Origin of the sequence: Gilliamella sp. Bif1-4 (assembly GCF_001690535.1) — a bacterium.
Lineage (GTDB): Bacteria > Pseudomonadota > Gammaproteobacteria > Enterobacterales > Orbaceae > Gilliamella > Gilliamella bombi.
The window spans coordinates 1-54,542 of sequence record NZ_LZHC01000037.1; the positions used below are offsets into that span (position 1 = coordinate 1).

Annotated in this window: 42 protein-coding genes and 4 pseudogenes; 30 read left to right on the top strand and 16 right to left on the bottom strand. The window is 35.0% G+C overall.

Going from position 1 to position 54,542, the window contains the following annotated elements:
* Window positions 1-1,717 (top strand): annotated as a pseudogene (locus A9G25_RS06325) (hypothetical protein); the annotation flags it as partial.
* A gap of 346 nt (window positions 1,718-2,063) precedes the next feature.
* Here the strand turns inward: A9G25_RS06325 and plsB are convergent.
* The 3 genes from plsB to A9G25_RS06340 all read right to left on the bottom strand — a co-directional run bounded on the left by plsB (window position 2,064) and on the right by A9G25_RS06340 (window position 6,573).
* Window positions 2,064-4,481 (bottom strand): glycerol-3-phosphate 1-O-acyltransferase PlsB, encoded by a 2,418-nt coding sequence (plsB, locus tag A9G25_RS06330; RefSeq protein ID WP_065626233.1) that lies wholly within the window; start codon window positions 4,479-4,481, stop codon window positions 2,064-2,066.
* A 334-nt stretch (window positions 4,482-4,815) separates the two neighbouring features.
* Window positions 4,816-5,580 (bottom strand): type I 3-dehydroquinate dehydratase, encoded by a 765-nt coding sequence (gene aroD / locus A9G25_RS06335; RefSeq protein WP_065626234.1) that lies wholly within the window; start codon window positions 5,578-5,580, stop codon window positions 4,816-4,818.
* A gap of 120 nt (window positions 5,581-5,700) precedes the next feature.
* Window positions 5,701-6,573: a shikimate dehydrogenase gene (locus A9G25_RS06340; protein WP_065626235.1), complete on the bottom strand. Its 873-nt coding sequence runs from the start codon at window positions 6,571-6,573 to the stop codon at window positions 5,701-5,703.
* A 185-nt stretch (window positions 6,574-6,758) separates the two neighbouring features.
* Between A9G25_RS06340 and A9G25_RS06345 the strand changes: the two genes are divergently transcribed.
* Both A9G25_RS06345 and rsmB read left to right on the top strand, forming a co-directional pair.
* A complete protein-coding gene (locus A9G25_RS06345) occupies window positions 6,759-8,102 on the top strand; it encodes a Na+/H+ antiporter family protein (protein WP_065626236.1) in 1,344 nt (447 codons plus the stop codon).
* Between the two features lie 37 nt (window positions 8,103-8,139).
* Complete coding sequence (gene rsmB, locus A9G25_RS06350; protein ID WP_065626237.1) at window positions 8,140-9,432, top strand: 16S rRNA (cytosine(967)-C(5))-methyltransferase RsmB; 1,293 nt, start codon at window positions 8,140-8,142, stop codon at window positions 9,430-9,432.
* Window positions 9,433-9,485: 53 nt separating this feature from the next.
* On the opposite strand, the gene A9G25_RS06355 is transcribed toward rsmB, so the two are convergent.
* A complete protein-coding gene (locus tag A9G25_RS06355; protein WP_065626238.1) occupies window positions 9,486-10,028 on the bottom strand; it encodes an NAD(P)H-dependent oxidoreductase in 543 nt (180 codons plus the stop codon).
* A gap of 108 nt (window positions 10,029-10,136) precedes the next feature.
* Here A9G25_RS06355 and A9G25_RS06360 point away from each other — a divergent pair, with 108 nt between their 5' ends.
* From A9G25_RS06360 to radA, 3 genes are all read left to right on the top strand, one after another.
* A complete protein-coding gene (locus tag A9G25_RS06360) occupies window positions 10,137-10,478 on the top strand; it encodes a winged helix-turn-helix transcriptional regulator (RefSeq protein ID WP_065586612.1) in 342 nt (113 codons plus the stop codon).
* A gap of 187 nt (window positions 10,479-10,665) precedes the next feature.
* Window positions 10,666-11,640, top strand: coding sequence for a phosphoserine phosphatase (gene serB, locus A9G25_RS06365; protein WP_065626239.1), 975 nt, complete (start codon window positions 10,666-10,668; stop codon window positions 11,638-11,640).
* Between the two features lie 9 nt (window positions 11,641-11,649).
* The gene (gene radA, locus A9G25_RS06370) at window positions 11,650-13,029 is read left to right on the top strand and encodes a DNA repair protein RadA (protein WP_065626240.1); all 1,380 of its coding nucleotides are present in this window, start codon (window positions 11,650-11,652) and stop codon (window positions 13,027-13,029) included.
* 100 nt (window positions 13,030-13,129) lie between these two features.
* Here radA and ppnN read toward each other — a convergent pair whose 3' ends face one another.
* Complete coding sequence (gene ppnN / locus A9G25_RS06375) at window positions 13,130-14,506, bottom strand: nucleotide 5'-monophosphate nucleosidase PpnN (RefSeq protein WP_034913512.1); 1,377 nt, start codon at window positions 14,504-14,506, stop codon at window positions 13,130-13,132.
* 298 nt (window positions 14,507-14,804) lie between these two features.
* Window positions 14,805-16,343, bottom strand: a complete 1,539-nt coding sequence (gene murJ, locus A9G25_RS06380) for a murein biosynthesis integral membrane protein MurJ (protein WP_065626241.1) — start codon at window positions 16,341-16,343, stop codon at window positions 14,805-14,807.
* 510 nt (window positions 16,344-16,853) lie between these two features.
* On the opposite strand from murJ, the gene cobB reads away from it, so the two are divergent.
* The gene (cobB, locus tag A9G25_RS06385) at window positions 16,854-17,537 is read left to right on the top strand and encodes a Sir2 family NAD+-dependent deacetylase (protein WP_034913504.1); all 684 of its coding nucleotides are present in this window, start codon (window positions 16,854-16,856) and stop codon (window positions 17,535-17,537) included.
* A gap of 9 nt (window positions 17,538-17,546) precedes the next feature.
* Here the strand turns inward: cobB and mtgA are convergent, their stop codons facing one another.
* Both mtgA and mobB read right to left on the bottom strand, forming a co-directional pair.
* Window positions 17,547-18,239, bottom strand: coding sequence for a monofunctional biosynthetic peptidoglycan transglycosylase (gene mtgA / locus A9G25_RS06390; protein ID WP_065626242.1), 693 nt, complete (start codon window positions 18,237-18,239; stop codon window positions 17,547-17,549).
* A 50-nt stretch (window positions 18,240-18,289) separates the two neighbouring features.
* Window positions 18,290-18,787: a molybdopterin-guanine dinucleotide biosynthesis protein B gene (gene mobB, locus A9G25_RS06395; protein ID WP_442903087.1), complete on the bottom strand. Its 498-nt coding sequence runs from the start codon at window positions 18,785-18,787 to the stop codon at window positions 18,290-18,292.
* Window positions 18,788-19,359: 572 nt separating this feature from the next.
* On the opposite strand from mobB, the gene A9G25_RS06405 reads away from it, so the two are divergent.
* Together A9G25_RS06405 and A9G25_RS06410 are read left to right on the top strand one after the other, a co-directional pair.
* Window positions 19,360-20,877: a hypothetical protein gene (locus A9G25_RS06405; protein WP_141675028.1), complete on the top strand. Its 1,518-nt coding sequence runs from the start codon at window positions 19,360-19,362 to the stop codon at window positions 20,875-20,877.
* Between the two features lie 932 nt (window positions 20,878-21,809).
* Entirely contained in the window at window positions 21,810-23,258 is a 1,449-nt protein-coding gene (locus tag A9G25_RS06410) for a hypothetical protein (protein WP_141675029.1), read from the top strand.
* Window positions 23,259-23,849: 591 nt separating this feature from the next.
* Here A9G25_RS06410 and mobA read toward each other — a convergent pair.
* On the bottom strand, window positions 23,850-24,437 hold the full coding sequence (gene mobA, locus A9G25_RS06415) for a molybdenum cofactor guanylyltransferase MobA (RefSeq protein ID WP_065626247.1): 588 nt from the start codon (window positions 24,435-24,437) through the stop codon (window positions 23,850-23,852).
* A gap of 144 nt (window positions 24,438-24,581) precedes the next feature.
* Between mobA and A9G25_RS06420 the strand changes: the two genes are divergently transcribed.
* Window positions 24,582-24,851, top strand: a complete 270-nt coding sequence (locus A9G25_RS06420) for a YihD family protein (RefSeq protein ID WP_065626248.1) — start codon at window positions 24,582-24,584, stop codon at window positions 24,849-24,851.
* Window positions 24,852-24,865: 14 nt separating this feature from the next.
* Window positions 24,866-25,579 carry a DsbA family protein gene (locus tag A9G25_RS06425; RefSeq protein WP_065626249.1) on the top strand — a complete coding sequence of 238 codons (714 nt, stop codon included), beginning with the start codon at window positions 24,866-24,868 and terminating at the stop codon, window positions 25,577-25,579.
* Between the two features lie 105 nt (window positions 25,580-25,684).
* On the opposite strand, the gene A9G25_RS06430 is transcribed toward A9G25_RS06425, so the two are convergent.
* Entirely contained in the window at window positions 25,685-27,682 is a 1,998-nt protein-coding gene (locus tag A9G25_RS06430; RefSeq protein ID WP_255307093.1) for a MacB family efflux pump subunit, read from the bottom strand.
* Window positions 27,654-28,835: an efflux RND transporter periplasmic adaptor subunit gene (locus tag A9G25_RS06435; RefSeq protein ID WP_065626268.1), complete on the bottom strand. Its 1,182-nt coding sequence runs from the start codon at window positions 28,833-28,835 to the stop codon at window positions 27,654-27,656. The genes A9G25_RS06430 and A9G25_RS06435 overlap by 29 nt, the downstream gene beginning before the upstream one ends.
* Before the next feature lie 576 nt (window positions 28,836-29,411).
* On the opposite strand from A9G25_RS06435, the pseudogene ftsY reads away from it, so the two are divergent.
* The 6 genes and pseudogenes from ftsY to A9G25_RS06465 all read left to right on the top strand — a co-directional run.
* Window positions 29,412-30,335, top strand: a pseudogene (gene ftsY, locus A9G25_RS06440) (signal recognition particle-docking protein FtsY); the annotation flags it as partial.
* An 8-nt stretch (window positions 30,336-30,343) separates the two neighbouring features.
* A complete protein-coding gene (gene ftsE, locus A9G25_RS06445) occupies window positions 30,344-31,003 on the top strand; it encodes a cell division ATP-binding protein FtsE (RefSeq protein WP_065626250.1) in 660 nt (219 codons plus the stop codon).
* A complete protein-coding gene (gene ftsX / locus A9G25_RS06450; RefSeq protein WP_065626251.1) occupies window positions 31,003-31,971 on the top strand; it encodes a permease-like cell division protein FtsX in 969 nt (322 codons plus the stop codon). Before ftsE ends, ftsX begins: the two co-directional genes overlap by 1 nt.
* A gap of 195 nt (window positions 31,972-32,166) precedes the next feature.
* Window positions 32,167-33,027, top strand: coding sequence for an RNA polymerase sigma factor RpoH (gene rpoH, locus A9G25_RS06455; RefSeq protein ID WP_034911804.1), 861 nt, complete (start codon window positions 32,167-32,169; stop codon window positions 33,025-33,027).
* 173 nt (window positions 33,028-33,200) lie between these two features.
* Window positions 33,201-33,398 (top strand): hypothetical protein, encoded by a 198-nt coding sequence (locus A9G25_RS06460; protein WP_141675030.1) that lies wholly within the window; start codon window positions 33,201-33,203, stop codon window positions 33,396-33,398.
* Between the two features lie 12 nt (window positions 33,399-33,410).
* Window positions 33,411-33,620 carry a helix-turn-helix domain-containing protein gene (locus A9G25_RS06465; protein WP_034910784.1) on the top strand — a complete coding sequence of 70 codons (210 nt, stop codon included), beginning with the start codon at window positions 33,411-33,413 and terminating at the stop codon, window positions 33,618-33,620.
* A 4-nt stretch (window positions 33,621-33,624) separates the two neighbouring features.
* Here A9G25_RS06465 and A9G25_RS06470 read toward each other — a convergent pair.
* The 4 genes and pseudogenes from A9G25_RS06470 to A9G25_RS06485 form a co-directional block, all read right to left on the bottom strand.
* Window positions 33,625-34,314: pseudogene (locus A9G25_RS06470) on the bottom strand (aspartate/glutamate racemase family protein).
* A 45-nt stretch (window positions 34,315-34,359) separates the two neighbouring features.
* Complete coding sequence (locus A9G25_RS06475) at window positions 34,360-34,872, bottom strand: IS30 family transposase (RefSeq protein ID WP_081297176.1); 513 nt, start codon at window positions 34,870-34,872, stop codon at window positions 34,360-34,362.
* A gap of 466 nt (window positions 34,873-35,338) precedes the next feature.
* Window positions 35,339-36,166: a 4-hydroxybenzoate octaprenyltransferase gene (gene ubiA / locus A9G25_RS06480; RefSeq protein ID WP_065626253.1), complete on the bottom strand. Its 828-nt coding sequence runs from the start codon at window positions 36,164-36,166 to the stop codon at window positions 35,339-35,341.
* Window positions 36,167-36,307: 141 nt separating this feature from the next.
* Window positions 36,308-36,865, bottom strand: a complete 558-nt coding sequence (locus A9G25_RS06485; protein WP_176701085.1) for a TorD/DmsD family molecular chaperone — start codon at window positions 36,863-36,865, stop codon at window positions 36,308-36,310.
* 643 nt (window positions 36,866-37,508) lie between these two features.
* On the opposite strand from A9G25_RS06485, the gene fdnG reads away from it, so the two are divergent.
* The 8 genes from fdnG to A9G25_RS06525 all read left to right on the top strand — a co-directional run bounded on the left by fdnG (window position 37,509) and on the right by A9G25_RS06525 (window position 47,441).
* Complete coding sequence (gene fdnG / locus A9G25_RS06490; RefSeq protein ID WP_081297178.1) at window positions 37,509-40,577, top strand: formate dehydrogenase-N subunit alpha; 3,069 nt, start codon at window positions 37,509-37,511, stop codon at window positions 40,575-40,577.
* A 16-nt stretch (window positions 40,578-40,593) separates the two neighbouring features.
* Window positions 40,594-41,568 (top strand): formate dehydrogenase subunit beta, encoded by a 975-nt coding sequence (fdxH, locus tag A9G25_RS06495; RefSeq protein WP_065626254.1) that lies wholly within the window; start codon window positions 40,594-40,596, stop codon window positions 41,566-41,568.
* On the top strand, window positions 41,561-42,253 hold the full coding sequence (locus A9G25_RS06500) for a formate dehydrogenase subunit gamma (protein ID WP_065626255.1): 693 nt from the start codon (window positions 41,561-41,563) through the stop codon (window positions 42,251-42,253). Before fdxH ends, A9G25_RS06500 begins: the two co-directional genes overlap by 8 nt.
* Before the next feature lie 116 nt (window positions 42,254-42,369).
* Window positions 42,370-43,278: a formate dehydrogenase accessory protein FdhE gene (gene fdhE / locus A9G25_RS06505; RefSeq protein WP_065626256.1), complete on the top strand. Its 909-nt coding sequence runs from the start codon at window positions 42,370-42,372 to the stop codon at window positions 43,276-43,278.
* A gap of 192 nt (window positions 43,279-43,470) precedes the next feature.
* Complete coding sequence (locus A9G25_RS06510; RefSeq protein ID WP_065626257.1) at window positions 43,471-44,430, top strand: ABC transporter substrate-binding protein; 960 nt, start codon at window positions 43,471-43,473, stop codon at window positions 44,428-44,430.
* Window positions 44,431-44,660: 230 nt separating this feature from the next.
* On the top strand, window positions 44,661-45,638 hold the full coding sequence (locus A9G25_RS06515; protein ID WP_065626258.1) for an ABC transporter substrate-binding protein: 978 nt from the start codon (window positions 44,661-44,663) through the stop codon (window positions 45,636-45,638).
* Between the two features lie 61 nt (window positions 45,639-45,699).
* Window positions 45,700-46,644, top strand: a complete 945-nt coding sequence (locus A9G25_RS06520) for an ABC transporter permease (RefSeq protein ID WP_065626259.1) — start codon at window positions 45,700-45,702, stop codon at window positions 46,642-46,644.
* A gap of 2 nt (window positions 46,645-46,646) precedes the next feature.
* Complete coding sequence (locus tag A9G25_RS06525; protein ID WP_065626260.1) at window positions 46,647-47,441, top strand: ABC transporter ATP-binding protein; 795 nt, start codon at window positions 46,647-46,649, stop codon at window positions 47,439-47,441.
* 74 nt (window positions 47,442-47,515) lie between these two features.
* Here A9G25_RS06525 and A9G25_RS06530 read toward each other — a convergent pair whose 3' ends face one another.
* Entirely contained in the window at window positions 47,516-48,865 is a 1,350-nt protein-coding gene (locus tag A9G25_RS06530) for a histidine-type phosphatase (RefSeq protein WP_065626261.1), read from the bottom strand.
* Window positions 48,866-49,114: 249 nt separating this feature from the next.
* Here A9G25_RS06530 and dauA point away from each other — a divergent pair, with 249 nt between their 5' ends.
* The 5 genes and pseudogenes from dauA to A9G25_RS06555 form a co-directional block, all read left to right on the top strand.
* Window positions 49,115-50,788, top strand: coding sequence for a C4-dicarboxylic acid transporter DauA (gene dauA, locus A9G25_RS06535; RefSeq protein ID WP_065626262.1), 1,674 nt, complete (start codon window positions 49,115-49,117; stop codon window positions 50,786-50,788).
* Window positions 50,789-50,982: 194 nt separating this feature from the next.
* A complete protein-coding gene (locus A9G25_RS06540; protein ID WP_065626263.1) occupies window positions 50,983-51,525 on the top strand; it encodes an HdeD family acid-resistance protein in 543 nt (180 codons plus the stop codon).
* A 416-nt stretch (window positions 51,526-51,941) separates the two neighbouring features.
* The gene (locus tag A9G25_RS06545; RefSeq protein ID WP_065626264.1) at window positions 51,942-52,742 is read left to right on the top strand and encodes a PoNe immunity protein domain-containing protein; all 801 of its coding nucleotides are present in this window, start codon (window positions 51,942-51,944) and stop codon (window positions 52,740-52,742) included.
* Window positions 52,743-52,915: 173 nt separating this feature from the next.
* Window positions 52,916-53,716, top strand: coding sequence for a PoNe immunity protein domain-containing protein (locus A9G25_RS06550; RefSeq protein WP_065626265.1), 801 nt, complete (start codon window positions 52,916-52,918; stop codon window positions 53,714-53,716).
* A gap of 173 nt (window positions 53,717-53,889) precedes the next feature.
* A pseudogene (locus A9G25_RS06555) lies at window positions 53,890-54,542 on the top strand (DUF1910 domain-containing protein); the annotation flags it as partial.

Genomic DNA, 54,542 nt, shown 5'->3' on the forward strand with positions numbered 1-54,542 from the left:
CAACCAACAACCAACAACCAACAACCAACAACCAACAACCAACAACCAACAACCAACAACCAACAACCAACAACCAACAAAACCTTTTGAACCACTTAATAAATTCATTTTACGAAAACCGTTACTTTTTAAGTTTTTAGCGCTTTTACTTCATTATCAAGCGTATCCAATTGGTACTTTATATTTTCTAAATTTAGTATCACGAATCTATTCTCAATATTCACTAAGAATTGTAAAAAATCAAACCTTGCAGGTAATACAATTAAATTTGAATGTTAAGCGCCATATTTTCAGAAGTCTAGTAGCATTATTAAGTTTAATGATGTCAAGTTACGTAATGGCCGTTTTATCGACTCAGACAAATCGTGTCATTAATGGTCATAAACCTTATTTTACATTGGATGGTGGTGTTACGGCGGTTAATGCTTCAAATGAATTGTTAAGCATTACATTATCAGATGGGCGAACTATTCTTGCTCTAGAAGATACTTCAAGTGCCGATGATCCAATAGTGTTACCCAGCAGTACGGATACCTTTAGTCACATTCAAAGTTTAATTCCACTTCCTTCAGCAGGGAACAAAAATTATCCATCAGTTACCCTTGATACTTTAATTTCAGATCCCTACTATTACTGGGCGGATAGTGATGATGATGGTAACGCTAAAGCGTCTGGCGAATTAAAAGTAAAGTGGCAAAATTATAAAAATGTTGATATTACTCAGCGGGTAAAGAATAACCTTGATACTATATTAGATCCTTGCGAAGCTCCCTATAAATTAACCCTGAGTTCGACTGATGTGCTTTTATCAACCGAATATGGTGTTCCTAGCGAAAGTCACTTAAAAGGAGATAGCCACTCGTATTATATTAAACCCAATGAAAATGTAGCTTCAGTTTGTTATGCACAACCCAATATTTGGATAGACTCTACTACAAGTAATCACTTTGCTGATTTAGATGGTCCAGATTGGAGGGCTGGAGAAGGCTTTATACCACAAGATATCAATAACCCTGTTAAGAACTTTCCGAGCACAGGCGCCAACGGATTGTTTTTTAAGATAAAAGTAGAAGGGATAACAGCACAACAAATTATTCAATTTAATGGCCAAACGGTGCAACCAGAGTCAGGTCAAGGTGTTATATTAAAACTTAGTGCTGAAGGAAATAAAAATAATGTTGTTAAAATCATATTAGAAGGCCCGGATCAATTTTCCAGAAATAGAACATTTGTTCCATCAGTGTTTAAGCTCTACGCAGATAACGATAAAAAACGTCTACTATATAGTTTTAAATTAGGTCGTTGGTATATCAATACTACGAAGGATAGAGATGAATTTACTCAACAAGAAGCAATTGATTTTTGCGGAGATTTAAGGTACAACTATCGACTTGCAGGGGTAAATGATTTAACCAATGCAAATTCGACGGAAGACTTGGGCGGTTGGACAAGTGGCCTACCAGGTCGTGATCGCACTTTTGATCATTACCGTCGACAGTTAAGTTATCATAACGGAAGGATGTGGATAGGAGGATTATTTAATGAATGGGGGGCGTTGTCTTACTATGTTAGTGGTTGGGGGGGGCGATATTGGACTATAAATTCTAAAAAAGGGAATAGATGGCGGAATAAGAAATACTACCATGTTATAGATTATAGTGGTCGAATGGAGTTTGACACACGCAATGACTCAAAAGTTGCTTGCGTTACACCTTAAAAAATGAATATATCCATTTAGGGGACTTGCTTAAATTTAATCAGACAAACATTGTTTACTCATTGGTCTTAACATAATTTATGCTAGATGAGTAGTTTTATTCTTTGATTAATGTTAACTTGGGCTTGATGATGTTTATTGGTTGATTCATTTCTAAATGCTTTTTTAGGGTATCAAACATAAACTGAAGCTGAGATTAAATAAAAATTATCACAATTTGATATGGCAGAATAAAAGCAAACTTAAAGCCTGTTGTAAGGCTTTTGAGTTTTTATGTTGTGGATGAATAGTTTTAGAAGTAGATTATAATCGTGTTTGCTTATCATTAAGTAAATAATAAGTTAGTTTATGAAGGATTAATTTCGTCAATAGTTTGCATTACTCTCGTAGTAATGAGTGGTTTAAGTATTCTATTTATAATTTGTATTTTGGGACGGTTATCCTCTTTTTTATCATCAAGGTATCCTTGCTCTCGTAACGATGTGACAAGTGTTGAGAATACGTTTTTGTCAAAAAATTCAGGCGCATTAATACCATGTAATAAAGATAATCGTTCAGCGATCAATCGACTTTCTTTTTCAAGCGAGGATCGACTAATGTTTGGATCTTTTTTTAACAGTGAAAAGGCAATAGCGTAACGTTGCAATGTATCTTTTGATGAAGATGCTATTAGCTGTAATATTGACATTTTTGTGTAATTTAATATCAATTTATCCTCTGAATTATTGATAAAATTTAACTCCTTAAACGTTATGATGATGTGGTTAATATATTCCACAAGTTGCACATCATGATGATAAAGAAATAGTTCTGACTTAATCAGAGGGAACAGCAATCTAATTTGATTTATCACTTCTTGGGGTGATATTTGATTATGCTTAACTAAAATTCTTGCAATAATTGCAGGTATAATTAATAAATGTTGAATATTATTACGATAATAAGTCATTAAAATGGCTTGATCATTTGTTAGGGCAACAACTTCACCTACTTCATCTGTTGTGATAACAAATTTCCCCATTTCTTTTGCGTGTTCAAATAGCGCTTCGGCAGATTGATCGGGAATTGTTATCAACGTTGAATAAGGAATATTTTTCAATAAAGTTAAAAAAATATCAATATGTTCAAGAAGTCTGGTTTTGGTCAGAGCGCGTTGGTCTGCAGCCAATAATATTGAACAACATAAGTTCATCGCATTAATTGCTACTGATGAATTGATATGCTCCATAATTTGTTTAGCAAGTAAGTTGGTTGTTGGTGTTAACCATTGCGGGCGTTGGGTTCCTGTCGGTTCGATAGCATCTCGCCATTCTGGAACGTGTTGGTTTAAAAATTGATTCAAAGGTATAGGTTGGCCAAAATTAACATAGCCAAACCCTAATTTTTTTAATTTGAAAAATGCTTTAATTGTGCGTCCTAAACTCTCTTTTTCTTTTTTTGCACCACGGAGTTCATTGGCATAAGTTGCAACTTCTAAAACATGTTCATAACCAATATAAACAGGAACAACAGTAATTGGTCGTGCATCACCACGCAATAATGTTTGGATTGTCATCATCAACATGCCTGTTTTAGGATCGAGTAACCGACCTGTGCGTGAGCGTCCACCTTCAATAAAATACTCAACAGAATAACCACGGATAAATAGTTCAGCCAGATATTCACGGAAAACGGCAGTATAAAGCTTATTTCCTCTAAATGAACGGCGAATAAAAAATGCACCTAATCGCCTAAAAATAGGACCTGCTGGCCAAAAGTTCAAATTAATGCCAGCAGCAATATGGGGAGGAACTAAACCTTGTCGATAAAGCACATAGGATAATAAAAGGTAATCCATATGACTACGATGACAAGGAGCATACACAATTTCGTGTCCGTTTTGCGCAAGCTCACGAACTGGATCTGCGTTTGTCACTTTAAGACCTTGATAGAGCCTATTCCATGCCCAAGTGAGCACAAAATCAGTTATTCTTAACATACGATAAGAAAAATTAGCGGCAATTTCGTTTAGCATTACTAAAGCATTTTTTTTCGCTTTATCAATATCAATATTTTTGCTTTTAGCCTCTTCTTGTATTGCTTCTGACAGTCCAGGATTATTTAATAATTTATTAAGCATTTCTTGGCGAATGGGTAGTTTGGGGCCGACAGAAGCTATCCTTTGCTTTGCAAAATGGATACGCGCAACGCGAGCCAATTTATGTGCTAACACTGAAAGATCTTGTTTATCGACATGAATATCTTTAAACGAAACAGTACGAGAAAAGCGTGTATAACAGTCTCTGCCTGATGTCATTATTTTTAATAATTTACTGGGTGCACCAAGTACTTGCAGTGAAAGTTTCTTTTCTCCTTCTTTATCAGGGCGGCGACCAAACATGACCGAAATAGGTAGCATCTGAATATCAAGATCATGATTTTGTTGATGTGCCGAAATATAGTCTCTTAAAATTTCAATCGCTTTATTTTTTTGTTGATTGGATGCAAAAATACCAGGTCCTTTATCAATATAGATATAAGCAGGAATAACTTTATTATTGATATCTATGCCAACTAATGGATCAGGTAAACTATATTGCAAGCAAAGAGATCGAACCACCATCAAATCGATTTGAGAGTTATAAGGAAGTACGTATAAAATTGGCTTGTTGGTATCAAGGTCTAATTCTGTTATTGGATCGGTAGGAATTGGCTTGCTTTTAACAAAAAGTTTCACCAAAATTTGGATTAGAAAAAAATAAACTTTAGTCCACCAAGAAAACATAAAAAAATAAACCTCATACGTTTTTATTAATTATCCATTTAACTAACTTAGACTCTGCACTTTCTAACCAAACTGAGAAATAAATGTTTAGATTAAAAATTTAAAGCAGTTTTGTTTTTAGTCTGCAAAAGCACTTAATACTTAGTGAAGTATATACTTCTTACTGCTTGACTGTTAGTAAATTTGCACAATCTTTAGTCCATGTAAGTAGCTGATAAAAACAACTTATATAACAATATTAAAGTCTAATATAAAGGTTTATTGATATCAACTAAATGGATCTCTCTGTTTTTTCTTCTTTAGCTAATTGATTAATAAAATAGTTTCAGTTGAATTAACTACGACTTTGGTATAATGCATCTAAAATATATCGTAATTGTTTAACATCTAATTGACCTGGTGCAGATGCATTTTTAGCAGCTCCAAAAGTCATTGCTGAACCAAATGTCGAACCAGAAATACGACTAACAGTTCCAAGCCCAGCCATAGACATGGTAATAATCGGCGTGGTTGAATGTTCTTTGTTCATTTCTGTGGTGGCAGCCAACAAAGTTAATACGTCATCCTCGGTGTTAGGCATAACAGCAATTTTGGGAATGTCTGCGCCAAGTTCTTGCATTTTTTTTAGTCGATAGACAATATCGCTCTTAGATGGCGTTTTTTCAAAATCATGATTTGATACCACAACAAATACCTGATGTTTGTGTGCGACATCGATAATATCTTTTACATAGTCATCACCAATAAACATCTCAACATCAATCAGATCGATAAGCCCACTACAAGCCATTTCTTTATTCAATTGGACATAAGATGTTAATGGCCATGGCTTAGCTCCACCTTCGTTTGCGGTTCTAAAAGTGAATAAAATAGGTTTATTTGGTAGTAAATCTGCTATTTTTTTAGCGACTAACTTTACAGTATTAAGATTATCAACGTGGATAAAGTGATCAACACGCCACTCTAAAACGTCAAAATCAATTGATTGTAAAAACTGTACTTCATCAATTAATTCTGCTTCAGTTTTACCGATAATTGGCACAATAATTTTGGGTGCGCCTGAACCGATTTCAAGTTTTTTGATGGTTAGTGTTTTCATTTTGTATCCTGTTAGCTAAAAATTCCGTTAATAGACCATAATTTTATCTGGTTTTAATTTTGTGTTAAATAAAACAGTAGAATGAGATTAAAATGAAGTCATTAGCGTAAAAATTATTTATTAATCATTAAAACCCATTTGTTCTTTCACATATTCAATAGGGGCATCTTCGCCTGTCCAAATTTTTATTTGAGCTGCACCTTGCCATAACATCATGCCAATACCATTTAATATTTTACAACCTTGTTGCTCAGCTATTTCAAGTAGTTTTGTTTTACGCGGACTATAAATACAATCTGTAACAACAAGATCGGGGGTTAACATTGTTGGATCTGTAATTAAGCTTTTTCCTTCTAATGGTTTCATTCCGACACCTGTTGCATTACAAAGTACGACGCTATCTGCAATTTCTTTGCGTAGTTGATCTTTATCGGCCAGATCGATAACGCGTACATAACATTGAGTATTTTGATTTAATTTTTTCGCAATAGCTTCTATTTTTGTATAGCACTCATCTTTTTGATTAAAGATAGTGATCTCTTTTACACCATCAAGAGCAGCTTGTACAACAATGGCTGTTGCAGCTCCTCCAGCACCTAGAATAGTTATTTTTTTGCCTATCACATCAATGTTAGCTTCTTTTAGCATGCGCATGTAGCCCATTCCATCTGTGTTATAGCCTGTTAAAACACCATTATCGTTTGAAATAGTATTACACGCACCACTCATTTCCACGGCAGGTGTTAACTTATCAAGGTATTGGCAGACTAGTTGCTTGTTGGGCATGGACACGGCACTGCCACGTAATCCTAATGCTCGAATTCCTTTAATTGCGTCAGGGAGTTTTTTCTGGTCAACTTCAAATGCTAAATAAACATAAGGCACCTTTAGTTTAGAATAAATGGTATTTTGCATTTGAGGGGATAAGCTATGGCGAATAGGGTAAGCCATTAAGCCAATCAATAAAAAATGCCCGTCGATATTATTTCTCATTAACAACTCTCCACAATAGCCCTACATTTTAGTTAAGGGTTCTATTTTTAGAATTTTTTATTAACACATTTTTAATTTTATATATATTTATATATAGATGAAAGAGTGAGTATACACTATCGATTGCACTTTCAACATCTATCGCCTAAAATAATAAGTTTTCTTCTTAAATAAGAATTTATTTTATGAATACAGTGCTTGATTTGTTTTCTTCAATCAATGCGGTTGTCGTTGCGGTAATTTGCATGTTAATTTTATCTCTTTGCCGTGTTCATGTCGTTATTAGCTTAATAATTGGCGCATTTGTTGGTGGACTATTTAGCCATTTATCGTTAAAAGAAACCATTGATGCATTTAATACAGGGATCAGCAATGGAGCCAATATTGCGCTTTCTTATGCTATGTTAGGTGCGTTTGCAGTGGCAATATCAAAATCTGGCTTACCCGAATTATTGGCTGATAAAGCTATTAAGCAACTTACATCAAGCGATGCAAAAAAACGTATCAAGTGGATTTTAATTGTTATTATTGGGTTAGTAAGTATTTCATCGCAAAATGTTATTCCTATTCATATTGCTTTTATTCCGCTTTTAATTCCACCACTTTTGTACGTAATGTCCCGTTTACAGCTTGATAGAAGAATGATTGCATGTATTATGACATTTGGATTAATTACGCCTTATATGTTTTTACCGGTAGGATTTGGGAATATCTTTTTAAATCAAATTTTATTAAAAAATATTACCGCATCAGGAATGGATGTTAGCCATGTAAATGTAATGCATGCAATGGCAATTCCTGCATTAGGCATGTTTGCTGGTCTATTATGGGCTATTTTTGTTAGTTATCGTAAGCCTAGAGAATATAAAATTATTCGTGGAGAGGCAAATCAAGAAGCTTTAAAAGATGTGAATAAGCGCTCTCTTATTGTTTCATTATTGGCGATTGTTCTATCTTTTACTGTTCAACTTTATACTGGTTCAATGATTTTAGGTGCCTTAATTGGTTTTATTTGCTTTATTGTATCGGGTTCGATTAAATGGGGCGAAGCTGATGGCGTTTTTACGGACGGCATCAAAATGATGGCTATGATTGGGTTTGTAATGATTTCAGCGCAAGGTTTTGCCGAAGTGTTAAAACAGACTAACGAAATAGAACCTTTAGTTAACAACAGTGCAGCATTATTTGCTGGTAATAAAGTGATTGCCGCTTTTGTGATGATGCTAATTGGTCTGGTTATTACATTAGGTATTGGATCTTCATTTTCGACAGTCCCTATCATTGCCGCAGTATATGTACCACTTTGTGTACAACTCGGTTTTTCACCAATTGCCACCGTATGCTTAATTGGTGCATCAGGTGCGATTGGTGATGCGGGATCGCCACCATCAGATACTATTTTAGCGACCTCTTCTGGGCTAAATAGTGATGGGCAACATGATCATATTCGTGATAGTGTTATTCCAACATTTACCCATTTTAATATTCCATTATTTATTGCTGGTTGGATTGGCTCGTTAATTTTATAAGTTAATCCAATTAAATGAATTAAGGTCGTTATTCATTATGAATAAAAAATCATCCCAAAATATTAGAGCTATTTGTGCGCAAGCTATTTTTAATGTGCTAGAAGAAGGACAGTCATTAAGCGCTACATTGACAACTTTAAACCACAAAATAGCCGATAAAGATAAGGCGTTAGTACAAGAAATCTGTTTTGGTGTTATGCGAGTATTACCAGAACTCAACTTTTATATTCATACCTTGATGAGTAAAGTGTTAACGGGTAAAAATAGAATTTTACATGACCTATTGTTAGTGGGTATTTACCAGATTCTCTATACCCGTATTCCTGCACATGCAGCAGTCGGTGAGACAGTTAATGCGGTCAATACTCTCAAAAAAACACAGCTTAAAGGGGTTGTAAATGGTGTATTGCGTGAGTTTTTGCGCCAACAAACATCATTACAACAACAATTTACACAAGACAGCAAGCAACAAAGCCAGCAGACATTACACCCAAGTTGGTTGTTAACACGCCTTAAGCAATCCTATCCAGAGCAGTGGCAAGCCATTGTTCATGCTAATAACCAAAGGCCACCAATGTGGTTGCGAGTTAATCTTAACCAATATTCAGTAAATGATTACCAACAATTACTTGCTGAACAACAAATTGAATCCGATAGCTTTCCAGAGTTACCTAGTGCTCTGCGATTATTGTCGCCTGTCAATGTAAATAAATTACCCTATTTTGATGAGGGTGCTGTCACGGTACAAGATCTGTCTGCTCAATATGCCGCTTATTTGTTAGCACCGCAAAATGGCGAGCTCATTTTGGATATATGCGCAGCACCTGGTGGTAAAACCACACATATTTTAGAAGTTGCTCCAAAAGCACAAGTTTTAGCGGTGGACATTGAGCCTAGCCGAGTGAAGCGCATTCACGAAAATTTAACTCGATTAAACTTACATGCCGAAGTTAAAGTTGGTGATGGATTAACCCCAGAACGATGGTGTGAAGGGCAACAATTTGATCGCATTTTACTTGATGCGCCTTGCTCAGCAACAGGTGTTATCCGCCGTCATCCAGATATAAAATGGTTACGCCGAGATAGTGATATTGCCCAATTAACTGAGCTACAACATGCAATCTTAACTAATATTTGGTCTTATTTAAAAACTGGTGGTACTTTAGTTTATGCCACTTGTTCAATTCTACCAGACGAAAATAAATTACAAATTGAGCGTTTTTTACAAGAAAACACCAGCGCCAAATTACAAGGTGAACTTAAACAATTTTTACCTACTGAAAATGGTGGTGATGGTTTCTTTTATGCGGTTTTAAAAAAGCATAGTTAATACAACATAAAATATGATGATTTATCAATTATTATAAATATCATATTGATTTTTTATTGGTTATATTTGTTTATGATTTCAACTAACTGTTGCCCATGTTGTTGTGCTTTTGTTTTTATTTTAGCTTGCACCTCTTCAACCTTTGGTGAAACACCATATAAAAGTATCGGTGGCAGATATTCCATTTGCGTATATAAGGTTGATACTTTGACGGGCTCTAATAAATTATCCATTAAATCGTTGTGATATTTTTTATAATTTTGTTCTTGTTGTCCTATGGTTAAACTTGGTAATAGTTTTTTACCTTTTAATTTATCGCCTTTGGAGCCATAAGCAAATTGGTAAGTAAATACTTCATCAAACCATATTTTTAATATTGCCGGCATGTTATACCAATACATTGGATATTGTAAAACGATAAGGTCATGTCTGAGTAATGCGGCTTGCTCCTCTTGTACATTGATTTGATAGTTTGGATAAAGCTTGTGAATATTGCGAATTTCAATATTCTCAACTTTATCTTGTAATGTTTCGATAATTGTTTTATTGGCGATAGACTGTTTAATGTTGGGGTGACCTAAAATAATTAATGTCATAATGATACCTTTTTTCCTTTTTGCTATTAAAATGATAGTTACTCTAATTAGTTTATTCGTAAATAAGCTTATAGCAATATCTATCAAACTTGATAGTTAGGTGAATTAATGCAAATAGATGAACAAAGACCATTAAAACGTTATAACAATAAAACTTATTATTGCCCTATTAGTTTGGCAATGGATTTAGTTGGTGGAAAATGGAAAGGGGTAATACTTTATTATTTGCTTTTTGGTGAAAAAAGATTCAGCGAATTGAAAACTATTATTCCTCATATTACCGATATGACATTAAGTATACAACTTAAAAAATTAGAGGAGGATGGGTTAATTACTCGACGCGTTTTTGGTGATAAACCCCCTTTAAAAGTTGTCTATAAATTAACGCCATTTGGCGAAAAATTAGGGCCTGTATTAGAGCAACTTTGTTTATGGGCGTTGAATATTTAAGATTGATATAAGCATCGCGGTGGAATGATTAAAGGTAACCCACGGTTTTATCTATTTTGTCAAAAAGTTTCAGGTAACTATGTGTTTAAGTATAAAAAACTAAAAAAATCACACAATCCTAACTTGGACAATCTTTAGTAGTTGTGATAAATTTTGGGCTTGTTTTATCTTATAAAGATGTTCAGATATGGCTTATACTCTCACCTACAATGATTTACCTGAAAATATCCAACATTGGCAAGGTTTACCGCTGTCATTAAATGGCTGTGAAGTGGTTCCTTTAGATTATAATGCAGGTAAAACAGGCTGGATTATTTATGGTAAAAAGTTAAATAAAACAGTCTTATCAAAATTCCAAGATCAACTTGCTATGCCAATGGTGATTGTTTCATCATGGAAAATCAAAACTTATCAGATTGTTCGTATTGCAGGGGTGATACCTAAAAAAGCTAAATCGATATCATTAGCATTAGGTATTGATGTTGCCCCAATCGATAATTTACCCACGCTACGCTCCCCGGGGTTACTTGTTATGGACATGGATTCGACAGCGATTGGCATTGAATGTATTGATGAACTGGCCAAATTGCATGGTGTAGGACAGCAAGTTGCAGCGGTAACTGAACAAGCAATGCGTGGCGAACTTGATTTTGTAACAAGTTTGCGTAAACGAGTAGCAACGTTAAAAGGTGCACATCAAGATCTTTTACAGCAAGTAAAAAATAATTTACCCCTTACACCCGGATTAACTTATTTAGTAAAAGAACTGCATAAAAAAAATTGGCATGTTGCTATTGCCTCAGGCGGTTTTACCTATTTTGCGGATCATTTAAAGCAAAAGTTAAAATTAGTTGACGTTTATGCTAATGAATTAGAAGTCAAACATGGAAAATTAACCGGTAAAGTTTCTGGTCAAATTGTTGATGCAAAATATAAAGCAAGGACATTACAACAACTAGCAGCATCGTTGGAAATTCCCATTGAACAAACTGTCGCAATTGGTGATGGAGCCAATGATTTGATGATGATTCGTATTGCTGGTCTAGGTGTTGCCTATCATGGTAAACCTAAAGTTGTCGAAAAAGCACGAATTAGTATTAATTATGCAGATTTAACAGGTTTATGGTGTATTTTATCCACTAGTTTATTAAGTGAAGGTTAGGAGATTAAATTGGCAAAAGCAGTAAAACGTGCTTATGTTTGTAATGATTGTGGAGCAGATTACCCACGTTGGCAAGGGCAATGTAGTTCATGCCATGCTTGGAACACCATTACCGAAGTTAGGCTTGCAAGTACCTCTTCACGTAACGACAGATTAACGGGTTATGCAGGTAGCGGGATTGGGCAAGCTAAAATTCAAAAATTGTCCGAAATCAGTTTAGAGGCACTGCCAAGGTTTTCAACTGGTTTTTCAGAATTTGATCGTGTGCTTGGTGGTGGTGTCGTACCGGGGAGTGCCATTCTCATAGGAGGGAATCCCGGAGCAGGTAAAAGTACGTTGTTACTGCAAACCATGAGTAAACTCTCATCACAAATGAATACACTTTATGTTACTGGTGAAGAATCCCTCCAACAAGTTGCGATGCGTGCCCATCGATTAGGGTTACCTGCGGATAATATCAATATGCTGTCCGAAACTAGCATTGAACAAATATGCTTACTTGCCGATCAGTCACAACCTAAACTAATGGTGATTGACTCTATCCAAGTGATGCACCTTACTGATATCCAATCTTCGCCTGGTAGTGTTGCACAGGTTCGAGAAACAGCTGCCTATTTAACTCGTTTTGCCAAAACAAAAGGCATTGCCATTATTATGGTTGGGCATGTTACTAAAGATGGCTCTCTTGCTGGCCCAAAAGTACTTGAGCACTGTATTGACTGTTCAATTTTATTGGATGGCGATGCCGACTCACGTTTTAGAACTCTACGCAGTCATAAAAACCGTTTTGGAGCAGTAAATGAGCTGGGTGTATTTGCTATGACCGAACAAGGTTTAAAAGAGGTTAGCAACCCATCAGCAATCTTTTTAAGCCGTGGAGATGAAATGCTACCAGGTAGTTCGGTAATGGTATTGTGGGAAGGTACTCGCCCATTACTGGTCGAAATCCAAGCGCTAGTCGATCACTCGATGTATGGTAATCCAAGACGTGTGACTGTAGGATTAGATCAAAATCGGCTTGCATTATTGCTTGCAGTATTGCATAGGCATGGGGGATTGCAAATGGCCGATCAAGATATTTTTGTTAATGTTGTTGGTGGTGTAAAAGTTACCGAAACAAGTGCGGATTTAGCATTGATTGCAGCACTTGTATCAAGTTTTCGCAATCGTCCGTTGCCACAAGATATCGTTATTTTTGGTGAAATTGGTCTTGGTGGCGAAATTCGACCAGTACCGAGCGGACAAGAACGTATCTCTGAAGCGGCTAAACATGGTTTTAAAAAAGCAATTGTACCTATTGCCAATATGCCAAAGAAAAAGCCCGAAAATATGCAGATTTTTGCAGTTAAAAAAGTGTCAGAAGCACTAGATATTTTAGGTGATTTTTAAAAACCAGATAAAAGAGTAATAATTAAAATTAATCCGCCAATAAGATTATCGGCGGATTAAAGTTGGGTTCAATTTTTATTAAATGGGTTAATATTATTGTTTAATAACAAATTTCATAACAAGGTTGATAAGCACTTCCTCCTGGCAATTTCATTCGGTTTTGTTTAACAAAACTCCGCAATAAATTATCGAGTTGCTGCATAATTTCAATATCACCTTGTAATTTGTATCGACCATTTTCGGCAATTTGCTTCATACCAAATTCTTTAACATTTCCTGCAACAATACCAGAAAACGCACGACGCAAATCAGCGGCTAACAGTTCGACAGGTTGCTCACGATGAAGATTTAATGAGGCCATATTAGCGTGAGTAGGTTCGAAAGTATGTTGTAATGATTCATCGATTTTTAATAGCCAATTAAACCCATAAGCATCGCCTGTTTTTAAGCGTGAAGCTTTAACATGCTTAACACCCTCTTTCATAATACGAGCTACTTGTTCAGGTGAATCGATAATAATTTGATAAAGTTTAGTTGCCTCATCGCCTAATGTGCTACGAATAAAATTATCTATTGAAGCAAAATAATCTTCGCATTCTTTAGGTCCAGTCAGAATAAGAGGTAGGGTTTGGTGTTTATTTGCAGGGTTTAATAAAATACCCAGAATATAAAGCAACTCCTCAGCGGTGCCTGGTCCACCAGGGAAGATAATAATGCCATGAGCCATTCGCACAAACGCTTCAAGGCGTTTTTCGATATCGGGCATAATAATCAATTCATTGACTAATGCATTAGGCGGTTCTGCTGCAATAATTGACGGTTCGGTCATACCAATAAAACGGCTTTCTTTATAACGCTGTTGCGCATGACCAACGGCAGCGCCTTTCATTGGTGCTTCCATAACACCTGGACCACAACCAGTACAAATATTAAGTTCACGCAAACCAAGTTGCATACCTACTTGACGGGCATAATAGTATTCATTTTCGTTAATCGAATGTCCACCCCAGCAGACAACCAAATTTGGCTCTTCACCCACATGGAGCGCATTGGCATTGCGTAAAATAGAAAAAACAAGGTTTGTAATATAAAACGAATGATCCCTTTCAAATTTGAAATCGGAAATAAGCTCTTTAACTGCACTGATTTGACTATTCAAAAAAAGGATATCGCGTAACACTGCAAACAAATTAGCTTGAATTGAACGAATAATTCGACCATCAACAAAAGCGCTTTCTGGAGCATTAACCAACTCCAACTTGACGCCTCGCTCTTTACTAATCACATTAATTTCGAAAGACTGGAATCTATCTAACAGATCTTTTGTATTATCGGTTTTACTACCTGCATTTAGTGTTGCTAACGAACAATTTCTATATAATTTATAAAGTTCGCTATTGGCAGATTTTTTCAGGATATCGACTTCTGCCTGAGCAAGTAGATCCATTGATCCTAATGGGCTAATATGGGTGATCATTACAACCTCCATTTGACTATTTTATCAGCAAGGCGACTATTATATACTTAAACTGACTGAATAGGTAAAGTTGATAAATCTTCTTGATAACAGATTAAAGTGATACAACAAAATCCAAACAGAATTAAACTCACTAAAGTCCTATCACTAAACTGTGAGTAGATTAAATTAGACTACCTAAAAGATAGAATAAAGAAAGAGACTTTCATCTTATATCCTTATTAATTTTTTACTAAAACACATAGTAACCTGAAACTTTTTGACAAAAAGTCAATTTATATTTATCCAATGTTTATTATTAATCAATTCGTTTAATAAAGTGTTTTATCTTAAATCCCATGGCAATCAATGATGCAAAATAGACTAAAATGCCCACAATAACTAATAAAAATAATCGCCCGATACGGATCAACATTGAACCAGTTGACCAGTCAGGTAATAGCTGTGAACCGAACCACAATACCGCAGACATTAAAATTACCGCAATGACGATTTTACTTAAAAAGCAACGCCAACCGGGTAGGGGGTGATAAAGCTGTTTTTTACGCAACTGCCAATATAATAATCCAGCATTAAAGCAAGCGGCTAAGCCAATTGATAATGAAAGACCTGCATGTTGTAATGGACCAATAAAAGCAAGATTCATTAGCTGTGTTAAAATTAATGTAATAATTGCAATTTTAACTGGTGTTTTAATATCCTGACGTGAATAAAAGGCTGGAGCTAGCACTTTAATCAAAATCAACCCAAGTAGACCTATAGAATAAGCAACTAAAGCTCGCTGGGTCATTAAAGTATCATTTAAGGTAAATTGTCCATATTCAAATAGCGTTGATATAAGTGGGCGAGAAATAACCCCTAATGCAATCGTACTCGGTAGAGCCAATAAAAAACAAAGGCGTAATCCCCAATCTAACAATTCACAATATTGTTTATGATCACCTTTAGAAAAGCTTTTTGCTAATGATGGCAATAAAATGGTGCCTAATGCTACACCAAGCACCCCAGCAGGAAACTCCATTAAGCGATCAGCATAATACATCCACGAAACCGAACCTGAAACTAGAAAAGAAGCAAAAATAGTATTAATAATTAAAGATATTTGCCCTACAGACACCCCTAAAATTGCTGGTCCCATTTGTTTTAAAACCCGCCAAACACCACTATCTTTTAAGCTAATACGCGGTAATACTAGCATGCCAATTTTCTTTAAATAAGGTAGCTGGTAAAGCAATTGTAAAATCCCACCAACACCAACAGATACAGCAAGTGCCAATACTGGAGGATTAAAGTAAGGTGTTAAAAATAGGGTAAATACAATCATACTCACATTGAGTAGTGTTGGAACAAAAGCAGGGACAGAAAACCGATTCCATGTATTAAGGATGGCTCCAACAAGTGATGCCAACGATATAAAAAAGATATAAGGAAAGGTTATGCGTAGCATGGTAGTTGCAAGTTCAAATTTTTCAGCTGATTCTTGCATAAATCCAGGCGCAGTTAGCATAATGATAAAAGGCGCTGTGATAACTCCAATTAGCGTGACTAAAGCCAAGACTAAAGTTAATAATCCTGCAATATAAGCAATAAATGTGCGAGTTGCCTCAGTCCCTTGTTGATTTTTATATTCAGCTAAAATTGGTACAAAAGCTTGTGAAAATGCCCCTTCTGCAAAAATACGGCGGAGTAAATTAGGAAGTTTAAAAGCAACAAAAAATGCATCGGTGGTCATACCTGCACCGAAAAAACGTGCAATAATGGCATCACGCACAAAACCTAATACACGAGACACCATTGTCATTGAGCTGACAGTAGCTAAAGATTTTAAAAGATTCATATTCAAATTATATACAAAGTATACAGCCTAAAACTGATAATGAAGCATAGTCTACAAACTATTACTTTAAATAACCATGCTTTTTTAATAAACTTAATTTTATACATGCCGCCAGCAAATACTGGCGAATGTTTAGTTTAACGATCTTCATAAGGTGTAAACAGCACGAATTCAACGATATCTTTATAGGCAGGGCGAATAACTAACAATCATCAAAATTGAGTTCTTCAATTCGATAAGCTAATACAAGACATTACAAATAATGTCGTATAAACATCTTTTGGTAAGCCAATCACGTCATAAACAAAGCCTGTATAGCAATCAATTGACACAAACGAAAATAAGCAAATAAAGCGCTATTTGAATATATTGAAATCTATTATAATCAAGTTAATCGACATTCCGCCAATGGTTGAATATCGTCACACAAAAATGAAATTAAGTTATATAAGGTAAATACTGCTTAATATTTATTTTGGCGAAAATCTGAAAAAAGAGCATATACCAATTATGAAGATACCTAAAATAGTTATTCTAACCGGTGCTGGTATTTCGGCCGAATCGGGTTTATCAACCTTTCGAGCTCAAAATGGATTATGGGAAGGTTATGATGTTAATGATGTAGCAACTTACGAAGGCTATATACGCAATCCAACAGCGGTACATGATTTTTATAATATGTTACGTCGTAAATTACAAAATCCAGATGTTAAGCCTAATGCTGCCCACTTTGCGCTGGCTGAATTAGAACAGAAATTAGGTAGTGATAACCTCTTAATTGTGACACAAAATGTGGATAACTTACATGAACAAGCTGGATCTAAAAATATTATTCACATGCATGGTGAATTATTAAAAGTGCGTAATGAAAAAACAGGACAGATAATTGATTGCTTTAACGATGTGAATTATCAACAAAACAAATTCATTCGCCCACATATAGTCTGGTTTGGTGAAATTCCGCTACAAATGGAACAAATTTATGATGCACTTTCACAAGCTGATTATTTTATATCCATTGGCACATCAGGTAATGTCTATCCTGCTGCTGGTTTTGTACAAATCGCTAACCAAACAAGTGCTAAAACGGTTGAACTTAATTTAGAGCCCAGCTTAGGTGAAAGTCTGTTTCAAACCAAAATTTACGGACCAGCAAGTAAAATTGTTCCTGAATTTATCAAAAAATTTATTTAAAACAAATTGCTACTTTAGTTGTTTAAGATAATCATTGCCTAAATTACTCATTTGGGCATGAATCCATTTGGTTCTCTTTTTTACTCGTTCACTTGGTTTAATTGGGCTCCAGCGCCTAGGATTAGGTAATACTGCCGCAAGTAAACTTGCTTGCTGTGAAGTTAATTGATCGGCACTTACATTAAAATAATATTGAGAAGCCGCTTCAATGCCAAAAATACCTTCTCCCCATTCTGCACAGTTTAAATAGACCTCAAGAATACGCTCTTTTGACCAAAAAAGTTCTATCCATAATGTAAACCAAGACTCCATTCCTTTGCGAATCCAACTACGAGTTGGCCATAAAAAGATATTTTTAGCGACTTGTTGAGTAATAGTGCTAGCGCCTTTAATCTTTTTGCTATTTTGATTATGATCTAGCGCTAGGCGGATAGCATTGAAATCAAATCCCCAGTGCACAGAAAAATTTTGATCTTCTGAAGCGATTACCGCAATTTTTATATTGTCTGAAATTTCGTCCAAGTCTTTCCAGATTCGTTGTTGTGGTGTATTCCAATGCATTATCTTACGTTCTATCATTAACATAGAACCGAAAGGTGGATTCACCCAACGCATTACTAAGGTCGAAAAGATAGATAATAATATAAATCCAATTATCGCTTTTTTAGTTATGTTTAAAAATTTTCTGAATAAGGGCTTCATGCTGATTTAGATAAAATAACGTAAAAAATTAGCAAATAAGATACGATATATTATTGATTAAATAAATAACTTTTTATAAATTCAACAAGTTGAAGTGGGTTATTTATATCCAAAATGGGTAAAAAAACAGCTAACGGCTCATCACTAGCAATAGCCAAGGTAAAATCATCAATAAAAAACGGTTTTTTAACGGAGCTTCGGTGACAAATAATTTTAGGAATTTGCTCATCTTTAAAGCCCTCAACTAAAATAATATCAACATCAGAAAATTGATTAATTAAAGTCTGCAAATCGGCAGGTTTATTGGGTGTTTCACAAATTAAAGCGTAACGGTTATCACAAGCCAAAATTGTTTGTAATGATCCAGTTTTATGCAATTTATAGCTATCTTTTCCTGGAATATCCAATTCAACATCGTGATGCGTATGCTTTAAAGTCGCCACCTTAAAGCCTTGCTCAACAAGTAGCGGAATAACCTTCGCCAACAAGGTAGTTTTACCACTACCACTGTAACCACAAATAGCGAGCGTTTTTTTTATATTCATTATTTCTTGGTTCAAAATGGTTATACTCAATTTAAACCTAATATACACTATTTTCTACCTCGAAAGAGATAAAACCACTGCAAAAGCCACTAAAATTACAACTCAAACAACACCACAGTCAACTATAACCGTTTGATTTGATTGAAAATAAAAACTTTAATAAAATCAATATCCTACCTGAACAATTTTAGAGCAAAAACACGCTTATAGCACCACAATGTTAATCAGCCTGCCTTATCACAGCATCAAAATATACCGATAACGAAATAAAGCTAGCACGCCAAACTGGGCTGTTGGGCGTGTTTGTGTTTTAGATGTTATTAGCAATATTAATCATTCCGCAAAAGCCAATATGTCCTAAAGCTAACACCCTATTTTAATTAAAAAATTCACCTATCTATAAAGCTGAACTGTTTTCATCTTTACATTTCTTTACAAAAAAGTTCGCAAAAAAACTAGTCAGTCATTCCTTAAACGGCTATACTTTCATCGCTTTAGAAAAATGAGCTTATTAAATAAGCGAATAAATATAAAAATTCAAATAAAACAAAATATTAATTGACAGGTAAAACGAAATGCAGTACCCTTTTAGGCACAAGCAAACTTATGTCTTAAATTTATCAAATAATCCTATTCGACAAGTTTTTACTCGAAGCTTATTTATATTTTCGAAATTATTTCTCGAATTATTTTCGAAATTATCCACAAAACTATTTTCAAAAATCCCATTGGCATTAGCGCCGTTGTTGTTATTGCCGTACTCTTTAGAATCGCAGGCACTATCGGCCACGACTTCTGAGCGCATTCATGGTACTGCGCCTTATTTAACCTTTGATGGCGGTGTTACTAAAGTGACTGAAATAAGGGAATTATTAGGTATTAAGTTATCAGACGGCCGAACATTCACACCGCAAAATAATCCTTCATCACCAACCGCGCCAATCGAGTTACCTAATGCATGGGGTACTTTTGCTGATATTGAAATGATAGTTCCGTCATCAAGCGACTCAATAAATATAAATGACTTAGTAACACAAGGTAAATGGGGCGATGATGATGGGGATGGACAGCGAGCAGGTGAAGTTACTGCATCAGGAAGTATATCGTTAGTAATAAAAGATAAAGATGGCAATACCGTTAATCGTAGTGATACATTAAGTCTATGTAAGGCACCTTATAAGGTAACCTTAGATAGTTCAGAGGGAACTTTAGAGACTCGTTATGGTATGCCGAATAGTAGTACTTTTAGTGGAGGAACAGCGGAGTATTATATCACTCCGCCATCACAGCCCGTTATTTGTGCAGTCAGGCCGGATCTAATTAAAGGTACAGACGACTATGCAGGCCCATCTAGCATGTGGAATCCAGCAAAGGGCTTTCTAACTCAATCAACAACCCCATCATCTTACGACCAAAATTTTCCTACTACAGGAGCAGATGGATTGTATTTTGATTTGGATATAGGTGGAATAGATGCAAGTCAGTTGAGTTGGACAGTTAACACGAGTGGTAGTCTAAATGCAACAGTGAGTTGGAGGTTGCCAAACCAAGGTGATACATGGATTAAAGATACATCCAAGAATGTAACACGGGTAACGTTGCATGGTCCAAGGGCAAGTATTACTCAAATAGGCTCAAGTAATCCTGACCCACTAACACGTCCATCTTTACCGCAGACCTTTGAGTTAGTTGGAAGGGATAGAAGTGGTAATGAGGTTAGGTATGGCTTTGTGTTGAGGCAGTGGTTCGTCAATCGGGGGAGCGAATGGAACATTTATAGTGACGATTTAGCATGGTGTAATAGTTTGGGTTATCGAATGCCACGGGTAAGAGATTTAACCAATTCAAACTATAATAATTTAAGTGCAACACCTAGCTCATCAGGTAATCATTACATGCGTCACATAGGGGCAGGTTTTTTCTCGGAGTGGGGCTACATGTACCACTACGATGCGGGCTTCTCCCAGTACGCCCACTGGACGAGCGACGCAACAGGTAGCAGCCAGTTCCTTGTCGACGCGTACGACGGCTACGTCAGAAGCGACAGTGCCAGTGTCAGAGACTGGCGCTATGGCCTTTGCACCGCACCTTAGCTTTTAGCGTTTAGTTCTTAATCCTTAGGGCGCGGAAGGGGGTTACGGTGCCTGAGGGGATAATATAACAAAGAATAAAGCCCCCGCGTAAGTTGGGGCGCTGAGCAGGCAAAGCTTGCGAGCCTTGCGCTTTAATGGCAGAAAATCAAAATAGCACCCCGACCGATACGACTTAAAAGCTTGCGCTTTTGTTATTAACTGACTGTTATTAACAAGCTGTTATTAATAACTATTATCAAATAACAAAAGCGCTTTTATTAAAAAGCCAAATTCAATGTAATAAAAAAATAACTAGCCTATAAGTGTTTGATTTTATTTAGAAACGCAAATAAAAACTTCAATAAAATCAATAGTCTACCTGAACGATTTTAAAGTAAAAAACACACTTATAGCACCACAATGCTAATATGCTTGCCTTATCACAGCATCAAAATATACCGATAACGAAATAAAGCTAGCACGCCAAACTGGGCTGTTGGGCGTGTTTGTGTTTTAGATGTTATCAGCAATATTAATTATTCCACAAAAATCAAAAAGTCCTAAAGCTAACACCCTATTTTAATTATAAAATTCACCTATCTCTAAAGCTGAACCGTTTTCATCTTTACATTTCTTTACAAAAAAGTCCGCCAAAAAAACTAGTCAATCACCCCTTAAACGGCTATACTTTCATCGCTTCAGAAAAATGAGCTTATCAAACAAGCAAATAATTATAAAAAATTCAAATAAAACAAAATATTACTTGACAGGTGAAACGAAATGCAGTACCATTTTAGGCACAAGGCACAAGGCACAAGCACTGGCAAACTTATGTCTTAAATTTATCAAATAATCCTATTCGACAAGTTTTTACTCGAAACTTATTTATATTTTCGAAATTATCTCTCGAATTATTTTCGAAATTATCCACAAAACTATTTTCAAAAATTCCATTGGCATTAACGCCGTTGTTGTTATTGCCGTACTCTTTAGAATCGCAGGCTTTATCGGCCACGACTTCTGAGCGCATTCATGGTACTGCGCCTTATTTAACTATTGATGGCGGTACTACCAAATTGACTACCACAGACGACTTATTAAGTATTAAGTTATCGGATGGTCGAACATTTACACCGCAAAATAATCCTTCATCATCGACAGCGCTAATCGAGTTACCTAATGTAGGGGATACTTTGGCTGATATTGAAATGATAGTTCCGTCATCAAGCGACTCAATAAATATAAATGACTTAGTAACACAAGGTAAATGGGGCGATGATGATGGGGATGGACAGGGAGCAGATGGAGTCACCGCATCAGGAAGTATATCGTTAGTAATAAAGGATAAAGATGGCAATACCGTTAATCGTAGTGATGCATTAGATATATGTAAAGCACCTTATAAGGTAACCTTAGATAGTTCAGGGGGTGCTTTAGAGACTCGTTATGGCATGCCGAATAGTAGTACGTTTAGTGGAGGAACAGCGGAGTATTATATCACTCCGCCATCAGCGCCGGTTATTTGTTCGGTCAGGCCAAATTTGGTGTTTGGTGGAACAACTGGCTTGGGTTGGGACGACCCACGTTATGCCGGTCCTGCTAACATATGGAATCCAGCTAAGGGTTTTTTAGTTCAGTCAACAAACCCATCATTTTACGACCGAAATTTCCCAACAACAGGTTCAGATGGCTTGTATTTTGATTTGCTTATTGCTGGGGTAGACGCAAGTCAGTTGCGTTGGACAATTAACACGAGTGGTAGTCTAAATGCAACAGTGAGTTGGACAAGTCCGCGTACAGGGACATTCACAGACCCTAGGGGAGATACGATACAAGCTGATGAATGGATTACGGATAAATCCAAGAATGTAACACGGGTAACGTTGCATGGTCCAGAGGCAAGAAGCCAGTGGGACAATCCTAGTCCTAGTCAAATTACCGTGCCATCTTTGCCGCAGACATTTGAGTTGGTTGGTAGGGATAGAAGTGGTAATGAGGTTCGTTATGGATTTGTATTAAGGCAGTGGTTCGTCAATCGGGGTGGTCAATTTAAAGCTTATAGTGACCATTTAGCATGGTGTAATAGTTTGGGTTATCGAATGCCACGGGTAAGAGATTTAACCAATGCAGTTTGTTCTGGTTGGGGTTCAGGAAGTATGTGTCAAGGCGCAGTAGGCGCCACACCTAGCTCATCAGATAATAATTACATGCGTCACATAGGTGCTGGCTTTTTCACGGAGTGGGGCGGCATGTACTACTACGCTGTTGCGGGCTTCGTCAACGTCTCCTACTGGACGAGCGACGCTACAGGTAGCCACCAGTTCTCTGTCAGCTCGAACTACGGCTACGTCTACAGCAACAGTGCCAGCTACTCCCGCTATGTCGTTTGCACCGCACCTTAGCTTTTAGCGTTTAGTTCTTAATCCTTAGGGCGCGGAAGGGGGTTACGGTGCTTGAGAGGATAATATAACAAAGAATAAAGCCCCCGCGTAAGTTGGGGCGCTGAGCAGGCAAAGCCTGCGAGCCTTGCGCTTTAATGGCAGAAAATCAAAATAGCACCCCGACCGATACGACTTAAAAGCTTGCGCTTTTGTTATTAACTGACTGTTATTAACTGGCTGTTATTAACAAGTTATTATTAAATAACTATTATCAAATAACAAAAGCGCTTTTATTAAAAAGCCAAATTCGACGTAATAAAAAAATAACTAGCCTATAAATATTTGATTTCATTTAGAAATGCAAATAAAAACTCCAATAAAATCAATGGTCTACCTGAGCGATTTTAGAGCAAAAAACACACTTATAGCACCACAATGCTAATATGCTTGCCTTATTAGAGCGTCAAAATGTGCCAATAACGAAGTAAAGCTAGCACGTCAAACAGGGCTGTTGGGTGTGTTTGTCTTTTAGATGTTATTAGCAATATTAATCATTCCGCAAAAGCCAATATGTCCTAAAGCTAACACCCTATTTTTTATGAAAATAAATGATTATTTATCTTCTTTCTGATTAAATGAATTAAGCACCTCTACCGTATTGATATTGCTAAAACAAACTGCTTTATCGCTAAAATCAACCGATTTAGCACTGATTTGTTCTAAAAACAGCATCAGCTTGCGTTCGCCTTGCTCTAAATAGATTTTTAGTTGTTGAGTAACTGTTTTATGAATAAGTAGAATGGTTGGATGGTAGTATTGTCCATCATGTGGATAAATAGCGCTGTTATTTGCCGTATAAACAGCTAAACGGTCAATTAAATCAGCTGGCAAAAAAGGCGTGTCACAACTGACAAATAAGTTCCAATCGGTTTTGCTGCGTAATAAACCGCTGTAAATCCCCGATAATGGTCCACAAAATCCTGCTAGGTCATCACTAAATATAGGATAACCTGCTTTTTGGTATTGTTCTGTGTGACGATTGCAATTAATCATGATTGTATCAACGTGAGGTTTGATGCAATCAATGACATGTTGATAAAGTGGTTTTTGATGTAATAATAATAGTCCTTTGTCGTTGCCATTCATACGGGTACTTTTACCTCCAGCTAGAATGATTGCAGTAATTGAGGGTTTTTCCATAAATTATTTCTCTTTTACGTTGCGAAAAAACAAAATAACATTACTATATAGTAATGTTATTGCAAGTCGTAGCGTATCATTTTTAATGATTGCTTAATTATCATTATCTTCGAAAGGTTTGAAGATTTACTAAAGGTAACAATTATGAAATGTCATCGTATTGATGAAGTAATGGAATTATTGCAACCCGCATGGGAAGGCGATTCTGATCTTAATTTATTAGAGTTTTTAGCTAAATTAGGTCAAGAGGCTGGTTTTGAAGGTAAGTTAGAAGATTTGAGTGATGAAGTTTTAATTTATCATTTAAAAATGCGAGGTTCGGATAAGAATGATGTTATTCCGGGTCTAAAAAAAGATTATGAAGAAGATTTTAAAACCGCATTGTTAAAAGCTCGTGGGATTATAAAAGAATAAGGAGAATCATTAAAATGAAAAAAACACTTATCGCAATTAGTATTTTGCTTTTTTCTGTAAACTGTTTTGCAAATGAAAGCCCAACTATTACTAAGGCCGACACCTCAGCGAATGCATTTGAGCCGATTGAATTAGGTAAACAATATGCCGCGCTACCAACTAATCCATCGCCAGATAAAGAAGTTATTGAGTTCTTTTCGTTCAATTGCCCAAGCTGTTTTAGATTTGAAATTCAAAATCAAGGTCCTCAAACTATTAGCAAGGCTTTACCAGAAGGTGTTAAATTCAAACGCTACCATTTAGAAGATTTTGGACCATTAGCTAAAGATCTTGCGCAAGCATGGGCTGTGGCTAATGTTCTAGGTATAGAAGATAAAGCTTCAGATGCACTTTATAATGCGGTTCAAAAAGATAAAACGATAAAAACAGCAGATGACATTAAAGCTGTTTTTGAAAAATTAGGTGTTAGTAATGAAGTGTATGATAAAACAAAAGATAGCTTTTTGGTTAAATCATTTATGGCACAACAAGCAGATGCGATTAAAGAGATGAAACCAGATTCAATCCCTACGGTTATTGTTAATCGTAAGTTTTTTATCATAGCAAATCAACTTAATGTAACTAGTGATGATGCATTTATTAATGATTATGCAAGAGTTACTGCATTTGTAGCAGGGTTAGATCCTAATGCAAAAATAGAAGAAAAAGCGCATTCTGATAAAAAATAAATGGTTAACAAGTTTAGAAACAACATAAGTTAATCACTTATGTTTGACGTTTTAAGTCCCATTGTATCATTTTGTACAATGGGATTTTTTATTATAGTAAAATTGCTATTCTCGTTCTAAAGCATAAATTGGATCGAGTTTAGCAGCCCGTCTAGCAGGGAAATAACCAAAAATAATACCAATTATACTTGAGAAACTAAATGCCGCTATAATAGCTATTGCTGAGAAATTCATTGCAAATGATGTAACAACAGAATTAAAAATAAATCCAATGGCAAACGAGAGTACAATACCTATTGTTCCGCCAATTAAACATACTAATACAGCTTCAATTAAAAATTGCTGTAATATGTCGCTTGACCGAGCACCAACAGCCATTCGTACGCCAATTTCTCGAGTTCTTTCTGTGACTGATACTAACATGATATTCATCACACCAATACCGCCAACAACGAGTGAAATCAGCGCAATAGCCGAAACCAATAACGTCATTACCCAAGCGGATGAGTTGATTGTTTCTCGTATATTATCGGAATTAAAGATGAAAAAATCTTTTGTACCATGTCGTTGTAACATAATTCGATTAATGGCTTGTTCGGCAACAGATAAATTAACATTATCTTTAACACGTACTGTAATGCTTTTTAACGAAGTTTGACCTACCATGCGGTTAATCACGGTAGTATAAGGTAACCAAACATTCAGGCTTTCATTGCTACCAAATCCTTGCTGTTGTTTAGTTGCAACACCAATTATTCTTACTGGTAACTGTCCAACCATTAAAATTTTTCCAATTGGGTTTTGATTTGCAAATAACCGTTTAACAGTATTGTCATCAATCACTGCATCTTGTGCTGAGGCAATAATACTTGCTTCATCAAAAGATTTTCCTTGAGAAATAGTGTAACCACGAACCGCAAAAAATTGCTCCCCTACACCATTTACTGTTCCAGTTACTGCTAAATTATTAATTCGGAAATAAACACTGGTTGCAAGGTTAGGAGTCGTACTGTGGACAAAGTTTTGTTGCGCCAAAAAATCTGCGTCTGATGAGCGTAATGTAGTAATTTTATCCGCATTACGATCACCAAAGCCTGATCCTGCATAGATTTCTAACGTGCTAGTCCCTAACGAGTTAATGTTAGATAAAATTTTCTGCTTTGTACCTTGTCCTAATGCAACAACAGAGACTACCGAGGCAATGCCAATAATTATGCCTAACATGGTTAAAAATGTCCGTAATCGCTGCGAAAGCATTGATAGCATGGCCATTTTAAAAGCATCTCGAAAACGGTAATATTTTGCCAGTAGATTATCTTGGGTTCTGGTTGCTTCGATTTGCTTAACTTGCCGATTATCATTTTGTTTAGATTGATAATTAGGGTTAATAGAATCAGAAATAACATTACCGTCACTAATTTCAACAATCCTTTGGGCACTTTGGGCAATATTTGAATCGTGGGTAACAATAATAACTGTGTGACCTTGTTGATGTAATTCTTGTAATATAGCCATTACTTCTAAACCGCTTTTACGGTCGAGTGCTCCCGTTGGTTCATCAGCTAAAATGATTTGTCCACCGTTAATTAAAGCTCTGGCAATACTAACTCGCTGTTGTTGCCCTCCAGATAACTGGTTAGGTTTATTGTGGATTTTTTCGGCAAGTCCTAAACGTGTTAAAATTTTGCTCGCTCTTTTTTGACGTTGTTCATTGGTAACACCAGCATAAATAGCAGGGATTTCTACATTGCCTTGTGCGGTTAGTGCATTTAATAAATGGTAACGTTGAAAGATAAAACCAAAATGCTCACGGCGTAATTGAGCTAACTCATCAGGTGACAATTCACTTGTTGTGCGTCCTCCAATAGAATAAGTGCCTGAGGTCGGTTTATCTAAACAGCCTAAAATATTCATCAAAGTGGATTTACCCGATCCTGATGCGCCAATAATCGCTACCATTTCACCAGCATTAATTGTTAGATTTATGCTTTTAAGAACCTGTATAGTTGTATCGCCTGCTGGAAATTCACGAACAATATTCTCAAGCTTAATAAGAGGTATATTATTGACCATATTAGAATCGAATCCTTGGGGTTCTTGCATTATTACCACCTAGTGAAGCGCCATTAGTACTACTGACCACAACCATATCACCCTCTTTAATCCCCGATTTTATCTCAACATTGACATTATTATCGATACCCAAAGTAACTTCGTGTTCTTCGATCTCATTATGTTTATCTAACAGGTAAATAATGGCTTTATTATTACCCAATTTTTTTTGAATTGCTTGAGATGGAATGGTTAGTACATCTTTTGCTTCAGACAAGACAATATAAACTTGCGCTGTCATTGAAATTCTTAATACATGGTCGGGATTATCTACATCAAATAATCCATTATAATAAATTGCGCTTTTTGTTGTTGATGATGAGTTTGACGAGGTTGTTTCAGTGTTAATTGAGTCTGGTGCAGGCTCTATAGCCCTTAGTGTTAAACCATCAAAACGTCTATTCGGTTGGCCTAAAATGGTAAAGTAAACAGGCATTCCTTTTTTTACATTGATCACATCAGCTTCAGAAATTTGCGCTTCAATGGTCATTTTATCAAGTTGCGCTACTTTAACAATGGTTGGTGCACTTTGAACAGAGTTAACCGTTTGTCCTTCATTGACTGGAATTGCAACAATCACTCCATCAATAGGGGAGCGAATTTTAGTATATCCCAAATTAACTTTGGCGGTATCGACTGCAATTTGTGCTTTAACGATATCAGCATCAAGTGCTGCAATATCAGCTTTGATTACATCGAGTTCGGCTTTTGCTGCATCTAGGTCGGATTGAGCACCAGCCCCTTTATTGACTAGTTTTCGTTGACGGTCATAAGTTAATTGATAATTAATCAATCTGGCTTTTTTGGCCTCACGCTGTGCCTCTAAACTATTAAGTGACGCTTCAGATTGTTTTAAATCATTGCTTTGTTTAAGATCGTCAATCTCAGCAATCATATCGCCTTGTTTAACTTCATCGCCCAACTCAACATAGAGTTTTTTAATTTGCCCAGAAACCTGCGCACCAACACTAACTTGCTTAAAAGCACTAATTGTTCCATCGGCTAGTACGGTTTTTTCAATATTACCTTTGGTAACCTGTGATGTAATATAATTAGCTGTAGGTTCTGAATGAGATATAATTAAACATACAATATAAATAATTGCAAAGAAGATGCTGGCTATAACTAGATATTTAATTTTCATTAATTTTAACAATGTTTTTCACCCTTTATTTTCTTATTATAATTTTAACATTTTACCGTAATAACAAAAATGATATTGATAATTATTATTAATAAATTGTAATAATTATGAAATTTTAAATCTTAAACTAATTCATAGAAATTACTCGTGTTGTTTATAGTAGTTTGAGAAATTATTGTAATGAATAAAAAAAGTAAAATTGACTAAACCTACCTATCCACAAATAAATGGAAAAGTAAAAAGAGTGATACGTACTTAAATGGAGATGTGGCATCGTCAATAAACATTTAGCAACCCAAAAATAAAAAACAAATTTTTACGTGATTTATTAACTATTATAATATGGCTAAACCGCATAAAATAATTGCGAGGAAAATACTTTATGAGTTTTTATAGGATTATTTTAACTTGAAGTGTAAACAATCTGGTGTTTTTCTACATTTTATAATTAGACAAAAAATCTGATAAAAGGATAAGAATGGTCTCTTTTATTGAATACATTGGGCTTTATTCTAAAATAAGATAAAATGATCTTAGAAAATGTTATGGGATAAATTATTTATGGTTGAACAAAAAAAAGAAGGATTTTTCTCTCGTTTAAAAAAAGGTCTTTTTAAGACTAAACAAAATATTGGTTCTGGTTTTCTTAGTTTATTTAAAGGGAAAAGGATCGATGATGCTTTATTTGAAGAATTAGAAGAGCAGTTACTTATTGCTGATGTAGGTTTTGACACAACCCAAAAAATTATTGATTCCTTAACTAAACAAGCATCAAGAAAAGAGCTAAAAGATGCTGATGCATTACATGATCTTTTAAAACAGGAAATGAAATCTATTTTAGATGGAGTCGATAAGCCCCTTGATATAGAAAGCCATAAACCATTTGTAATATTGATGGTTGGCGTTAATGGTGTCGGAAAAACAACAACAATTGGCAAATTGGCTCGTCAATTTCAACAACAAGGCAAATCAGTTATGCTTGCGGCGGGTGATACCTTTCGAGCAGCGGCTGTTGAGCAGTTACAAGTCTGGGGAGAACGGAATAATATCCCTGTTATTGCTCAGCATACTAATGCAGATTCTGCTTCTGTCATTTATGATGCAATACAAGCAGCAAAAGCAAAAAAAATAGATATATTAATAGCCGATACTGCAGGGCGCTTACAAAATAAATCTCATTTAATGGATGAGTTAAAAAAAATAGTACGCGTAATTAAAAAACACGATGAAACAGCACCCCATGAAATTATGTTGACTATTGATGCTGGTACTGGTCAAAATGCGGTTAGCCAAACCAAACTATTTAATGAGGCTGTTGGTGTCACTGGGATGACATTAACTAAATTAGATGGTACTGCAAAAGGGGGAATTATCTTTAGTATTGCCGATCAGTTTAATATTCCCATTCGTTATATTGGTGTAGGCGAGAAAATTGAAGATTTAAGGCCTTTTGTTGCTGATGATTTTATCAATGCTTTGTTTGATGAAACAGATGGTTAGAGAGTGTCATGATTCAATTTCAGCGCGTAAGTAAAGTGTATTCTGGCGGTAAACCAGCACTACAAAATATTAGCTTCACTTTATTACCTGGTGAAATGGCTTTTTTAACTGGACACTCAGGGGCTGGTAAAAGTACGCTAATGCGATTAATTTGTGGGTTAGAAAGAGCAAATGATGGCAAAGTGTTGTTAAATGGCGTTGATGTTTCAAGTTTAAGACGCCAAGAGATGCCATTTTTACGTCGCACAATTGGTATGATTTTTCAAGATCACCAATTACTGATGGATCACACTGTTTATGATAATGTAGCTATTCCATTAATTATTTTAGGTAAACCAGCTGAAGAAATTAAAAGAAGAGTTTCCGCTTCACTGGATAAAGTTGGATTACTTAATAAGATGGAATTTTATCCAATACAGTTATCTGGTGGTGAACAGCAGCGGGTAGGTATCGCTCGTGCTATTGTTAATCGTCCGAGTATTTTGCTTGCTGATGAACCCACAGGTAATTTAGATGATAAACTATCAAAAGATATTTTAAAGCTTTTTGAAGAATTTAATCAAACTGGTGTAACGATTTTGATGGCAACGCATAATATGGGACTGATACGACGCAAGCACCATCGAATATTGCATTTAAATCAGGGACGTTTAGAGATTAAAAATTAATGAGCTTAACTAATATCAAACCTAGTAAATCGAAGAAGAACGAAAATAGCTTTTTCTCTCGCTGGATAAGACAAATCGGTTATGCTTGGCGTAACACGTTTAATGACTTTTCTCAGCATATTATTGCTTCATTACTGACCATTTTTGTTATTGCTATTTCAATTACTATACCAACTATCAGCTATTTACTTTGGAAAAACGCTAGTCAAACTGCACAGCAATGGAATCCAACTCCCAGTTTGACTGTTTATATCAATAAAGAATTAACATCAGAACAAACAACTGAATTGATTGCTAAAATTAAATTTTATGATGAAGTTGATCAGGTTGAATATCTTTCCAAAGATGAAACAAAAGAAGAATTCGAAACGTGGTCTGGGTTTAGTGATGCACTCGATTTGCTAGATGAAAATCCATTACCTGCAGTAGCAATTGTTATTCCTAAAGATGAGGCAAAAAAGACAGTTGTGTTACATCGATTACAAAAGGAATTGCTTACCATTGATGGTATTGATGATATAAAATTAGATGATAGTTGGTTTACTCGTTTAACAGCACTAACTGATATGGTTAAATCTATCGTATGGATTATTTCTATATTTATGATTATAGCTGTATCTCTTGTGATTGGTAATAGCATCCGTTTAAATATATTCTCTAGAAAACAGACGATTATGGTTATGCAATTAATTGGGGCAACAGAAGGATTTATTTTGCGTCCTTTTCTTTATAGTGGAATGTTTATTAGTTTTATTAGCGCTATTATAGCGTTAGTGTTATCGGAAATATTTATTTATCAAATAGAGTTAATTATGTTGAATGTTTCTGATACATTTGGAACAATAATTCATATTGAAGGGCTATTATGGGATGAGAGTTTATTGATTGTCCTTATAACAGCTAGTATTGGGTGGCTTTCATCGTTGATTGCGACTAAGAAATACTTAAAAATAGCACAAATTGTCTAGCTATTTTGCTATAAATTGCCAAGATATATATCAATTTAATAAAAGGCTAATATTAAGTAAAATATTTTAAGTATTTTAGTTAAAATAGTGAACTAATTTATAATTCATTGGTCTAACATTGTAATAAACGCTAGTTTAACGTTTTTATTGTTGCATATTTAATGTAACGAAATTTATTATTTAAGGGGGAATTAAATGAGTACTGATTTAAAAATGCAAGTAGGTGCTTTAATCCCACAAGGAAATATAGAATCATACCTTCGCATGATTAACACCTATCCAATGTTAACTGCAGAAGAAGAAAAATCATTAGGTGAAAAACTCTATTATCACGATGATGTAGATGCTGCTCGCCAGTTAATTTTATCTCATTTACGATTTGTAGCGCATATTGCCCGTGGTTATTCGGGTTATGGTTTACCACAAGCTGACTTAATTCAAGAAGGTAATATTGGCTTGATGAAAGCAGTACGCCGTTTCAATCCTGAAATGGGTGTTCGTTTGGTCTCATTTGCTGTGCATTGGATAAAAGCTGAGATCCATGAATATGTATTAAAAAATTGGCGTATTGTTAAAGTTGCAACAACAAAGGCGCAAAGAAAGCTATTTTTTAATCTAAGAAAAACTAAACAACGTTTAGGTTGGTTCAGTAATGCAGAAGTGGATATGGTAGCAGATGAATTAGGTGTAAGTCGTAAAGATGTACTTGAAATGGAATCACGTATGTCGGCACAAGATATGTCATTTGATATAGATAGTGATGACGATGATAATTCAATTATTGCACCAGCACTTTACTTAGAAGATAGCAATTCTGATTTCTCAAAATCAATTGAAAATGATAATTGGGAAAATGATGCGACAGATAGGCTACATGATGCATTATTAAAATTAGATGAACGTAGCCAAGATATTATTAAAGCACGTTGGTTAGATTCTGATGAAAGCAAATCAACTTTACAGGTCTTAGCCGATAAATATAGTGTTTCAGCAGAGCGTATCCGACAGCTTGAAAAAAATGCAATGAAAAAGTTAAGAGTTGCTATTGAAGCATAATTTTTTCATTTATAATTTTTTAATTAGTGTTAACTTCCTAAACCTTACTTTTTAAAAAAGTAAGGTTTTTTTATAACTTAAACTTATGAAATAAGAAAAACCATCGTTTCGAATATTTCTCAGTAAAATCAGTCAACCATTGTTACATCTTTGGCAAATTGTTTGTTTGTTGGGTGGTTATAAGTTTTTTATCTGAACCGTTATTAACAACGATCTTAACTTATAATCAAGAGGAATCAGCACGTTACTTTTCTATTTCTTTTTCTAGTGATGAAATTATAACGTTATTTCTTGCGATTAGTATTATGCTCATTGGTCAAATACTAAAAAAGGCCTGCCAACTAGCTGAAGAAAATAAACAAGTTATTTAAAAGGAGTCATATGTGCCAATTATAATAAATTTAGACGTAATGCTTGCTAAACGTAAAGTTAAATCAAAAGATCTAGCGGTAGCAGTTGGTATTACAGAACAAAATTTATCATTACTTAAGCAAGGTAAAGTAAAAGGATTTAGACTAGCAACACTCGAAGCAATCTGCAAACATCTAGATTGCCAACCAGGTGATATACTAGAATATACCAACGAAGAATAACTTATTAACTTATTGCAAGTAATGCTGCCTCTTGCGCGTGAATTAAGGCTGTATCAAAAAAAGGTATATTACGATCGGATTGAGAGATTAATAACCCAATTTCCGTACAGCCTAAAATAACACCTTCTGCGCCATTTTTAACGAGTTTATCAACAATATTAAGATAGGTTTGCTTAGAATCAGGCTTAATAATACCTTTGCAAAGTTCATCATAAATGATCTGATTAATGATATTTCTGTCTTGAGATTCAGGAATAAGCACATTTAAATTTTTATCGATCAGTTTAGATTTATAAAAGTCCTGCTACATTGTATATTTAGTCCCTAACAAAGCGACCGATTTAATATTTTGTGCTAGTAAATGTTTAGCCGTCACATCGGCAATATGAATGATTGGAATATTAATTGCCTTTTGGATCTGATCTGCGACTTTATGCATGGTATTAGTACAAATAACAATAAAATCTGCACCAGCAAGTTCCACTCTTTTAGCAGCATCAATTAAAATTTCTGCACTTTTATGCCACTCATTATTGGCCTGACAACTTTCAATTTCTTGAAAATCAACGCTATATAAAACCGTTTTAGCTGAATGCAACCCACCTAATGATTTAGCAATAGTTTGATTAATAACTTGATAATAAGTTGTGGTGCTTTCCCAACTCATCCCCCCGATTAAACCAATTGTTTTCATTTTTCATATACCTATATAAAATTTATTTATTTTTTGTTAACTCGCCTAGATTACACAATGAAGTGCAATTCGTCTTAACTCTTTAGAATAAAAAGCAGCAGGGCTTTTAAACTTATGCCGTTTTCTTGGGCGAGAGTTCAATAGATATTGTATTTTCTTTATCTGTTCGTCGTCAACTAATGAAATAGCCGCTGACTTAGGTATAAACTGATGTATTAAGCCATTGGTGTTTTCATTTGTGCCTCTTTGCCAGCTTTTATAAGGCTCCGCAAAGTATACGGTAGTATTTAAATAATGCTCAATAGCATGATGATAATTAAATTCGGTTCCATTATCAAAGGTGATGCTGTTAACCATTTTTTTAAAAGGTGTTAGCAATTTTATTATCATATCTCTCGTTTCGGAGGCAGTGCGTTGATTAAGGCGTCCAATTAATACTAGCCCGGTTTTGTGTTCAACTGACGTCACTAATGCTTGCTTATCTTTACGGTTAATAAGGTATCTCCCTGCCAATGTCATTGTGTTTTCCGGCTTTCTAGAAAGGTGATTATAATGCATAGCAATCTCCAAACTGTAATGGTGCGAAGTAGCTAGTATTAATCACCTTTATACTTTCTTCACTCCACCGAGTTTAAAATTGCACTTCATGTTTTAATCCAGGAATAAGAAAAAAATTATCTTTTATATTTTGACTATTTAGTATTTTTATTTGATGCTATGCGGTGTTCACTTTTTATAAAAGAAAAGAATATAAAATAAACACAGATATGATTAAGATATATTTTCGATTGAATCAATATTGTCGATTTATGGCTTATTAACATTAATTCTAATTTTATTAGACGGAGCAATATCCCTATTCTAGTATTTTTTTGATATGCAAATATTGGGTTTATATTCGCAAAATATTCTTTTCCATTTCTAGCAAGATATTATATAACGTTTCCTACGCTCAGCATTATAATTATAAATATTGACAATATATTAAATGGATCAATCTGTAAATATAGTAGTGATTTAATTTTTAAACAGAAAAGAGACCTAAAAAAACAATCAAACCAACATAATTATTATTCATAAATGCGCTAAAACATTTGTTTCTTTCTCGATCTTTTATTAACCATTGTTGGTAAATAAATAATGCTGTAACTAGTAATAAAGCAATATAAACTATCAACGATAGTTGGTTGATTAAACTAATCAATAATAAACCAATAACAGAAGCTATCTGTAATAATCCAATGATTAATTTATCATAACGTCCAAATAAGATGGCAGTGGATTTTATACCAATTTTTACATCATCGTTGCGATCAACCATCGCATATTCGGTGTCATAGGCAATTGTCCAACAAATATTAACAAAGAAAAGCAACCAACAGGTTAATGGAAACTGCTCAATAGTTGCTGCATACACCATCGGAATGCTCCAACTAAATGCGATACCTAAGATGATCTGAGGTAAATGGGTATAACGCTTCATAAAAGGATAAATCAGCGCAGTTAATAATGCAAAACAGCCTATCAACCATGACAGTTTATTTAAAGTTAGCAATAAGCAAAGAGCAATAAATAATAATACAAATAATGTCCATAATGCGTTCTTTTCAGTCAATACTCCACGAGCCAGTGGGCGATTTTTAGTCCGTTCAACATGTGCATCTAAATGACGATCAGCATAATCATTCACTACACAACCTGCCGAGCGCATTACAAATACGCCAAGTATAAAAATAATTGTTATGTAAATAGAAGGGTGTCCCGCAAGCCAAATTGCCCAAAGGGTCGGCCAGAGTAAAAGTAATGAGCCAATAGGTCTATCTAATCGCATTAGTTGTAAATAGGCTAGCATTAATATTATTTACCTTGAAAAAGCATAGCATGGATTATACCGATTAAGATAAAAGCTGCAAAGTTACAGTATGACAAGTTATAATCCAGCATTAAGTAAAATAATCATTCACCTGAAAAAAATTTTTTTCAAAAAATACAATTAAAGCATCTGCAAATATTGATCAGCAATTATAGCTAACGCCCGATAAAATGGACTTATCCCATTTTGCTTTAGCCTTTTTAAATAGGTTGAAGACCAGAGCAATAAATGTTCATTGATTAACTGTTTTGCTGCTGTATAGTTATTATTTTCAAGCAACATGGCATATGCCATTAGCATTAATCCAAATTGATCTTCGGGTTCGTTCATTCCTGTATTGAGTGTCAAACCATGTTGCCGCAGAAATTGGTGGTAGCATTCTTGTGATTGGCCTAGTAATAAATGTTCTTTATCAAGGTAAAATGATCCCCATGGGGGTACAGGCATTGTTCCTTGACCTTCAAATAGTAACGAAAATTGATAATTAAGCTCTGAGTCATCGATGTAATTTGCTAATATATTGCACTGTTCAGAAATAATACAAGGATTTAACCATTTGACTAAATCATCAATATGCAATAATGCCTGTATTAATGGTGTAGTAACTTTATTATTTGGTGGATAATAAAAAAAAGTACCAAGTAGTTTTGCTAATGTGATTCTGGTTATGTTATCCAAATAAATATCCTTGAAGGTTCGGTTTTTGTGCCTAAGAACAATAAAGAGACAAGAGCTGTTGATCTTTTGTATTAATGATAACCCTACTTTATGTTTTTAGCCAAATCAAACAATGGTTAATGCAACCATATTGTACCAATTAATTGTATTATTTGTAGTGATTTGAAAAATGGCTGTAATGAATATACATAAAAAATTAATTTCTTCTCAATAGGTAAGAGATATGGCGCTTATGTCATTAAGAAAAAATAACTACCACTAATTTGGTTAAACGCTTTATGGTAAGTTGTCTAACAATTTATAACGTTTTAAAGAAAGCTCAATTGAAGCTTTTCATTCCTTTAACTCGTAAGACAGAGCGGTTAAACCACATAAAGCGATTTTAGGTAAATGCCTTATAAATTTTTATACTAAAACGTAGTGTTACCTGAAACTTTTTTATATTAATATAATTTTTCACCATATTAAACAGAAATCAAACTGTCATTATTTATTTTTTTGATATATATCAAAATTTATAAATTCATATCTGTTTTTCCCTTTATTTCCATTTGATTAAAGATTATCATTACAATTAGTAAGGATGTTAATCGCTTCCAATATAATAAATTAAAACGTAATGTCAGCTTTCTAAGGAGCCCATATGCTATTTAGCCGTAGGCAGTTCTTTAAGATCTGTGCGGGTGGTATGGCTGGAACAACGGTAGCTACGCTTGGTTTTTCTCCAAATGTAGCGCTTGCTCAAACTCGCCAATATAAGTTATTGAAATCAAAAGAAACTCGAAATAATTGTACTTACTGCTCTGTTGGCTGTGGTATGTTGCTGTATAGCCGTGGCGATGGGGCTAAAAATGCCGAATCGTCTATTTTCCATGTAGAAGGAGACCCCGATCATCCTGTTAGTCGTGGTTCTCTTTGCCCTAAAGGTGCAGGTGTTCTAGATTATATAAAAAGTGAACAACGAGTTAAATATCCTGAATACCGTGCCCCAGGTTCAGATAAATGGCAACAAATAAGTTGGGATGAAGCCATTGATCGTATTGCTCGTTTAATGAAAGCTGATCGAGATAAAAATTTTGTTGAAAAAAATGCGGAAGGCACAACAGTCAATCGCTGGACAACAACAGGCTGGCTTGTTACTTCAGCGGCTAGTAATGAAACAGGGTGGTTAGCGTTCAAAGTTGCACGTGCATTAGGTATGTTAAGCCTTGAAACCCAAGCTAGAGTTTGTCATGGTCCTTCTGTATCTAGCTTAGCGGCTACTTTTGGTCGCGGCGCTATGACTAACAACTGGAATGATATCAAAAATGCTAATGTTGTTATCGTAATGGGGGGAAATGCAGCTGAAGCTCATCCTGTTGGTTTTAAATGGGCTATAGAAGCAAAAATTAATAATGGTGCTGAACTGATTGCCATTGACCCTCGTTTTCATCGAACAGCCTCGGTGGCTGATTTGTATGTCCCTATTCGCTCAGGTTCTGATATTGCTTTTTTACTTGGTATTATCAATTATCTTATTACCAATAACGAAGTTAATTTTGACTACTTAGTTACTCATAGTAATGCAAGCCTAATTGTTCGTGATGATTTTAATTTTGATGAAGTTACAGGGCTATTTAGTGGCTATGAAGCTGATACCAAACAGTATGATCAGACAAGTTGGGCATATCAAAAGGATGACAACGGTTATGCTCTTCGGGATAAAACGCTAAGTCATCCTCGTTGTGTATGGAATCTATTAAAACAGCATGTCAAACGTTATACACCCGAAATGGTAAATAAAATAACGGGAAGTCCTATTGAAGGTTTTTTGCATGTTTGTCGCTCACTTGCTAGCACTAAAACTAACGATAGAGCCGCCACATTTTTATATGCATTAGGTTGGACTCAGCATACTTATGGATCGCAAATTATCCGTACTGCTGCCATGATTCAGCTTATTTTAGGCAATATTGGCGTAATGGGCGGAGGCATTAACGCACTACGTGGACATTCAAATATTCAAGGTTTGACTGATGTTGGTTTATTATCAAATCGCCTGCCTGCTTATCTTGATTTACCAAAAGATTCTCAAGTTTCACTTACTCAGTACCTAGATGAAAAAACACCAAAACCACTTGGTCCAAGCGAAGTGAATTTTTGGGGGAATTATCCAAAATTCTTTGTCAGCTTTATGAAATCAATGTACGGTGATAAATCGACTAAAGATAACGATTGGGGATTTGATTGGTTACCTAAATGGGATAAAACCTATGATGTTTTAAGATTTAGCAAAATGATGCGTGATGGTCAAGCCAATGGCTTTATTTGTCAGGGCTTTAACCCTCTTGCTGCACTTCCCGATAAAAATAGTATTTGCGAAGGTTTATCTAACTTAAAATTCTTGGTTAGCATTGATCCTATGCCAACAGAAACAGCTGAGTTTTGGAAAAACCATGGCGAATCTAATGATGTAGATTCTAGCAAAATTCAAACCGAAGTATTTAGATTGCCATCAAACTGTTTTGCAGAAGAAAACGGTACAATAGTTAACTCTTCTCGTTGGCTACAATGGCATTGGGCAGCAGCAAGACCGCCTTATGAAGCTTTATATGATCCTGAAATTATTGCGCGTATCTTTTTGAGAATAAAAGAGCTGTATGCTGAAGAAGGTGGTGCTTATTACGAGCCAATTGAAAACTTAGTTTGGGATTATCAAAACCCTGAAGGTCCAATGGCCGAAGAGCTAGCCAAAGATTATAATGGACGTGTACTTGCAGATATCACTGATGCAAATGGTAATGTTATCCTTAAAAAAGGTCAATTACTAAGTGGTTTTTCCCAATTAAAAGCAGATGGTACAACCTCATCGGGCATTTGGATATTCTGTGGCTGTTGGACAGAACAAGGTAACCAAATGGCAAGGCGTGATCCAAGCGATCCATCAGGCAAAGGCGTTCATGCTGGTTGGGCGTGGTCGTGGCCGATGAATCGACGAGTACTTTATAACCGTGCTTCAACGGATGAAAATGGTAAACCATGGGATCCTAAACGAGTTTTAGTAAAATGGAATGGCTCAAGTTGGGTAGGTAATGATGTGCCTGATTTTACAGCAACATTACCACCAAGTAGTGGGGCAGGTGCTTTTATCATGAATAATGATGGTTTAGGTGGGTTGTTTTGTTTAAATCGGTTAGTCGATGGTCCATTCCCAGAGCACTATGAACCGTTTGAAACACCTATTAGTAATAATCCATTGCATCCAAATCAAGTCAGCAGCCCTGTAGCTCGCGCATTTAAAGAAGATTTGGCTCGCTTAGGGAATGCTAGCGAATTTCCTTATGTTGGTACCACTTATAGTATCACTGAACATTTCCATTTTTGGACGCAACACGCAAGGCTAGCTTCAATTACTCAACCCGAGCAATTTGTTGAGTTAAGTGAAAATCTTGCCCTCAAAAAAGGAATCAAATTAGGTGATACGGTTAAAATCACTTCACATCGAGGTTATATTAAAGCTAAAGCAGTTGTGACTAAACGTCTTCCAACTTTAACTGTTGATGGTAAAGAGATCGAAACCATTGGAATCCCGATAGTATGGGGATTCACAGGCCAGACAAAGAAAGGTTTTTTGGTTAATGAATTAACGCCACATTTAGGCGATGCAAATTCACAAACACCAGAATATAAATCATTCTTAGTCAATATCGAAAAAGTTACTACAGCGGCATAAGATGGGAGGATAAATTATGTCATTACAAACTCAAGATATTATACGCCGCTCAGCAACCAATTTTTTAACTCCAGCGCCACGAGCTAGGGACTATCAACAAGAAGTTGCAAAACTTATTGATGTAACCACCTGTATAGGTTGTAAAGCATGTCAGGTTGCTTGTAGCGAATGGAATGACCTTCGAGCAGAAGTTGGCAATACTGTTGGTGTTTATGATAATCCTGCCGATTTAGAGCCAAAAGCATGGACTGTAATGCGGTATTCAGAAGTCGAGATAAATGGGAAATTTGAATGGTTAATTCGTAAAGATGGCTGTATGCACTGTTCTGATCCTGGTTGTTTGAAAGCATGCCCATCAGAAGGTGCTATCATTCAATATGCTAATGGTATTGTTGATTTTCAATCGGAACACTGTATTGGTTGTGGCTACTGTGTAGCAGGTTGTCCGTTCAATATTCCACGAATTAGTAAAGAAGATAATCACTCCTATAAATGTACATTATGTGTCGATCGCGTTGCTGTTGGTCAAGAACCCGCCTGCGTTAAAACTTGTCCTACTGGCGCTATACACTTTGGTACTAAACAAGATATGATTCGCCATGCTGAACACAGAATTGTAGATTTGAAAAAACGTGGTTTTGAACATGCTGGTCTTTATGACCCGCAAGGAGTGGGGGGAACACATGTTATGTATGTTCTTCATCATGCAGATCAGCCAGAATTGTATCACGGCTTACCAAAAGACCCTAAAATTAGTGAAATTGTTAGATTTTGGAAGGGTATTTGGAAACCGTTATCTGCAGCTGCATTTGTGGCAACTTTTGGCGGTTTTCTGTTCCATTACATGGGTGTTGGTGCAATTGAAGTTGATGAAGAAGACATTGAAGAAGAAAAAGAAGCAGATAAACAAGCTCGAAAGCGTTTAGGCTTGCCTGTTTTAGAACAGAAAATTGACTCTAATTTATCACAACAGGAGAATCATCATGGATAAGAAAAGCGTGATATTAAGAACACCACTTATTGTTCGCTTCTGTCATTGGTGTATGGTCTGTCTGTTTATTCTGACTGCGCTATCTGGCTTATCTTTATTTTTTCCATCTATAAAACTGTTTGGATTATTTCTTGGTACGCCACAATTAGTAAGAGCATTACACCCATTTTTAGGGTGCATTGTTTTTGTTTTACTCATGTTTATGTTTATAAAACTTGCTCACCATAATATTCCAAATAAAAATGATCTTTTATGGATTAAAAACTTTAAACATGTCATTTTGGGCAAAGAAAGAGGCATTCCAATAGGCAAATATAATGTAGGACAAAAGTTTTTATTTTGGTGCATTATGGGGCTAATTTTAGTTTTATTCGTTACAGGCCTCATCATGTGGCGCCGTTATTTTGCGGATAATTTTTCTGTTCCAGTTGTCCGTATTGCGATATTTTTTCATTCTCTTGCTGCAATTGGCTTAATCCTGCTTGTAATTGGTCATGCTTATATGGCAATTTGGGTTAAAGGTTCCATTAAAGGGATGATAACAGGCTATGTTTCGCGTGCTTGGGCACAAAAAAATCATTCAACTTGGTATGAAGAAGAAATGGAAAAGATCTATCAAAATGAACTAAAGTTAAAGGCTAAATTTGAAGAAGAATCTACAGATATTAAGCATAAACCAGCTTAGTAACTTGCCTGCATCTATAATGGTATTTTCAGCTGATAGTAACTATCAGCTGTGACATTTTAATAGTAAAAATAAAAAGCAGTGATGAATAAAATCACAATCAATGAGCATTTATAATGAGTATAAAAATTATCCCTCAAGAACAACTTGAACAACAAGCTACAAACTCAGTTATTAGACAAATCCCGTTACTATTTTATCCATCACCTAAAACACTTTATGCTCATCGAGCAGAACGTTTAAAAACTCTTGCAAACAATAATCCAATTAGTGATTATTTGAATTTTTGTGCAATTATAGCTGAACAACAAGCCAATTTAATTAAACATAAGCCTATAGATATTGATGTAACGTGTTTATTAAATAGCGAATATCCTCCACTTAGTTTAGATAATTTACCTCTTAAAGATACTTGGCAAGATTACTTTACTTCATTACTCGACTCATTTTCTGATACCACGCAGCAAATCGCTATAGTCATTGAACAGCTTAAAAAAAATAGCGCTTTAGAATTACAAAATAAAGCATTACATTTGCTTAAAGGAGAATTTGATAAAGTTGATGGTAATGAAGCAATATTTATTTGGTCATCATTATCTGTTTATTATTGCCAACTGGCTAGTCAAATTAAAAGTAAAGCTATCGCAGAAAATACAGATAAACTCTGGTTATGTCCAGTTTGTGATAGTATGCCTACTGCTAGTATTATTCAATTAGGCGGTAACAATGGTTTACGCTATTTACATTGTAGTTTATGTGAAAGTGAATGGTATGTACCTAGAATTAAATGTACCTGTTGCGATAATATGGAAGACATACAATACCTCTCCTTAGAAAAAGAACTCGCTGCAATTAAAACCGAGTGTTGTGACGTTTGCCATAGCTATTTAAAAATATTTGATCAAGATAAAGATCCCCATATTGAAGTCATCGCGGATGATATTGCTTCGCTGATATTAGATATCAAAACCGAAGAAGAAGGGTTTGCTAAAAGTGGGATAAATCCTTTTATATTTGCTCAATAAAAAACAAAGATATTGATAATATAGTTTTATAGGCATTATATCGAATATGAAATAATTCATTCAAAAACTAATTAACTATTTTACAATAATGATTATTTTGTAACATGATCATCAAATAAATAAAATACAGCTTCACATTTTTGATTAATAAAGCTAGAATTAAACTATTGTACTAGTTTGCGAGTTTAATTCATGAAACGTTTTATTTTATTAGTAACAATATTATTGCTTACACCTTTTTTAAGTTTTGCAGATACAATTAAAAATGTGGCCATTACAGCAATTGTTGAACATCCTTCATTAGATCAAATCCGCGATGGTGTTAAAGATGAATTGGCAGACAGCGGCTATACGTTAAACAAAAATTTAACTGTCCAATACAAAAGTGCACAAGGAAGCAGTGCAACTGCGGCTCAGATTGCAAGGCAATTTGTAGCAGCAAAACCTGATGTTATTGTGGCAATTGCGACACCAAGTGCACAAGCAACAGCTGCAGCAACCAAACAAATTCCTATTGTATTTGCTGGAATTACCGATCCTATCGCCGCTAAATTAATTAAAGATTGGCAACCTGCGGGTACAAACATTACTGGTGTATCAGATTATCAAGAAATTGGCCCACAAATCGAATTTATGAAAAAAATTGTACCTAATGTTAAATCAGTAGGATATATTTATAGTCCAAGCGAAATTAATTCAACCGTGGTATTAAAAAATCTACAAACTCTTTTATCTCAACAAAATATTAATTTTATTGCTGTACCAGCTCAACGAACTGCTGATATTTCAACTGCTGCCAATACATTAAAAGGTAAAGTAGACTTAATTTACACGACAACCGATAATAATGTTGTTTCAGCCTATGAGTCATTAGTCAAATTTGCAAATGAAAATAAAATTCCTCTTTTAGCATCGTTCCCTGATGCGATTGAACGAGGAGCCGTTGCTGCATACGGCATGAGCTACTATGATGTAGGACGCCAATCAGGTAAGCTTGTTGTGCGTATATTAAAAGGTGAAAAACCAGGAAGTATAACTCCAGAAATAGGGAAAGCATTACGCCTTGTTGTTAATACTGATGCAGCTAAAAAACAAGGGGTTGCTTTGCCTCCTGAGGTAATTCAATCTGCTGACAAAGTCATAGGAAAATAATCAAGCCCTACTTCACTAAAATTAATTAACAATTTTGCTCACTTAGTAGTTAGGTGAGCAAAAAATATAACCTACAGTAATCCAATAACTGGATTAACATCAAATCACCGATAATGTGTAATAAAAAATTTACACTCATAGCTGTTTTTATACTAGAAAATTATCTTTTTTTGTTTTATATTAACTTAATATTTAGCTTGATTGTAAAAAAAACATTACAGGAGTGCTCTATGCGTAATTCTATCATTAAACTTTGTATGTTACTTAGTTTATCGTTAGCAACATTTTATTCTTTCGCTGAGTCTAAAACCGAACAAAAATTTGTTGCCATTACAGCAATTGTTGAACATCCCGCATTAGATAATGTGCGTAAAGGTGTTGAGGATGAGTTAAAAGATAGCGGTTATATTGCTGGAAAAAATTTAAAGTTACAATTTTTAAGCGCACAAGGTAGTAGTGCAAATGCAGCCCAAATTGCTAAACAATTTGTAGCAAATAAACCAGATGTTATTGTAGGAATTGCCACGCCAAGTTCGCAAGCATTAGTTGCTACAACAAAACTTATTCCTATTGTTTTCACTGCCGTTACCGATCCCGTAGCAGCAAAATTAACCCCGGGTTGGGATGCATCAAAAACAAATGTAACAGGTGTATCTGACGCCTTATCACTAGATTCTCAAATCGATATGATGCTAAAAATAAAACCTGAGGCTAAAAACATTGGTTATGTTTATAGCCCTAGCGAAGTTAACTCAACAATCATACTAAAACAATTACAAAATGAGCTAGAAAAACGGGGTATGAAAATTATTGCCGCTCCTGCGCAACGTACTTCTGATATATCTACCGCGGCTAGAAGTTTAAAAGGTAAGGTAGATATGATTTATACTACTACCGATAATAATGTGTTTTCTGCTTATGAAGCTTTAGCAAAAGTGGCTAATGAAAGTAAAATTCCTCTTATTGCATCCAACCCTGAATCGGCAGAACGTGGTGCTATTGCTGCTTTAGGCATGAGTTATTATGATCTTGGTCGTCAAGCTGGTAAAATTGTTATCCGCATACTTAACGGCGAAAAACCTGGTGATATTCCACCACAAGTAGGTAATGTCACTCAATTAACAATTAATAAAAAAGCGGCCGAACGCCAAGGTGTTATATTATCTGAAAATGTATTAAAATCGGCTACCAAAATTGTTGAAAAATAATTTTTACTTTTTTTATAACTAAGCCGCCAACTTTGGCGGTTAACTTTTATGGATTTTTTTCATGTCTTCTGAATTTTTATTAGGCTCAATTGGAATTGGGCTTATTTATGCGTTGGTGAGTTTGGGTGTATTTATTTCGTTTCGTTTACTTGATTTTCCAGATCTTACTGCTGATGCAAGTTTTCCTCTTGGTGGAGCGATATGTGGATTATGCATTTATATCGGTATCGATCCTTGGATTGCAACGTTATTAGGTATGTTTGCTGGCTGCCTTGCTGGAGCAATGACAGGAATACTGTATGTTAAACTCAATATTCTTCAATTATTATCAAGTATTATTGTAATGATAGGACTCTATTCTATCAATCTAAGAATATTAGGTGTTGGTCCGTATATTATGGATGAAACATCAAGAATGGCAGGATCCCCTAATCTTTCTTTACTTGATGCCAAAACTATATTTTCACCATTTATTGCTGAAGATTACAGCAACCAATATATTGTACAACCTCTTATGGCACTAGGATTTGTCATTGTGTTTTGGGCTTTACTCAATGCGTTTTTAAATACCCAAATGGGATTGGCTTTAAGAGCAACTGGCACCAACCAACGAATGGCAAAATCGCAAGGTATTCCAACTGGAAGAGTCACAATTCTTGGTATGGCTATATCAAATGGTTTAATTGCTCTCGGTGGTTCATTATTTGTACAAACACAAGGTGGGGCTGATATCACCATTGGTGTTGGCACAATTGTAATTGGCCTTGCATCAATTATTATTGGCGAAAGCTTATTCCCCGCTAAACGAATTTGGGCTGTGATGCTAGCTGTTATTGTTGGTTCTATTTTATATCGTTTATTTATTGCATTTGCACTTAGTAATGAGTTTTTACAAGAAATCGGTGTAGGAACAGAAGATTTAAATCTAATTACGGCGATACTCGTTGTGCTGGCTCTTGTTGTGCCTAAGCAATTTAAAAAACACGCAAAAATAAGAGGTAAGTAAGCATGATTAAAGTTGAACAATTACAATTAACTTTTAATCAGGGTAAACCAATTGAAAATCATGTATTACGAGGACTAAACCTGAATATTAGTGAAGGTGAATTCGTTACCATAATTGGTAGTAACGGAGCAGGTAAAAGTTCTTTATTGAATGTGATTAGTGGTGATTTATTTCCTGATTCAGGAAAAATTGCTATTAATGGTAAAAATGTAACTCGTTGGTCAGCATGGAAACGAGCTGGTATGGTTGCTCGCGTATTTCAAGACCCTATGGTTGGCACATGTGAAAACTTAACTATTGAAGAAAATCTCGCTATAGCTTATAACCGAGGATATCGTTTTACCTTATCTTCAGCTCTTAATTGCAATATCCGATCAATATTTAAAGAAAAACTTGCTACTTTAAATTTAGGTCTTGAAAATCGATTATCGGATATGATGGGATTACTCTCTGGAGGTCAAAGGCAAGCTATTAGTTTGTTAATGTCAACTTTACAGCCATCTAAAATATTATTGCTTGATGAACATACCGCAGCTCTTGATCCTAAAACAGCACAGTTTGTTTTAGAGCTAACCAATGAAATTGTTTCAAAAAAACAATTAACAACAATGATGGTGACTCACTCTATGAAACAAGCATTAGAATATGGCACCAGAACAGTAATGCTTCATCAAGGACAAGTTGTACTTGATGTATCTGGAGAACAACGAGCTAAATTAACTGTAACGGATTTATTAGATATGTTTGAAAAAACACGTGGTGAAAAAGTCACCGACGATGCTTTGCTTTTAGGTTAATGATCATCAAAAAGCAATATTTCTGATAGAAATATTGCTTGATTTTTACCTATTGTAATTAATCCCATTACAGCTTAATTTGCTGTTACTGGTGACGGGGCATTCCTTAAGCTTAATTTATTGAGCTTATCTATATAAAATTGCTTTATATCATTCCAACGATAATAAGGATAATGCGCTGACTTTATAGGCAGATGCACTTCACGTTCGTTCAATAATACTTTCACTAATACAGGCTGATTTGCTTGTTCGCTTTTATAAAAAATCCATTGAATATTAGCACCCATAGGGATAATTTTATCCGCTTGCCAAACAGAATAATAATTAAAAATGGAATCAGCAATAGTAGATGTACCTTCAATTTCAAGTAAAGTAGCTAAAGGTGAAACGGTTTCAGCATGAGCAAAACGCAAATTAGCATCAAGATTATTATTTGCTATTGCAATATCTGCTGTGTTTAACATATCCCACAACAATGGGGCTGCAATTTTTATTTGGATACCATTAGCATTAAAAGCAGGGCCAATTTCCAAATAATTTTTAGCCGTGATCACGGTATTCAACCAAGTATTTTCATTAATCGAAAAATACGGACTAAAGTCAAGATAATTATCCTTTAATACTTGAGGCGAAAATGCCTGCAACTCTTGATATAATTGATAAATGGAAATCACAAAATCCCGTGTTTTTACTGATGATATATTGACAACCTCAATGCCATTATCTAGCTTTTGGATAAAATCATCAGCAAAAATCTTTTTTACTACCTGTTCGCTTATTTGTTTTGTTTTAGGCGCATTCTCTATCAATTTCACCGAGTCTTTTACTGCTTTACTGTGTTTATATTCATTATAAGCTGGTGAATAATCAAAAAAGCGCAATAATGTTTGTTGATTTTCGGGCTGCTGTGTAACATGGATATCAGGATATTTAGATTTGAAAGAACTAATGAATATTTCTGCAGTTTCCTTGGCTCTAGGGGAGCGAGATGAAACAACATCAATTTTATTTCCTTTAAAAACAGTTGGATTATTCTTCTGCATACGTTGACTAATCAAGGCAATATCTTTACGACCAAAATCAGTAAGCTCACCGTAATGATTTTTATTTAACTCAGCAATACGAATTATCTGCCTAAATAAATCTTTACCTAAGTTAGTCAATTGATTTTGCTTTTCAGCTGTTAACAAAATTTGATAAGCAATATCTTCAGATTTTGGTTTACTGATATAACGTGAGCCATGTCGTCCAACATGATCAATGTAAAAAGCCATATACCCTGCTGGTGCTGGTGTAATCCTTCGTTCAGCATCATATTGATAAGCTGTTTTAGAACCCACACACATAGTTTGTTGAGCAAAACTTACAGAAGAAAATGAACAAAAAAAAACAACAAACCACTTACGAAAACGAACCATAATCATTCGCTTTTCCCCTTGAAATAAAAAATGTTAATATACCATTAAAAATGGCCCCAACATCACTATCTATAGTGTACATTAACATAAAAATCAAAATAAGCAGTACTTATAAAATGATAGTGTTAATAAAATAATATCTATAAAGCTATTTCATAAAAAAGATGATTATTTTCATAACACTCTTTCATTTTTCGTAAAAAAGATTATCTTATTAGACACTCGATACAACTTCCTTTTAATTAATTAAACACAATGAAATTATATGGCCTTTCAGGTACCAAAATTAGCTGTGCATTGATATCTGCATGTATAAACACCCCTTACAGCGCTCCTCGTTTTATTAAAGATTTAATAGCTGGCATAACTGTTGGTATTATTGCTATCCCACTAGCAATGGCATTAGCAATTGCTAGCGGAGTACCACCACAGCATGGCCTATATACAGCCATTATTGCTGGTTTAGTAATTGCATTAACGGGAGGATCACGTTTTAGTGTTTCTGGTCCAACGGCTGCATTTGTCGTTATTTTATATCCTGTTTCATTACAATACGGATTATCTGGATTACTCATTGCCACCTTATTGTCGGGTATATTCCTTATTTTTATGGGCATGGCTCGATTAGGTCGATTAATTGAATATATTCCTCTCCCTGTTGTATTAGGTTTCACATCGGGCATTGCCATAACTATAGCAACCATGCAAATTAAAGATTTTTTTGGTTTAACACTTGAGCACATGCCAGAAAGTTATATTGGTAAAGTTATGGAACTAGCTAAAACACTACCAACCATTAATATTGCTGATACTATAGTCGGTGTGGTAACTCTGATTGTGTTAATAGTATGGCCAAAACTTAGATTTAAAATATCAGGACACCTGCCTGCACTAATTGCTGGCATTGCTGTCATGTTTATTTTTAATCAATTTGGTTATCAAATTGAAACGATTGGTTCACGATTTACCTATACACTAGCTGATAATACGATAGGTCATGGTATACCCTCTGTTCTACCAGAGTTTATTTTACCTTGGCAGTACGATGATTTTACATGGGATTGGTCAACATTTACTGCTTTACTACCAATTTCACTGACCATGGCAATGTTATGCGCAATTGAATCATTACTCTGTGCTGTGGTATTAGACGAAATGACACACACCAAACATCACTCAAATAGTGAACTTATTGGTCAAGGTTTAGGTAATATCATTGCCCCATTTTTTGGTGGCATTTCAGCAACAGCGGCAATTGCGCGTTCAGCGGCAAATGTCAAAGCAGGCGCAACCTCGCCTATTGCAGCCGTTTTGCATTCTTTAGTTGTTTTACTTGCTCTTATTTGCTTTGCACCAGCATTATCATTTATCCCACTTTCTGCTATGGCGGCATTATTACTTATCGTGGCATGGAATATGAGTGCAGTTCAACGCGTTATTTATATTATCAAATGTGCTCCTAAAGATGATATCTTGATTATGCTTATTTGCATGTCGTTAACAGTACTATTTGATATGGTGATTGCAATTACACTTGGGATTGTACTTGCCTCAATCCTATTTATGCGCCGTATCGCCCGTATGACTCGCTTAGTTGAACTTAATCGCAGTAACGATAAAACTTTAGTGCTACGTATTAACGGCCCCCTCTTTTTTGCTGCCGCTGAACGTACATTTTTAGAAATCTATCAAAAGATTAATGGATATGAACACATAGTGCTACAATGGGATGCGGTACCTATTCTTGATGCTGGTGGTCTCAATGCTTTAATTCATTTTATTGATGAACTACCTGAACAAGTTGATCTATCAATTTGTGAGTTACAGTTTCAACCATTAAAAACATTAGCTCGCGCAAAAATTGTTCCAATTCCTAACAAACTAATGTTCTATTCAACGTTAGAAGAAGCACTGAAAGATAAAGATTAATTCTAAAATTAGATTTATTATATTAACTAATTTATATGCACAGTAACGGTTTGAACAGAAACTAATTACTGTGCAATAAATTGTACCTTCACTACCTTTCTTTTCATTTACTAAATCACCATTGACAAACTATAAGTCTTAAAAGTGGTTTTAATTTGAAATTCAAAATTAACTTATAAAAATAGGTAAATAGCATGATATCTAACGAAAACAATGTCTACAATCTTAAAGAAAAATCAAACTGGTTTATTTTAGTTGGTGTTATTTTAATTATATTGGGGGGATTAGCATTAGGTTATCAGTTCATGGCAACCGTTTTTTCTGTCTATTTTATTGGTTCATTAATTTTAATTGCAGGTATTGCCCAAGCGCTACATTCATTTCGCATTAAAGGTTTCGGTCAGTCAGCATTATGGGCACTAATGGGGATTTTATACATTTTTATAGGTCTAATGTCATTTTTCCAACCTGTTGCGATTTCATCAGCCTTAACATTGGTGATTTCATTTTTGCTAATTATGAGCGGCTTTACACAAATATTTGCTGCTATGAATAACCGAAATTTGCCTCGTTGGGGGTGGGTTTTAACCTCAGGGATTATTACATTAATTTTAGGATTTATGATTATTGCAGGTTGGCCATATGACAGTCTTTGGGTATTAGGTATGTTTTTAGGTATTGACCTTATTTTTCAAGGTTGGGCATATGTAGCTATTGGTTTTGCATTAAAACAATAGATGTTAAATAACGCATTCGTTGCTCACAATCTAGTAGTTACTTCTAAGAAGTTACCACTAATTGTGAGCAGCAATTAATGATGCTACCCTCACTTTAATAGATAAATGCCAATCACAAATATTCTCAGCGACAGGTTTATTTGGATTACTATCAATGTCTGTTTATATTCCTTGCCTTGTTTAGCTTTAAGATTAAGGTAATCCATTCATCTATAAATACGTTCATGAGAACAATAACTATACGGAACATTATATAATTTAAAAAATTTTTTGTTTAAACTATAAAACATATTTTTTTATATGGCCATCTTTAGGCTATTAAAGGCTTTCCACTCAACGATGAACAGAGCCAAAAACTCAAACAGAATAAAGTATGGATAAAACCCAAAATAAAACTAAATTAGGAATATAAGAGTATGACAGAATTCGAACAACAACGCCGTCAGAAACTATTAGATGAGGCTTTTTATCCATACATACAAGAGAGATTAAACTGGGAAATAAACGAATTTGACAAAACGGTACGAATTATTAAAGATCCTTTTATGGAGCCAATGATAGATCTTTATTATCAACAATTATGTCTTGACTATACGGTGGGTAAACCGATTCCTGATTTATTGCCGATCATAGATAAAATAATAAAATATACTGAAAATACAATTGATCACGTTGAACGGTATAATCACGCTCACCCTGATGATAAAGCAGAAATCGCAATTTTAACAGAGTACTTTGAAACAGAAAAACTTTCTAATTTATTAGGGCTTTGTATTCTATTTGAACGACAGGATTGGTTTGAAACTATCGTTAAAGCCGTCGATCTTGATCAAGAAAATCGAGAAAAAGCAATTGATAGCTTAATTGCAATGAAAATTCCAAACTATCCAATTACTGAAGAAAAAACACCACGAGAACTAAGCTTTCGTAATCCCCTTTATAAAGCTATTCATGTTGAAAAACCTAAAGATACCTTAAAGTTTTTAGATGAATACTTACGCCGTTGGTACGATGGATTACGTAAAGCAGGCAATGTTTACATTGATATTCATTTATTACAGCAAGGTGATTCTCGAGACTGTTGCACTTTCCATGGCTATTGGTGTTTTGAAGCCGCCGCAGTGGCATATTTAAAAGATATTGATGATAGCTGCCTACACCGTTTTATCTACTACCCGAAAGATATGGTCGAATACGCTCGCAATAATCGTCAGTAAATATTGTATCAATTAACCATAAAGGGGAGAAATCGTTGTTGCTGTTTTATAGGGTAGACACGGCAAAACAATAGCTTTCTCTCTTTATGTATTAGACTAATAGAATATTAACTAGATTCATACTGATTATCAATAAAATAAGTATGATATAAATAAAATATAAGGAGATTAAAATGATACAATTTGAACAACAACGTCGTCAAAAATTGTTGGATGAAGACTTTTATTATTATTTCCAAGAGAGGCTTATACGGTTAATTGAACAGACTGATAAAAAAATAAAAAGTTCAAAAGATCCATATGTTGAGTTTATGTCAGATTTACAATATCGTCAACTATGCTTAGATTATACAATAGGAAAATCTATTGCAGAGCTATTTCCTCGCCTGAAGATAATTATTGAATATATAATAAATACAATTAATTTTGTTGAACGTTATAGAGTTAACCATCCTGACAGTGATATAAAAATTACTACACTAACAGAATACTTTGAAAGTGAATTTCTATCTAATTTATTAGGGCTTTGTATTCTATTTGAACGGCAGGATTGGTTTGAAATTATCGTTAAGGCCGTCGATCTTGATCAAGAAAATCGAGAAAAAGCAATTGATAGCTTAATTGCAACGAAAATTCCCAATTATCCAATTACTGAAGAGAAAACACCAAGATCATTAAGTTTCCGTACCCCTCTTTATAAAGCCATTCATGCTGAAAAACCTAAAGATACCTTAAAATTTTTAGATGAATATTTACGCCGTTGGTACGATGGATTGCGTAAAGCTGGTTATGAATATATTGATATTCACCTGTGGCAACAAGGTGATTCTCGAGACTGTTGTTCCTTCTATGGTTATTGGTGCTTTGAAGCCGCCGCAGTGGCATATTTAAAAGATATTGATGATAGCTGCCTACACCGTTTTATCTACTACCCGAAAGATATGGTCGAATACGCTCGCAATAATCGTCAGTAAATATTGTATCAATTAACCATAAAGGGGAGAAATCGTTGTTGCTGTTTTATAGGGTAGACACGGCAAAACAATAGCTTTCTCTCTTTATGTATTAGACTAATAGAATATTAACTAGATTCATACTGATTATCAATAAAATAAGTATGATATAAATAAAATATAAGGAGATTAAAATGATACAATTTGAACAACAACGTCGTCAAAAATTGTTGGATGAAGACTTTTATTATTATTTCCAAGAGAGGCTTATACGGTTAATTGAACAGACTGATAAAAAAATAAAAAGTTCAAAAGATCCATATGTTGAGTTTATGTCAGATTTACAATATCGTCAACTATGCTTAGATTATACAATAGGAAAATCTATTGCAGAGCTATTTCCTCGCCTGAAGATAATTATTGAATATATAATAAATACAATTAATTTTGTTGAACGTTATAGAGTTAACCATCCTGACAGTGATATAAAAATTACTACACTAACAGAATACTTTGAAAGTGAATTTCTATCTAATTTATTAGGGCTTTGTATTCTATTTGAACGGCAGGATTGGTTTGAAATTATCGTTAAGGCCGTCGATCTTGATCAAGAAAATCGAGAAAAAGCAATTGATAGCTTAATTGCAACGAAAATTCCCAATTATCCAATTACTGAAGAGAAAACACCAAGATCATTAAGTTTCCGTACCCCTCTTTATAAAGCCATTCATGCTGAAAAACCTAAAGATACCTTAAAATTTTTAGATGAATATTTACGCCGTTGGTACGATGGATTGCGTAAAGCTGGTTATGAATATATTGATATTCACCTGTGGCAACAAGGTGA

What these genes read in the sequence shown, in the direction of transcription:
- A9G25_RS06525 (WP_065626260.1), top strand. Translation starts at nt 46,647, where the DNA reads ATGATTAAAGTTGAACAATTACAATTAACTTTTAATCAGGGTAAACCA.
- A9G25_RS06475 (WP_081297176.1), bottom strand. Translation starts at nt 34,872, where the DNA reads ATGCATTATAATCACCTTTCTAGAAAGCCGGAAAACACAATGACATTG.
- rsmB (WP_065626237.1), top strand. Translation starts at nt 8,140, where the DNA reads ATGAATAAAAAATCATCCCAAAATATTAGAGCTATTTGTGCGCAAGCT.
- A9G25_RS06530 (WP_065626261.1), bottom strand. Translation starts at nt 48,865, where the DNA reads ATGATTATGGTTCGTTTTCGTAAGTGGTTTGTTGTTTTTTTTTGTTCA.
- cobB (WP_034913504.1), top strand. Translation starts at nt 16,854, where the DNA reads ATGAAGATACCTAAAATAGTTATTCTAACCGGTGCTGGTATTTCGGCC.
- A9G25_RS06345 (WP_065626236.1), top strand. Translation starts at nt 6,759, where the DNA reads ATGAATACAGTGCTTGATTTGTTTTCTTCAATCAATGCGGTTGTCGTT.
- A9G25_RS06430 (WP_255307093.1), bottom strand. Translation starts at nt 27,682, where the DNA reads ATGCAAGAACCCCAAGGATTCGATTCTAATATGGTCAATAATATACCT.
- ftsX (WP_065626251.1), top strand. Translation starts at nt 31,003, where the DNA reads ATGAGCTTAACTAATATCAAACCTAGTAAATCGAAGAAGAACGAAAAT.
- A9G25_RS06355 (WP_065626238.1), bottom strand. Translation starts at nt 10,028, where the DNA reads ATGACATTAATTATTTTAGGTCACCCCAACATTAAACAGTCTATCGCC.
- plsB (WP_065626233.1), bottom strand. Translation starts at nt 4,481, where the DNA reads ATGTTTTCTTGGTGGACTAAAGTTTATTTTTTTCTAATCCAAATTTTG.
- A9G25_RS06340 (WP_065626235.1), bottom strand. Translation starts at nt 6,573, where the DNA reads ATGAGAAATAATATCGACGGGCATTTTTTATTGATTGGCTTAATGGCT.
- ppnN (WP_034913512.1), bottom strand. Translation starts at nt 14,506, where the DNA reads ATGATCACCCATATTAGCCCATTAGGATCAATGGATCTACTTGCTCAG.
- A9G25_RS06425 (WP_065626249.1), top strand. Translation starts at nt 24,866, where the DNA reads ATGAAAAAAACACTTATCGCAATTAGTATTTTGCTTTTTTCTGTAAAC.
- ubiA (WP_065626253.1), bottom strand. Translation starts at nt 36,166, where the DNA reads ATGCTAGCCTATTTACAACTAATGCGATTAGATAGACCTATTGGCTCA.
- murJ (WP_065626241.1), bottom strand. Translation starts at nt 16,343, where the DNA reads ATGAATCTTTTAAAATCTTTAGCTACTGTCAGCTCAATGACAATGGTG.
- fdxH (WP_065626254.1), top strand. Translation starts at nt 40,594, where the DNA reads ATGTCATTACAAACTCAAGATATTATACGCCGCTCAGCAACCAATTTT.
- A9G25_RS06515 (WP_065626258.1), top strand. Translation starts at nt 44,661, where the DNA reads ATGCGTAATTCTATCATTAAACTTTGTATGTTACTTAGTTTATCGTTA.
- rpoH (WP_034911804.1), top strand. Translation starts at nt 32,167, where the DNA reads ATGAGTACTGATTTAAAAATGCAAGTAGGTGCTTTAATCCCACAAGGA.
- A9G25_RS06510 (WP_065626257.1), top strand. Translation starts at nt 43,471, where the DNA reads ATGAAACGTTTTATTTTATTAGTAACAATATTATTGCTTACACCTTTT.
- mtgA (WP_065626242.1), bottom strand. Translation starts at nt 18,239, where the DNA reads ATGAAGCCCTTATTCAGAAAATTTTTAAACATAACTAAAAAAGCGATA.
- mobA (WP_065626247.1), bottom strand. Translation starts at nt 24,437, where the DNA reads ATGGAAAAACCCTCAATTACTGCAATCATTCTAGCTGGAGGTAAAAGT.
- fdhE (WP_065626256.1), top strand. Translation starts at nt 42,370, where the DNA reads ATGAGTATAAAAATTATCCCTCAAGAACAACTTGAACAACAAGCTACA.
- A9G25_RS06500 (WP_065626255.1), top strand. Translation starts at nt 41,561, where the DNA reads ATGGATAAGAAAAGCGTGATATTAAGAACACCACTTATTGTTCGCTTC.
- fdnG (WP_081297178.1), top strand. Translation starts at nt 37,509, where the DNA reads ATGCTATTTAGCCGTAGGCAGTTCTTTAAGATCTGTGCGGGTGGTATG.
- A9G25_RS06550 (WP_065626265.1), top strand. Translation starts at nt 52,916, where the DNA reads ATGATACAATTTGAACAACAACGTCGTCAAAAATTGTTGGATGAAGAC.
- A9G25_RS06435 (WP_065626268.1), bottom strand. Translation starts at nt 28,835, where the DNA reads ATGAAAATTAAATATCTAGTTATAGCCAGCATCTTCTTTGCAATTATT.
- A9G25_RS06540 (WP_065626263.1), top strand. Translation starts at nt 50,983, where the DNA reads ATGATATCTAACGAAAACAATGTCTACAATCTTAAAGAAAAATCAAAC.
- A9G25_RS06420 (WP_065626248.1), top strand. Translation starts at nt 24,582, where the DNA reads ATGAAATGTCATCGTATTGATGAAGTAATGGAATTATTGCAACCCGCA.
- serB (WP_065626239.1), top strand. Translation starts at nt 10,666, where the DNA reads ATGGCTTATACTCTCACCTACAATGATTTACCTGAAAATATCCAACAT.
- aroD (WP_065626234.1), bottom strand. Translation starts at nt 5,580, where the DNA reads ATGAAAACACTAACCATCAAAAAACTTGAAATCGGTTCAGGCGCACCC.
- ftsE (WP_065626250.1), top strand. Translation starts at nt 30,344, where the DNA reads ATGATTCAATTTCAGCGCGTAAGTAAAGTGTATTCTGGCGGTAAACCA.
- A9G25_RS06520 (WP_065626259.1), top strand. Translation starts at nt 45,700, where the DNA reads ATGTCTTCTGAATTTTTATTAGGCTCAATTGGAATTGGGCTTATTTAT.
- A9G25_RS06360 (WP_065586612.1), top strand. Translation starts at nt 10,137, where the DNA reads ATGCAAATAGATGAACAAAGACCATTAAAACGTTATAACAATAAAACT.
- A9G25_RS06545 (WP_065626264.1), top strand. Translation starts at nt 51,942, where the DNA reads ATGACAGAATTCGAACAACAACGCCGTCAGAAACTATTAGATGAGGCT.
- A9G25_RS06405 (WP_141675028.1), top strand. Translation starts at nt 19,360, where the DNA reads ATGCAGTACCCTTTTAGGCACAAGCAAACTTATGTCTTAAATTTATCA.
- dauA (WP_065626262.1), top strand. Translation starts at nt 49,115, where the DNA reads ATGAAATTATATGGCCTTTCAGGTACCAAAATTAGCTGTGCATTGATA.